Origin of the sequence: Parapedobacter brassicae, from assembly GCF_051400755.1 — a bacterium.
GTDB lineage: Bacteria > Bacteroidota > Bacteroidia > Sphingobacteriales > Sphingobacteriaceae > Parapedobacter.
The window spans coordinates 198,074-255,744 of record NZ_JBLFFL010000003.1; the positions used below are offsets into that span (position 1 = coordinate 198,074).

The window sequence follows — 57,671 nt, forward strand, 5'->3', positions numbered from 1 at the left end:
ACGATTCAGGCAGCTGCCGACGAAGCCTCGGAATTGGGAGCAACGCGAACCGATTCCAGCTGAGGAGCAGCTGCCTGTTCCATCCCCTAACCCTACCAAACGATTCAGGCAGCTGCGGACGAAGCCTTGGAATTGGGAGCAACGCGAACCGATTCCAGCTGAGGAGCAGCTACCTGTTCCATCCCCTAACCCTACCAACGATTCAGGCAGCTGCCGACGAAGCCTCGGAATTGGGAGCAACGCGAACCGATTCCAGCTGAGGAGCAGCTGCCTGAATCAAACAAATCCCTATCTTTACGGCACATGCGGGAATCATTCGATATCATTGTCATCGGCAGCGGCTTGGGCGGGCTCGTCTGCGCCACGATCCTTGCCAAAGAAGGTCTCAAGGTATTGATGCTCGAGAAGAACAACCAATACGGGGGCAACCTCCAAACGTTTGTTCGCGATCGTTGCATCTTTGATACGGGCGTGCATTACATCGGCGGACTGGAAAAGGGGCAAAATCTTTATCAATATTTTAACTACCTCGGAATAGCTGACAAACTCCACCTTAAACGCATGGATAGCGATGGCTTTGATATCATTTCTTTTGATGACGATGCCCGCGAATACCCCTATGCACAGGGTGGGCACAACTTTGTGGCGCAGCTCAGTCGCTATTTTCCGAACGAGCGCGAGGGTATCGAGCGGTTTTATGCCAAGATGAAAGCGGTGTGCCAAAGTTTTCCTTTGTACCGGCTGAACGCTGAAGAGACCTACCGATGGGATGAACAGACCCTGGGCTTAAAGGTCAGTGAGGTCATCAACAATTGCACCGCCGACCCCAAACTGCGGGCAGTGTTGGCTGGCACTAATCTGTTGTATGCCGGAATGGAAGATAAGACACCGTTCTACGTACACGCGTTATCCGTCAATTCATATATCGAAAGTGCTTGGCGGTGTGTCAATGGCGGAAGCCAAATCGCGAAGCTGCTGATCAAAGCGTTTCACAGGCATGGCGGAAAGGCCATGAAATATAAAGAGGTGGTGCAGTTTCATATCGAAGCGGGTTTGCTTCGTGCAGTATCCACCGCGGATGGCCACACGTATGAGGCCACCTCTTTCATCTCGAATGTAGACCCCAAGAAAACGCTGGACCTCATCGGCGACTATCCCATACGCAGGTCGTATTCGGCACACATCCGGCAGGCTGAGAATACCATCTCTTCCTTCAGCTTGTACATTGCACTAAAGCCAAAACGGCTGCCTTACCTGAACAAGAATTTTTACCATTTCAGGGATGCCGCCAGTGTATGGAACAACATTCATTACCGCACGGAGGACTGGCCGACGGGTTACATGGTATCGATGAATGCGACGCGCGACAACGATCAGTGGGCGGAAGCGATGACCGCATTTACCTACATGCGCTACGATGAGGTCAAAGCTTGGGAGGGCACGCACAACACCGTGGCGGATACCGGATACCGGGGTGAAGGCTACGAACAGTTCAAACGGGAGAAAACCGAAACGATGCTCGATGCGCTGGAAAAAAAATTCCCGGATCTCCGCGCCCATATCCGGTCGACATACGTGTCTACCCCACTGACGTACCGGGACTACATCGGCAGTGAGACCGGCGGCATGTATGGCTTCGTAAAGAATGCCGACCAACCGCTGAAAAATCACCTTCCCTCCCGCACGAAAATAAAAAACCTGCTGATCACCGGACAAAGCGTCAATATGCACGGCATCCTGGGGGTCACCATCAGTGCGGTACTCACCGCCGCCGAACTCTTAGGCAAAGGATATCTGCTCGGCAAAATCAATCAGGCCAATCAACATCAATTCGAAACTTCTGACAGGTATGGCAACATTTAATCTGAAACCGCTGGAACGCATACAACCCATTTCGAAAGAAGCATTTACCAGCCAATATTACCGTCCGCAGCGCCCGGTACTCATCGAGCATCTCACCGATGCGTGGAATGGCAAATGGACCCTGGATCACATCAAGTCACTGGCCGGCGACCAAACCGTGCCACTGTATGACAACAAGCCCGCCCAAGGGAAGGAAAGCGTATACGAACCGGTGATGGATATGCGATTTGGCGATTACATCGATTTGCTGAAAAAGGAGCCTACCGATCTCCGCATCTTTTTTTATACGCTAAAAGACCATTGTCCACAGCTCCTAGATGACTTTGAATACCCTGACATCGGCCTGAAGTTTTTCAAACGGTTGCCGGCACTGTTTTTCGGGGGTGGCCGCTCGAAGGTTTTTGCGCATTATGACATCGATTTGCCCGATAATTTACACATCCATTTCGAAGGCCATAAGCGGGTGGTGCTTTTCGGACCCGAACAGAGCAAATACCTGTATAAAGTTCCATTTGCCATTCATAACATCGATAAAATCGATATGGACAATCCGGATTTCGAACGTTATCCGGCGCTGAGGCATGTCCAAGGATACGAAGTGTACATGAAACACGGCGACGCACTGTACATGCCCGGCGGCTGGTGGCATTACATCACCTATTTGGATGGTGGATTTTCCATGACGCTGCGTGCACTACCCCACACGCCTAAGCGGTTTGCCAATATGCTGTATAACGTCTTTGTCATGCGCCTGATTGACAATTCCATGCGCAAAGCAAGGGGCCAAAAATGGCTGGATTTCAAAGACGAATGGGCCTATAAACGGACGCAGCGCCTCCTACTTACCCGTCAGGAACTTATGTAATTTGGGTGCAATGACCGCGGCGCAATATGGATTCTGCGGATGGTTATTAAAATAATCGTGATGATAATTTTCGGCTACATAGAACGGCTTATCGGGGGAAATTTCCGTCACGATCGGATCATCATAGACATCATTCGTCGTCAACTCCCGAATAAATTCCTCCGCTTCGACTCGCTGTTGATCATCGTGGTAAAAAATTACTGAACGGTATTGGGTACCGACATCATTCCCCTGCCTGTTGAGTGTAGTAGGATCATGTGTCTTAAAAAACACCTCCAACAGCTTCCGATAAGGGAGAACCGTCTCATCGTATTCGATTTGTACCACTTCTGCATGCCCGGTGGCCCCTGTGCAGACCTGCTCATAAGTAGGGTTTTCACGCTGTCCGCCCATGTATCCCGGCAATACGGTATCTACCCCTTCCAATTGCTGGAAGATCACTTCGGTGCACCAAAAACACCCGCCTCCAAATGTTGCTTTCATTTCTTGTTTTGTTGATTCGCTAATTCGCCTTCGGCGTTATGCCGATTATTATGTGTCACCTAAATCAATACAGACTTTCTCCGTCGATCAAGAGATCCTGCCGCTCGGCATCGCACACCGCATACGAAAAGCCCTTTTGCAACGAAAAAGCGCCGTACTCACCGCTTTTGTTCATGGCCAGAAATCCGACCTGTATCCTTTTGGCCGTATCGGGTTTCTTTTTGATGATGCGCTCCACCGCTTGGCGGCATGCATCGCGCGGCGATAACCCCTGCCGCATCAGCTCGACAACCAGAAAACTGCCTACCGTGCGGATGACCTCCTCACCTACACCGGTGGCCGTGGCGCCCCCCACTTCATTATCGACATATAATCCGGCTCCGATAATGGGGCTATCGCCCACCCTGCCGTGCATCTTGAATGCCATGCCGCTGGTCGTACAGGCGCCGGACAGGTTGCCTGCGGCATCCAATGCCAGCATCCCGATGGTATCATGATTGTATTGATTGCCGGGCAGTCGCGCTGCCGGAAACGACTTATTCTCGATATTCATGACGGGCTCATATTTTTGTTCCTTAAGCCAATCTTTCCACGCCTTTTCGCCTTCGGGTGTCAGCAACACCTCTTTTTCGAAACCCTGCTCAAGCGCAAATTGCAGGGCACCTGCTCCCACCAGCATCACGTGGGGTGTTTGCTCCATCACCGCGCGGGCCACCGAAATCGGATGCGCGATATGCTCCAACGCAGCGACGGCACCGCAATTTCCGGACTCATCCATAATACAAGCGTCTAACGTGACATGGCCATCCCGATCGGGATAGCCCCCCTTGCCCACGGTCGTGTTAGTCAAATCGGCCTCGGGTATGCGGACGCCGGCCTCAACAGCATCCAACGCCCGGCCGCCAGCCTTCAAAACCGTCCATGCAGCCTGGTTGGCTGCTACCCCGAAATTCCAAGTGGAAATAACGATCGGTTTGTTGGCTGCAGCGATGCCATTCACCCCGTTGGCTTGAGCGGCCGATAAACCGCTCGTGGAGAGCAACGAGATACCCGCCGCCCCTGTTTTGATGAATTCTCTCCTATTAATCATGTATGCCGTTATATTTGATATTAAAAATACCTATTCGATGAGCGGTTACGCAGCAAAAAAAGCAAAAGTTATTGAGTTTAATGCTGCGAATGCGTATTTATGCGGTAATTTTAGGATTTATCATCAATTTTATGTTAAAAAATTGTACCCTAATGAATTTAACGCTATTTTAGACCGAAACTTATTCGATCATGAAAACCTGCCGTACAGCTGTAATAACCACATTTTGCTTTCTTTTTGGGATTACATGCTCCGCAGAAATTGCTTTGCCAGATTCTGCTGAATATAAAAAAATCATGCACATAGCCGAACAGACTGCCGAGCGATATGCGCCGGATAAACGGACGGCCATTGTTGAATTGCACGTTTCGGACGATGCCTCGGGTACTTATCAACTCGTCACAACAGAGCCGGACGCCCCCGCGTATTTCAATCGTTTATTGGCCGAAAACCGCATTCCCAATACAAAAGTAGCGATAAATTTATTGCCCGACAGCAGTGTAGCGGAGAATGTTGCAGGAATCGTGAACCTATCCGTTGCCAATCTGCGCGTTGCACCGCGCAATCAGGCCGAGCTGGCTTCTCAGGCGCTGCTGGGCACACCGGTAGATTTGCTTCAAAAGGCGCATGGCTATTATCGGGTGCGTACACCGGAAGGGTATATCGCTTGGGTAAGTACTTCATCCATCGCCCCGAAGTCCACCCCCCAGCTCGCAGAATGGCAAGCCGCAAAAAAGGTGATTGTAGTCAACGATTTCGGGCACGCTTATTCGGAACCGGACCAGCAATCGCTCCGGGTGTCCGATTTGGTGATGGGTGATTTGTTGATGACGACCGGGAAATCCAGGGGATTTACACACGTACAATACCCCGACGGACGAAGCGCATACATCAAAAACGACTTAGTCCGTCCGTTTGACAAATGGCTTAGCGCCCTGAACCCCGCCGCCGAGAACATCTTAAAGACAGCCAAGACCATGATGGGTCTCCCCTACCTTTGGGGCGGCACCTCGGTAAAGGGTGTCGATTGCAGCGGCTTCACCAAAACGGCTTATTACATGAACGGCCTCATCATTCCGCGAGATGCTTCGCAGCAGGTATTGGCCGGTCAACCCGTTGAAATCCTCACGGCGGATACGTTGGATAGGGAGAAGGCACTTCAGCAACTACAGCCCGCAGATCTGCTCTTTTTTGCATCGGGCAACGGTCGCCGTCCGGATGCGCGCATCACGCATGTGGCACTATATCTGGGAAATGGCGAATTTATTCATTCGTCTGGAACGGTGCGGATCAGTAGCATGCTGAAGGGCACGCCCAATTATGACGATTTTGAAACACGTACGCTGGTGGCCGCCCGCCGATATATTGGACAGCACACCGAGGGACTTCAACCCATTGCACAACACGACGCCTACACACCAAACTGAAAATAACAACCGATTACACCATGATCGTACGTAAAACTGGAAAATTCACCCTTCGCTACCGCCCTTATACCTTGGCGCTTAAGCACGTGTTCACCATTGCGTCAGGCTCACGCAATACCACTCCGGTAGTCCTTACCGAACTGGAATATGATGGCATCACTGGGTACGGGGAGGCTTCCATGCCACCATATTTGGGCGAATCGCATGAAAGTGTGTTGGCTTTTTTGGATCAGGTAGACCTCTCGGGCTTCGCCGATCCGTTTCTAACCGACGATATCCTCGGATACGTAGACGCCATCGCGCCAAAAAATACGGCGGCCAAGGCCTCCTTGGACATCGCCCTGCACGACCTGCTCGGCAAAATCATGAATCAACCCTGGCACCGGATATGGGGCTATGACCCAGCGAAAGCACCCAACACCTCATTCACCATTGGCATCGACACGGCTGAGGTGATACGACAGAAAGTGCGGGAGGCCGATCCGTACAAGATACTGAAAGTAAAGCTGGGGTTGGACACCGATAAAATGATGATAGACACCATTCGGGAGGTGACAGACAAGCCCCTCTGCGCGGATGTAAACCAAGGGTGGAAGAAACGGGAGGAGGCATTGGAAATGGCCCATTGGCTGGCTGACCGGGGTGTCGTTTTCCTGGAGCAACCCATGCCCAAAGAACAACGTGATGACAATGCTTGGCTAACGGAAAATAGCCCCATTCCCACCGTCGCAGACGAAGCCGTCCAACGATTGGAGGATGTACGCAACGCACATGGTGCCTATAGCGGCATCAACATTAAACTCATGAAATGCACCGGCATGCGTGAAGCACATAAAATGGTAGCACTCGCCCGTTCGTTAGACATGAAAGTGATGCTCGGCTGCATGACCGAGACTTCATGTGCCATCTCAGCCGCAGCGCAACTTTCGGCCGTTGTCGATTGGGCGGATTTGGACGGTGCATTGCTGACCAGCAACGACGTGTATTGCGGTATGGAAGTTAGAGATGGGAAAGTGATCCTTCCCGCCAATCCGGGTATCGGCATAACACCTTTATCATAACGAATAATGAATTGAATTTCTACACTAAAACCAAACAACGAATGAAGAAGCGATTACTTTTTACTGCATGGCTGATGTGTTGTGGATTGATTTCCACCGCGTGGGCCAGGCAATCATCCGTCACGGGTAAGGTGACGGATGCCTCGGATGGGTCACCACTATCGGGTGTTACCATCACGGTACAAGGCACCAACACCGCTACGGCCACCGATGCCAACGGTAGCTACAGCATCACTGTACCGGGCGGTGATGCTACGCTGGTCTTTCAACTCATTGGCTACAGCACCCAGCAACTGCCTGTGGGTAGTAAGAAGGTCATCGATGTCAGTCTCGAATTGGCCACCAGTGCACTTGATGAGGTAATGGTCGTAGCCTACGGCACGACGACGAGAGGTTCTTTTACGGGCTCCGCGGCGACTGTCGGCGGCGAGGACCTGAAAGATGCCTCCACCGTCTCTTTTGAAAACGCGCTGTTAGGAAAAATGCCCGGTGTACAGATCACCAACTCGTCCGGACAGGCAGGCGCCGCTCCCAGCATCCGCATACGGGGTATCGGCTCCATGAACGCATCCAATGAGCCGCTGTACGTGATCGACGGTGTACCGGTGGTGTCTGGCAGCGGCGGACAGATGGGTGATTATCTGTATACTTCCAATAATGTCCTGAACTCGCTGAATCCGGCCGATATTGAATCGGTGACGGTATTGAAGGACGCTGCTGCTGCTTCCTTGTACGGTTCGCGTGCGGCAAACGGTGTGGTTGTCATCAACACCAAAAGAGGTAAACTCGGCAAACCCACCATTAATCTGCGGTCTTCCGTTGGTTTTACACCCAGCTGGGCAACGGACAACTATGAAGCTGCAGGCGTGCAGGAGCAGGTCAATATGCTTTATCAGGTGTTCCACGATTATCGCACGTCGGCCGACTGGACGGAAGAGGAAGCCAACGCGGATGCGTTGAATCGCCTGAACGGCAAATTCAATCAACATGGTTATTATTTCGAAACCGACGGAACCGGCCTATACGAAAACGTGCATATCAAAGGCATGACCGATGGATTGGTCAACCGGGAAGGTACTTACTACGACTGGGAAGACAGGCTATTCAGAACCGGCATGTACCAAACCAATGACCTTTCGTTCAGCGGGGGCACCGAAGACACCAAATACTATACGTCGCTTTCGTACACGAAAGACAAAAACCGCGTGGTACTCAGCGATTATGACCGCCTCGCGGGCCGTGTAAACCTGTCCCAGAAGGTGGGCAAGCATGTAGAGTTTATTTCCAATGTCAGTGTGTCAAACAATCAACAGGAGGGCTACAACGATACCCGCAACCTGGGCGGCAACTATTACCTGCAAACACGGAACCTGCTATGGCCACTTTACTGGCCCACCGATTATAAAACAGGGGAACAATTGACCGCCCGATATGGCAGCTATGGCTATAATGCGGAATATCATGAAAAGGAATGGGACAACAGTTCCAACACCCTTCGGGTATCGGCAAACGAAACCCTGAACGTTCATTTGCTGCCCGAACTGAACATAAAGTCAGTCTTTTCTTACGAGAACAACGCTATCAAAGACTATATCTACTATAGTGCCAATCACTATAATGGTGCGGCCAGCAATGGGACGGTCAATGAAATCAGTACCATCGAAAAGAAACTCGTGTCCTCGACAACCGCCAATTACAGCAAACAATTCGGACTACATGGTTTGAATATCCTGGCAGGTTTTGAAGCTGAAAAGAACCAGACCGATTTCCAGCGCGCTACAGGGACGAACCTTCCATCAAGTTCACTCCCTTCAGTTGCGACGGCTGGCGAACTCACGGCCAATGCATACAATTGGGGTTACAACATGATGTCTATCCTCTCCCGGGCAGAATACAATTATGGCCAGAAATATAATGCATCGGCTTCCTACCGCCGGGATGGATCGTCACGATTAGGGCCGGAGAATCGTTGGGGCGACTTTTGGTCTGTCGGTGCCGCCTGGACCATCAGCGAGGAATCGTTCATGGAAGATGCAACCGTCTTCAGCAACCTGCGATTACGGGCATCTTACGGCATCAACGGTACGCAACCCTCCTCCAACTACGGCTGGAGATCGCTGGTAGGATACACCAACCGATATATGGAGAATGCAGGTGGTTCGATCAACTCCTTGGGCAACGAAGACTTGACCTGGGAGACCAGCTATTCCACCAACCTGGCACTGGAATTCGGCCTGTTCGACAACCGGTTGTATGGCACCGTTGAATATTTCAACCGTGACTCAAAAGACCTGCTTCAAAATGTTCCCATCTCAACGGTCACCGGATTCGGTTCGATCCTGCGGAATATCGGGGAGGTAAACAACCGAGGCGTGGAGATTGACCTGGGATATGAGATTCTCCGCGAAGGTGATTGGAAATGGAGTGCTTCCGTCAATGGATCGTTTATCAAGAATAAAGTGGTGGCGCTTTATAAGACCGAAGGCGAAGAAGGGAACGGGGACATCATCTGGAGTGACCCCACCGGGGGCGACGCCAGAGCACAGTTCATTTATCGCGAAGGAGAGTCCATGCTGAGTTTCTATGGATTTGAATGGGCAGGTGTGGATGCCGAAAACGGGCAGAACGTGTGGTACGTCAATGATCCAAAGAATCCCGACGGAGATTTCCTCTATAACGGCCGGGGCGCGACATACAGCTATTCGGCAGCCCAGCGTATCATACTCGGCTCTGCAATGCCAACGGTTGCCGGCGGCGTGAATACGGATGTATCCTACAAGGGTCTTTCCTTGGGATTGAATTTCATTTACAAAATCGGGGGCTATCTCTACGATGGCGCGTTTAAGGATGTGGCGGACGACGGCTACTATTGGGAGCGGATACGTGCACAGTACTATTACGACCATATGTGGACCGAATCCAATCCCAACGGTTCACTGCCCAAGCTAAGTGGCAACGACCTAACGGATCCGATGCAGCACAGCAGCCGCCAGATGTATGACGCCAGCTTCCTGCGGCTGAAAAATATCAATTTGGCATACGCCATCCCGGCACAGGTAGTGAGCAAAATCGGGGTTGCCAATGCAAGGATTTACTTCAACGGCACAAACCTGCTGACCTTCTCTAAATATAAGATCGCGGATCCCGAAGTGAATCAATATGGCACGAGGGGTTGGGAGACACCCTACGCAAAAACGTACACGTTTGGTGTCGAGTTTAGTTTTTAACGATTAAAAAGTATTCCAATGAAAACAATAAATAAGCTATGGATAGCGCTTTTGGTGGTTATCTGTTGGTCCTGTGAAGGCTTCCTTGACGTGGCACCCAGCGATTCCGGAGATTCCAAAACATCCATAAAAACAGCAGCAGACGCCCAAGTGATGATCAACGGCGTCATGCGGGGAATGAGCAACTCAAACTATTACGGACGGAATTTTGTCATGTACGGCGATACGAAGGGCGGAGACATGACCATTTTCTCGCAGGGCCGGGGATTGGACGCGCTCTACACGTTCAATCATACGGCTTCTTCCAACAACTACAGCGGTTTCTGGACCCAACTATATGATGGCATCCTCCAGATCAACAATCTGCTGGAAAATATCGAGGCGATAGAAGCTACAGGAACCAATGAGGATTTCAGCAACCACAAGGGGCAGGCCCTGACCGCTCGGGCGATGATCTATTTTGACTTGGTTCGTCTTTATGGAAAGGCTTACACCGATGACCCGACAGCATACGGCGTGCCCAATGTAACGACCACGCTCGAAGCTTCCGCCCAGCCCTTGCGTGCCACCGTTGAAGAAAACTACGCCCAGATCTTGAGCGATCTAGCATCGGCGGCTCCCCTGTTGCCTAAAGCCAAAAACAATGGCTACCTGAACTATTATGCCAACAAAGCACTGCAAGCGCGGGTAAATCTGTATATGGGCAATTACGCGGCGGCGCTCAGCGCTGCGGAAGAGATCATCAATGACGAAGTATATGAATTGTACACCAATGATGCCTGGGTTGATTCGTGGAAGTCACAGTTCGGCTCCGAGTCCATATTCGAGTTGGGTATCTTCCCCAACGAAGGCGACCTGGGAAGTGCATCTTTGGGCTTTTACCTGAGGCGCAGGGCGCACGGTGCTTCCACTGCCGCCGGATGGTTTATGGCCAGCGACTACTACCTTGAGCGCTTGGGTGACGACGAAGAAGATGTGCGCTGGGGCGTGATGGCTCAAGATGAATCAACCGATCCACACCTAGGCGCATGCTACAAATACAGCGGCAGTGTAGCTTTGGAAGGCGATGGCAAATCCACTGCATCAGCGGTAAACATTAAAGTGATCCGCTTATCTGAAATATACCTCATCGCTGCGGAGGCCGCATTGCCAACCGATCCCTCGAAAGCTGCGGATTACCTGAATGAGATCCGCAAACGATCGCCCAACCTGGCTCCAGCCACCGCGGCGACTGTGAGTGTGGATATGATCCTCGATGAACGGAGTAAAGAATTATTTGCCGAAGGGCATCGCTTTTTCGACATGATCCGCTTGGATCAGGAGATTACCTTCAATGATGAATTTGCGGGGATAACGCCTCCTTCACGACCCAAAACCATCAACAGGGGTTTTTATAAGACCATCCTGCCGATTTCACAAGATGAGATCAACGCCAACCCGGGGATTGAGGACCAACAGAATCCTGAATATTAGACAAAGCAAGATTACATACGGGATAAACCAAACAGGGCTGCCGATTCGCTCGGCAGCCCTGTTTTTTCTTGTAAGTTATGTGTATTTAAGGGACTTCAACCGTCTCTGCCTCGTCTAATGCCTTCGTGGTGAGATAATATTTGGCAATCATATTTGGCACCTCCCATTCGGGCATGGTTCCCGACTGGAGGAATCCAAGGTATTTCTCGGTCACCTGGGCAAAATGATCTTCGTGTGTGGTGACGAGCGATGGGTCTACCGTGATTCGGTAGCGCCCTTCGCCTACCTGCTCAAAAGCCAGACCAGCATAGGTGCTACTCAGCGCTTCAATGGCTTTTTTAAGTGTGCTTTCAAAGGTTTGTACGTCCCGCTCTCCCGTAGATTCTACATACAATACGGGTTTGTATTGCTCCTCCTCACCCTGCCGGATGATCAGATTAGCAAATTTTCCGCGCATGATGGAATAATGGGTATCTCCGGCGCCCTGTGGCGCCTGGAAATTCCAGATAACGGATACCTTGGCATGAACACCCTTCAACGTATAGTTGATTTCACCGTTGGAAAAGACGGCCAAGTTGCCCGTGCCATCCACTGCGCCCGACAAAAATGAGGGCACCGCTTTCAGTCCCGTCGAGCGGGCAAACTGCTCAGGGGTGACGATAGTCGACCACCGTTTAGCTCCTATCAGCGCTATATCCTGCTTATAGTCAATTGTCTGATCAGGAAAACTCTCCCATTGTACCAGGTCTACCAAATGTGTAGTCACATCGACCAATCCCTCCCCTTGCTGCTTGGTATCATAAAACCATGCCGGCCGTATCAAGGGCTTGCCGGAGACCTCCTTGAAAAAATGATGTACACTTTCTTTGGTAATGGCCGGTGTATCGGGACTGCCCGTCACCAATCCGCCAAAGAAATCGGCTTCTTGTGACAGCGCTTTCTGAAGCATGGTATTGATCTCATACCGCTCGGTCATGATGTCATAAAGCAAGACGCCGTTTTTCGACGCGTTGGCAAATGCCTGCTGCAATTTTGAAAAACCGTCCTGATTGATGGCCATTGGCTTATCGGCTAATACGTGCAGTCCAGCATCGATTGACTGCGTGATGTAGTCGATCTTATGCTGATTATTGCCCGCCAACACCACCACATTGCCTTTTCGCTCCGCCAGCATTTTCTCAAGAAAGTCGTCCCCTTGATATACGACCTCTTCCCAGCGAGTAGGACTGTCCGCACGGGCGTTATATTGGTCGATTAGCGCCAAGTGAGCATCGAGCTCCGAGCCCTCCGGGGCATAGACGTGCACCACGCTATCCACTTCCGGATACATGGATTTCTGTACCAGCGCGGCATGGAAGTGCCCCGGCGCCACGGTAATCAACCGGATATCCTTTTGTTGCATATTCCTCTGTTGCGGCTGGCATGCAGCAAAGCACCCAACCGCCAGCAAACCAATCAGTCCTATTTGTCTGTTCATTCAATTTACGCTATAATCTCAACACCACCGATCACCCCATCACGACCAACAATTATCCCTTGACATACCCCGTACCATAGGGAAAACGCTGCGGCCGCGATAATAGTGCATTTGCTTCGCGGTCTCCAATGAATTTTTCGCGTTTTGCATTCCAACGCAGCCGGCGGCCGAGCTTCAAGGCGGCATGAGCGACGAGACAGGCCGATCCTGAGCGGTGCGCTATTTCGACATGGCTGATGGTCTGTTTGCCATCGCGTATGCATTCCAACCAATTGGTGTGCTGCTCGGGGCTTTCATAAAGCTTGATTTCATTGTCGCCGATGACCGATTGCAAGATCTTGGGATCGCTCGCCTTGAACGCCTCATTAGCCTCTCCGCCCGCCGCGCCGGGGTCAGATGCGGTGACGCCCACGTTTCCACGCGACACAAAGATCCAGCCTTCTGTTCCTTCAAAGCGCACACCATTGGGGTTTGCACCGCTGATTTGCATGACCACATCGTTGGGGTACAGCATTTCCACTTCGAAATCACCGTGCACGTTCCATAGGCCGGAGGTGGGGAAGGTGGCCCTGCCCTCGGCTTCCAGTGGCCCGATCAGTTCGGCATCCAACCCCCAATGGGCAATATCAATATGATGCGAACCCCACCCCGTGATCATGCCCGCACCGAACTGTTCGCAGCGCAGCCAACCCGGGCGATCATAAATATCCGTCTGGGAATGTACGCGGTCCAATGTATAAGGAACCAACGGCGTAGATCCCAACCAACGGTCATAATCGAGGTTTTCCGGCACCGGCATCTCTGCCGGATTGCCACCCGCTGGGTCGCCCGGGAGCCCAATGACAACCCGTTTGATAATGCCGATACGGCCGTTGCGCACCAGTTCGCAGGTACGCTTGAATTGAGGCCAGGGATTCATGGATCGTTGCTGGCTTCCCAGCTGAAACACGATGCCTTTGCGGGATACGGCATCGGCCATCATGCGCCCTTCTTTAATTGTGAGCGCCGTGGGCTTTTGCAAATAAACGTGTTTGCCCGCTATCGCCGCTTCCATGGCCGGTTGAGCGTGCCAGTGGTCGGGCGTACTGATCACTACTGCATCCAGGTCTTTGCTGGCGATCAGCTCGCGGTAATCGCCATATGTTTTGACATCAACGGGTGATTTTCCCCCGTTTTTTTTCGCCATTTGCTCTTCCAACCATATTTTACCTGCGGCCGCCCGATTGCGGTCTACATCGGCGACGCCCACTATCTGCACGTAATCATGTTTCAGTACTTCGGGCAGGTCATGCGACTTGGCGATCCGGCCAAAGCCGATTTGGCCGACATTGATGCGGTTGCTCGGTGCATTCTTTCCAAATACCGATGCGGGCACGATGGTAGGGAAGACCGATGCCGCCATTAGCAGTGCCGATCCCCCGGCCGTCTTCTTAATGAAATCCCTTCTGTTCAGTTGGTTACCTTGTTTGTCCATTTCGTTCATAATTGATAAAAATCAGATTAACGCTCCCTTACCTCATCCTGCGGGCTGGTGGCGTATGCCTTGCTGTAGTCACGCTTTCCCCCTTTTTTCACCACTGACGCGATGCCACCGAGGATATGCTTTCTAAACTCTTCGTCCATGTAATCATTCTTATGATGCCCCAGTGACGTATACCAAGACCGTCCCCCGTCAAATTCGTGGCACCATACCGAGGGGAATACATCGCCGAATGTATCCAACCGCCCAGGATTCTTTCCCTGCAGGGTTGTTGCGTCATTGACGGCAATGACGTGTAGGTCGACGCTCAACTGCTTCAAATAGTAAAACTCGTCACCTTTGACGCGTACCCATTTTCTTGGTAAATGGGTTACAGACGGATGTTTAGCATCCAGGATATTAACGGTAAAGGGCTGGAATTTGTCGTGCCAATAAAAGGTAGCGCCTAGCAGTTGTTTGAACCACTTCCACTGCCGCTCGGTGCCTGATGCAGAATGGATACCCACAAAACCGCCTCCCGCCTGGATATAACGCATCAGCGCCACGCGTTGCGCATCCGTATCAAACACAACGTTGTTGGTATTCGAGAACACCAACGCATCATACTGTTGTAGATTGTCATCAGTGAATACTGATGGATCATCTGTAACATCCACCGAAAAACCATGCTCTTTGGCCATTTCTCGCATCGCGATGACCGAATTTTCGATATTGTCATGTACAAATCCCTTTCCATTTTTGGTATAAACCAATACCTTTACCCGCTTCCAATTGACGGATTGAGCAAAGAGTGTGTTGGTCGCCACTGCCATAAACAATAATAGGCTGATCGACCGGAAAACTAATATAAACTTCATATGATCTGGAAAATAATAATGGTTAACAATCTCGGATCTCACTGCTTAGCAAACGCCTGCCAGATTTGTTCTGCTTCATCCGGCGACAAGGTACCATCAAAAACCACTAGTCGGTATCGCAGGATATAGGCATTTCCTGCCTTTAATACCCAATCCTTATTTTTGGTAGGCGAAAAATTAAAGAACTGATCGCCCCTGCCGCCATTGGCATCTTCAGGCCATATCCGTACCGGTTCTGGGAAATTATAGTTTTCAGGATGTGAAAGGAAAAGTATACCCCCTTCGCCACTCCCGAGTTTACCGGACATGATGGCCCAGCGTTCCAGCGAACCATCAGCATCTTTGCGTGTCTTTCCGCTGGAGGTCAGTACACCGCTGTTGGTATTGGTCCATTCCGCTGTAGCCCTGAATCCGAGTCCGGCATAGCGGTATTCTTTCAAGATCACATCCACATCCGTCGCTGGCTTCAAGGTGGATTGTATATCACATTGATACCGGTTTGCATCCAATTGGGACACTGCAACCTTCCAATTTTCCCTGATGACCACCGTTTCTGTTCCGCCATCAAAGATGACATGGTCGTGCACCGCGTCAAATCCGGCTTTTTCGGCATCGTGGAATGTATCCTTAAACTCCACGAAGCGCACCGTGCCTTTTTTATCGCCGATGTTCCAAAGGTCATATAACTTCCCCTTGTACTCCACATGCGTCCACGGATTCCACAGACCGTAATGATGATAGTGGTCCGCCGGTTGGATATTGGTGAGCACCTTACCCGCGGGCGTCTTCAACGGATGGATATAACCGGCACGGCCATAAGCGGCGTCTACCCCCGCGGGAGGAGCCTTGACGGTATACCGGTAAGTAAGCAATGCCTGACCGGCAGGATTTTTCAACACCAGTTCATCCGGCCCTTTGTCTACCGAATAGAGTTTATCGTTGCCTGTCGGTTGCCCCCGGACAGCACACCAAGCGACAATACATAGCGAAAAAGCGGTCACAAACGTCTTCAACATGCGTAATGATAGATTTATAACGGCAGCCAAGCTAACCATAATGGCCTAATCCTGGCATAAAGTTACCGAAAAACCCGGCGATATTAGTATAATAAGAAAATCAATAGGCCTCGATAATTACAATTTAGCGATTTAAGCGCTATTCAACCGTTATACTAAAATGACGTTTCTCTTGCATTCATCCGCGCTATGCCGCGAAGGATGTTACTTTTTCGGTACTGAAACGGCATCATTACCTCAATGTAATAAGTATCTTTGGCTGACATTCGATCATCATGAGCAACATCCATAAATCCTGCGGTTGGCTGCCAGCCTTATTTTTTATGTATAGCGTTACCTATGCACAGCCAACTGATGTACCTGGTCGCGTCAAAAACGCCCTACCCGCTATTGACAGCATCTACCAGGCCTTTGCTTCGAAATACCACTCCCCCGGACTGGCATATGCGATCGTCTACGGCGGCGACCTCATTCACATGGGTACGCTTGGCTACACTGATATCGAACAAGCGCTTCCCGTGACACCTCAATCCGTCTTCCGTATCGCATCGATGACCAAGAGTTTTGTGGCGGCGGCCATCTTGCAGTTGCGTGATAGCGGACTCTTGCGATTGGATGATCCGGTTGTCCAATACATTCCCGAGCTGGAGCATCAACGCCCGCTCACCACCGATGCCCCGCCGATCACCATCAGGCATTTGCTGACGCATTCAGCCGGATTCCCCGAAGACAATCCTTGGGGCGATCGCCAACTGGAAATCAGCGACGAGGAGTTCATGACGCTTATCCAAGACGGATTTACATTTTCGAATGCTCCAGGAATCGCCTATGAATACAGCAACACCGGCTACGCACTGTTGGGCGAGGTGATCAAGCGGGTATCCGGCCAGCGCTATGACACCTATATCAATACCAACCTCCTGCAACCCTTAGGAATGAATAACACCTATTGGGAGTATACCGAAGTAGCGGATAGCGTATTGGCCAAAGGCTATCGGTGGGTAAATGACCAATGGGTGGCGCAACCGATGCTGCATGACGGGGCCTATGGCGCCATGGGCGGACTGATGAGTTCGCTGGAGGATTTCGCCAGATACGCGGAGCTCTTCCTCGATGCCTCGCCGGCCCGTGACGAGGAAGATGGTGGTCCGCTCAAGCGTTCATCGCTACGGGAGATGCAGCAGCCGTGGACGTTCAACACCCTAACAGATGGAAATGGCTGCCCAACAACCTCCGCATATGGATATGCCCTCCGGTGGACACATGACTGTGCCGACATCACCACGGTAGGTCACAGCGGCGGTCTACCCGGATTTGGCAGCAATTGGTTGATTCTGCCCGACTATGGGTTGGGTGTCATTTGCTTCAGCAATGTCACCTATGCGCCGGCAACCTCCGTGAACATGCAGGTGGTCAAACACCTCATCGATCAGTCTGGCCTTGCACCGCGTGAGGTGGCGGTAAGCGCCATTCTTAAACAGCGGCAAGCAGACCTGATGCGCTTACTACCCGATTGGGAGGGCGCTGAAAACAGCGACAGCTTCGCGGTCAATTTCTTTCTGGACAATTATATTGATATGCTCCGTGCGGAGAGCAAAGCGATCTTCGCTAAAGCCGGCAAGGTACTCAAGGTGAACGAGATCGTCGCGCAGAACAACCTGCGCGGGACGTTTGTCATCGAATGCGAACACCACGACATTGCCGTCTATTTTACCCTAAGTCCCGAACGCATACCGCGCATCCAGGAGTTATCCATCCGGATAGTGATCGGTGATCAGTGACCAGTCACTGAATATTATTCTTTAACGCTTCCCGTGGCGGAGCTGAAAGGTCAATGAGATACCCATTGATCACTGCATAGACCGGTTTGCCATCCTTGGCCAGGAAGAAGTTGGCCGCCGTGCCCAGATGGGGCGACCCCGCTTGCGGTTCACTTTCTACGAAAACGACCAATGGGATGCCATGAAGCCCCTGCGTCCCGTCCGCAGGTTCCTGCGCGAGGCGCACGGCAAAATAACCTTGTCGCAACAGGTCCATCGCCTGCTCCATAGATAAGTCTTCCAGGCGCTGAATGGGTTGGGGATAAATCTTGCCCGGCAGGAAGTGCAGCCCTACGGCGTCCAATTCATCATAGCCATTGGCCTCCCGAAGGTCACCCACATCGGCAATACGCCCCTCCACATAATAGCTGGTGTCTACCGTTTGTTCGTTTCGCACGATCGTGAGATCCACTTGATAATCCAGCGAATCTCGGGATACCGCAACGTTTCGCAATACGAGGTCGGACAAATTGGATTCGCTGAAGGGTATCGCCTCATACTCGGCAATGTCGTATTGGGCATAACTGCCCTGAGCAATCTCAATCAGCGAATTCAGGATGATGATAAAATTGAGCTTGCGGATAAATTGCTTTTCCGGATCGCCTTTGTACCCACCTGCTTCGATCAGTACGGTACTTGCTCCCCAGCTTTGGAAATTGTCGCCGAACGCCCTTGGCGAGTAGGTGTCATCGTATTTGGCCACGCCATCGGGCACATACCCCTGCAGGATACGGTTCATCCCCGCGGCAATCTTCATGGCATTGCCACGCACATCGTTGATATCCCGCTCGGCATTATATGCGGGGGCCAGCAGGGCGATAGTCACCGGATTGGATGTGCCCGGCACATTGTAATAGATGTTCATATCGTGCAGGTTGAAGCCATACTGAGGTTGCACCGTCTTCGCCGCATCAATCAGTAGGCGCCCTTCTACCGTGGCACCGACCCGCGCGTCACGGTTCAAATCGACATCCATGGCATTGCGGCGGGTATAAACATCGGCCCCATCGGGGTTAAGCATGGGGATGAAGTAAAGGCTTGTCTGCGTTTTCAATAGGTTGCGTATGCTGTCCATGCCGTCTCCCTGGGCCTCCAAAAAATTGAAAAGGTCCATCAGGGCCATGGTAGCGGTCGGTTCGTTGCCGTGCATCTGCGACCAAAGCATCACTTTCTTGGCTCCCGTACCATATTTCAATTGGTAAATGGGTTTCTTCAGTACCGAAAGGCCCAATTGGGTCACCTCGAACGTACTCCCCCCTTTACGTTTGAGGATAAGCGGTTCGATGTCGGCATGTTTGAAACGCCGGTGCACAATAGTCGGTTCGCGATAGGTTTCAAAGGCCTTGGCCAACATCGCCGTATCCGGCACGTAGGCATCGCCATCCCATCCGGTACCTTGGCAGGCAGCCGAAACCAGGATGGAGGCAATCACGTAAAAAAACTGCTTCATGCTTTTGAGAATATATTTTCCAATAGCGTAATGCTTCCGCTTCCGGCATCCATGCGCACCCGTCCGCCGACGGGCAGGATAAACTGTTCGTCGATATGCCCAATCAACGCACCCTGGTAAGCCGGTATACCCAATGGTGCAATGTAATCGCCCAATATCTGTTCCAATGTCAACGAATTAGCCGGGCTTTCTGCTCCACAGTCGGTACACTTGCCAAAAATGAATCCATTGATCTTGCCCAGTGCGCCGGACAACGCCAGCTGACTGAACATGCGATCAATGCGATACGGTTCTTCTCCGATGTCTTCTACAAACAGGATGCTGTCTTCAAAATCAGGAAAATATTTAGAGCCTGCGATGCCGGTAAGCACCGTCAGATTTCCACCGAGTAGCCGACCTTCGGCCACGCCGGGCGTGATGGTTCGCACCACATCGCTTATATGCGTGGTGGCGCTGCCTCCCCGTTTCAGCAGGGCATAGTCCGGTGATTGTCCGTTGAAAAACAGCTGCTCAAATTGGCTGGTGACCATCGGCGTCCAAGGGCTGTTGGCCACCGCGCCATGGAACGTGATTAGCCCTGTTTGCGTATAGATGGCCTGGTGGAAAGCGGTAATGTCGCTATATCCCAGGAAAATCTTGGGATTCCGGGCGATCAATCCATAATCCAACTTATCCAATAACCGCGCAGCGCCCGAACCACCCCGTAGGCATACAATCGCCTTCACAGTCGGATCGCTAAACATATCATGCAAGTCGGCTAAGCGCTCCTCATTCGTTCCTGCCAGAAAACCATATTTTTTGCCCACATTCGCCCCCCATTTGACACGAAGCCCCAGCCGCATGAAATTTTCGTCAGCGATGGCGTACCCCTTGTCATCTACCAACGCAGATGAGGGCGTGATGATCCCCACGGTGTCTCCCCTGCGGACCAAGGGCGGGAAAATGGTCGGTAAGCGTCGGGATACGGCATTTGGAGCGGTACTCGTCAGGGGCAGCGAGGCCATTCCCACACCCAACGTTTTGATAAATGTTCGTTTATCCATGTAACTCATGCAGATTTTATCGGTTAAATAACAGCCGCTGTCCGCTGCTATGCTCGAGCAGCTTCCCGCCTTCGTATACCAAATTGCCTGACACAAAGGTATGCGTAATGGTCGATTGGAAGGTATGCCCTTCAAAAGGCGACCAGCCGCACTTGGATAGGATGTTATCGCTCTTAACGGTGTAGGGCTTGTTCAGATCGACCAGTACCAGATCTGCCCAGTAGCCTTCGCGGATAAAACCGCGTTTATCGATCTGAAAGCAGGTGGCTGTATTATGCGCGGTCTTTTGCACCAACTGTTCCAGCGTCAGCTTCCCGGCATGGTACATGTCCAGCAGCGCCTGCAAGGCGTGTTGCACCAGCGGACCGCCCGATGGTGCCTGCAAATAAGCCTGTGATTTTTCAGCAAACGTATGCGGGGCATGGTCCGTGGCGATCACGTCTATCCGACCATCCAGCACGGCTTGGAGTATTCCAGCACGGTCTTCCGCAGTTTTCACTGCCGGATTCCATTTGATGAAATTGCCTTTTTCGGCATAATCGGCATCGCTGAACCACAAGTGGTGAATGCAGGCTTCAGCGGTAATCCGTTTTGCGGCAAGGGGTATATCCGGGGCAAACAGATCGGTTTCCTTGGTGGTGGAGATATGCAAGACATGCAAGCGTGAATCGTATTTCTTGGCTAATGCCACCGCTCGCGAAGACGAGATATAACACGCTTCTGCCGAACGGATCAGCGGATGCATATCGGCAGTCAAGTCATCACCATGCATGGCCTTATATCGTGCCAGATTTTGCCTAATGGTTACTTCATCTTCGCAATGCACAGCAATCAGCATGGGCGCATTGGCAAATATACCCTCCAAGGTGTTTTCATCGTCTACCAGCATATTGCCGGTAGAGGACCCCATGAATACTTTGATACCACATACCTCACTCGGATTGGTGCGCAGCACTTCATCGAGGTTGTCATTGGCTGCACCCATGTAGAATGAATAGTTGGCCAACGACTGCTTGGCCGCAATATCAAACTTGTCTTGAAGCAACTGTTGCGTAAGCGTGTTGGGCACGGTATTGGGCATTTCCATGAAGGAGGTTGTCCCGCCGGCCACTGCGGCACGGCTTTCATGCCAAATATCGGCTTTATGCGTCAGGCCGGGTTCACGGAAATGCACTTGATCGTCTATCAATCCGGGCATCAAGTGCAACCCTTCAGCGTCGATTTCACGATCTGCTGGTTTAGCAATCTGAGGAGCGATCTGCTCAATGACCCCATTATTCAGGTATACATCCGCAACCAACTGAACGTCTTCATTGACGATAATGGCTGACTTGATGAGGGTAGTTGGCATAGGATATCTTACGTATCGTTAAATTGTTCTTACAAACAAAGGTACATAAAGCAGGTATATCTCCAACTATGGATGTCTCCAAAAAAACATCGGAGGGCATATGCCCTCCGATGTGAATGGAACCTGCCAACCCATTCTTTCCTAATCCATATTACAAAGGCAGGTTTGCCATGAATTGTACATTTACCGAGCCAAGGTTGAGCCCAACCATCACAGACGGCATTGTCGGGGCGAATACCCATGCATTATTGCGCCGGTATATGTACCCCCTGCGGTACGGATCATAATACGTCCGGTATGCGGGGAAGTAAACATATTCCGAACGGCGGTAGAAGCGCTGGTCGTAGTACCACCTGTCATGGTCGCGGTAGCGTTTATTGTGCCGTTTGATATACCCCCTGTAGGCATTGTCGCGTTCCCGGTAATATTCGCGATGGGAGTTATACGATTCCCGGCGGTACTCCCGATGAGGCTGATTCCTGTCCCGCCCATAATGTGCCGCCTTATGGCCTTGGTGACGGGATTTGGTGTATTCTTTCCGATGTTTGTCTCCATGTCCCCTTCCCCGACCCTGTGCATTTACCTCATTGAGGGTCATTGAACCGACTACTAAGGCGACGATATAAATTAACAACTTTTTCATGGCGCTAGTTTTTAATGTTCAATATCAATTTTGTTGGTATGACTACTGAAATCATGCCAGAGTTTAATGGGTGGCGAAGACCTAAAAGTAACATTCCTGCTGTAAACGGCTTGCATGCTCGAAAATGCCATAGACGTTGGCATCGGGCAATCCACGGGAAATTAAAAATGCAATAAATCGCGCTAAAAATAAAAATTTAATCAAAAAATATTATTTTTTAGTAACAAAATCGTTAGTTTACACTTACAATGTTATAAAAAACAAAACATTCATAAATTTGAAACATAAACTTGGATTACTATTTAATATGTCAATTAAAATGAAACAAAAAAGTTAGAATTTATACCAATAAAAACACAAATTGTATCACATAAACTAAGTAACCAATCATATTATTGATAACATGCATCATATCATGATTTTTGCACATATTAATATGCAGTTTTCTATACTCAATACAACATCCTTTATCAAACAATCAATTAAACTTTAACAAATGAAACAAAAACTACTCTGTTTCCTACTCGGGTTACTGCTGATTGGATCAGCCTATGCTCAAGAAAGGAGTATCCGTGGCCGCGTAACCGCGTCCGCCGACGGATCGCCCCTTAGCGGCACATTGGTGACCGTTCAGGGTACCAGTCGTGTCACGCAGACCGATGACAATGGTGACTTTGTAATCAGCGCATCCAACGCTGATTATTTAGTTTTTCACGCTGTTGGATTCACAGATCGCACCGTTCAGGTGGGCACTTCTCAGACATTAAACCTTGTGCTGGAAGTATTTCAGGAAGAACTGGATGAAGTAGTGGTAGTGGCATACGGAACGGTACGCCGGTCTGACTTCACTGGGTCGGCGTTGACTGTCGATGCCAAGAGCTTGGATAAGCGCCCCTTATCCAACCCCTTGGTTGCACTGCAGGGCGCGGGGCCGGGTGTACAGACTACCGCACCAAGCGGGGTTCCGGGCTCCTCGCCGGGCATCACCATCCGTGGAGTCGGTACCCTCAACGCCGGCAGTTCTGCATTGTATGTGGTAGATGGTGTGGAATATGGCGAAGACGGTTGGTCTAACATCAATCCGGACGACGTAGCGTCGATAACCGTATTGAAAGACGCCGCCACCATCGCTATGTATGGCTCACGGGGAGCCAACGGGGTGGTCATGGTGACTACCAAAAAAGGATCCACTGGCAAAACCAGTCTGGATTTTAAGGCTCAGTTCGGTGCCAATACCAATGGCGTACCTGCATACAATACGGTAAATGCCGGAGAATATTACGAACTGATGTGGGAGGCATACAGAAACAGCTTGCATTTTGGCGAAGCAAACGTCCCCTTGGATATTGCCAGCCAAATTTCATCTGGCACTTTACCCAGAAATGCTGACGGCACTATGACTTATGATGGCGAAGACTATGATGATATCGTGCAGTTTTTGGGTAATTATAACGCATATAATGTTCCTAACGACCAGTTAATCGGCCCGGATGGCAGGCTCAACCCCAATGCTCAACTACTGTATCCCGATGACCTCAGCTGGATTGATCAAGCGGCCAGAACAGGTAAACGCAATGAATATACGATGAGTTATTCCAGTGGTTTTGGCAAAACAGATATATATGGTTCCCTGAATTACTTGGATGAAACGGGATGGGGTCTACGTTCGGAATTCGATCGTTTTGCCGCCCGGTTGAACGTCAATTCTCAATTGACCACCTACCTGAAGACTGGGTTGAACTTAAACGCAAACCAAAATAGGTCGAACAGCCCCGCCACCGGCGGTGGTATCGTCAACCCCTTTTCCTTCTCACGGGGTATTGGCCCCATCTATCCGGTACATGTACATGATCCGGTAACCGGGGAGTATGTACTGGACGAGTTCGGTGATAGACGGTACGACATCGGCAACCTCGCTGGTGAATTTGGTCTCACCCGCCCCTATAACGGCGGGCGCCACGCCATCGCCGAAAACCTATGGAATATCGATCGCTCGACGAGGGACTATATTGGGGCAAGAACCTACATTGACCTCAATATACTACCCTGGCTTACGTTGACCAGCAACCTGACAGCAGATATCTACAACGTTCGGGACGAAGGGTATGAAAATACCATCGTGGGAGATGGGGCTCCCGCAGGACGTTACAATCAGGAGTGGGAAAAGAGCCGCCGGATTACCTTCAACCAATTAGCGAATATCAATAAGACCTTTAATGGCGATCACAACGTCAATGCTACCTTGGGGCATGAAAGCGTGAAATTCATTGAAGACGGTATTTCTGGTATGCGGCAGGGCCAAGGGTTTGAAGGCTTCCTCACGTTTTCCAACTTCATTGATATCAATTCGCTCTCTTCGGACTTGGATGAGTACCGCATTGAAGGATACTTCGGCCGAGTAAACTACGATTATAAAGGCCGATACTACCTGAGCGGGATGATCCGCCGGGACGGGTTGTCCAAGCTCCCACCAGCTAACCGGTGGGCCAATTTCTGGTCAGTAGGCGGCGCATGGCGCATTGAAAATGAACCCTTCTTCGATGTGGAATGGGTGAATCTTTTAAAACTGCGGGCTTCGTACGGTGTCCTGGGCAATACGGATCTGGGTAATAACTATCCGTTCCAGGGAGGCTATGAATTCCGCAACAACGCTGGCGCCGCTGGTACCGCTATTTCCATGCTCGCGAGCCCCGACCTGAAATGGGAGCGCCAAATTCCGCTGGATATCGGTATCGACTTCAGCCTCTTCAAGGGACGCTTGTCTGGTACGGCAGAATTTTACGACCGGAAAAGCGACGAATTGCTGCTGTCCCTGAATCTGCCCTATCACTATGGTGGTGAAACTGATGGGAACTTTGAGATTGACCAAAATGTCGGCTCAATGTACAACCGTGGATTTGAGTTTTCACTGACCGGCAACCTCATCCGCAGGTCTGACTTCAACTGGAACATGACGTTTAACATTAGCACCGTTAGCAACAAGATCTTGGAAATGCCGGAGGAAATGCTGACATATATCACTGGAAACTACCAATGGAAGGCCGGAAAGTCTCGGTATGACTACTATACCCGGAAGTTCTACGGTGTAGACCCGGAAAATGGGCAAGTGATGTATTTAGGCGTCACCGAATATAACCCTGATAATGCCGACATGAAACTAATTGACCATGGAGATGGCCGTGTAGATACGGTGACATATAATCACAGTGCCGCCAGGCTCGACTACATCGGCAAAAGTGCCTTGCCAAAAGCCTATGGAAGTTTGGTCAATAGCTTTACCTATAAGGACTTCGACTTTGGATTCGTGCTCATGTACAGCGTAGGTGGTTGGGTTGTAGATGGTCAATATGGTGGTTTCATGAGTCCCGGCCCATCCAATGGGGCCAACCTGCACCGGGATCTCTTGAACGGCTGGCGGCAGCCCGGAGACCAAACAGACATCCCTCGCATGGACCTGAACCGCACATCTCAATACGGAGCTGCATCGGATCGGTTCTTGACCCGCTCGGATTACCTAAGCCTGAGTTCCATCAACGCAAGCTACCGCCTGCCTGCCAGTATAGCCTCACGTATCCGGATCAAAGGGGCGAGGTTATTTGTGAGTGCTGAAAATCTTTGGTTTGTATCGGCCCGCAAAGGCATGAACCCGATGAGCGATCTGACCAGTGCAGCGGGTTCCGGCACGTATAACTTTATGAAAACGGTGAACGTAGGTATTAATTTGAGCTTATAAAAAGGAATTGTCATGAAAATCTTTAATTTAAAAAAATCAACAATACTGACCGGTGTCTCCCTCTGTTTGGGGTTGACATTCACCTCCTGCAACGAGGATTTCCTGAACGTGACGCCTCTCTCCCGAGTAACGCCGGAGACCATATTTGCCACGACGGACAACGCTTATGCGGCCATTAACGGTATGCACCGTTACATGTATAGCCAATGGTATCGCCAAGCCGAGGGAGGGCAAAGCGGCAACATGATCTACATGGATGCCCTAGGCGAGGATTTTGTGATGACCGGCCAAGCCAACGGCTGGTTCATCACGGAATATAAATGGCTCGCACATCGCGATGTAAACTCCGCCATGCTACGCTTTAACTATGGGTTCTATTATGCGATGATTGGCAATGCCAACGCCATTCTCACCGAGGTCGACGGTGCTGTGGGGCCGGATGCAGATAAGAATTTCCTCAAGGCACAGGCCCTAACCTACCGAGCTTGGTCCTATTTCCAGATGATTCAGCTCTTTGGCGAACGCTATGTGAATGGAGGAAGCAATTCCGGATTGGGACTTTCTATTGTATTGGAGCAGCCTACGGAGCCTGTTTCCCGTAGTTCGGTGGAGGAGGTATATGCCCAGATCCACGCTGATCTGGATCAAGCGATTAGCTTGTACGAAGCGGCCGGAATCGAAAGACCTGACATCTCGCACTTGAATGAGGATGTAGCCATGGGACTAAAGGCAAGGGTGTATCTCACCCAGCAAAACTATGCCTTGGCGGCAGAGTTTGCCCATGAAGCTAGGCAAGACTACCCTCTGATGAGCCGGACCGAGTATACAGCCGGGTTCTCTGATTTCACTAACGAAGAGTGGATGTGGGGTGTCCGTCACCGGGAAGACCAACCTAACTACTTCTATTCATTCTTCGCTTACTTGGGGAATTACAGTTCCACCAATACTCGTGGGAATCCCAAAGCCATCAACTCCAAGCTATATGAGATGATCTCCGAAACCGATATTCGCAAACAGCTGTGGGATCCGACAGGTGCAGACCCTGATTTTCCCCTAGCTGACGGCGGGGCCCGCGAACCCTATATGAACAGGAAGTTCTTACTTGATAACCCGGCAAATAGCAATGGTGACCTTGTATTCATGCGTGCCGCAGAGATGTACCTCATCGAAGCCGAAGCCCTGGCCAACATGGATGGCCGCGATGCCGATGCGGCGGACGTGTTGTATGAGCTCGCCAGCGCCCGTGATACCGAATACGAACGATCCGCCAACGCTGGACAAGCCCTCATCGATGAGATACTGACCCAGCGCCGAATCGAATTATGGGGCGAAGGGTTTCGATTTTACGATCTCAAACGCCTGAATATGCCATTAGATCGGACTGGCGCCAATCACAACGTAACCCTAGCGGTGAAAATGACAGAACCCGCCGGCACTTCGAATTGGGTATTCCTCATTCCTCAGGAGGAAATCAATTACTCACAAGGTATTGTCCAACAGAATCCATTGTAATTGTTAAAGTTCATACATGCGTCCCCCTACCTTATTTGATTTTGGTAGGGGGATTCTTTTAAAACACCGATACGAACCATTAATATTTGCTAGGTAGGTTCAATTCTTCAACAATCGCTGAATTTCATCCAGTTTCATCAATGCTTCCACAGGCGTGAGCGTATTGACATCGAGATTATTGAGCATATCCCGTATTTTTACCAAAACAGGATCATCTATTGAAAACATTTGCAGTTGATAAGCCTGCTTTTGGATTTTTTTAATGCTATCCTTGATACGTTCGCCACCGGTACGCTCTTGTTCCAGACGCTTCAAGATCTCGTTGGCTCGCTGCAGCAGTTTGGGAGGCATACCGGCCAGTTTAGCCACGTGGATGCCGAAACTGTGTTCACTACCTCCCGGCACCAACTTGCGAAGGAAAATTACCCTGTTATTGATTTCCTTCACCGACACGTTATAGTTCTTAATCCTGGGGAAGGATGTCGCCAGTTCATTCAGTTCGTGGTAATGGGTGGCAAAGAGGGTTTTGGCCCGGGCAGTGGGGTGATTATGCAAAAACTCGGCAATTGCCCAAGCGATGGATATCCCATCATAGGTGCTGGTGCCGCGTCCGATTTCATCGAGCAAAATGAGGCTGCGCTCGGAGAGGTTGTTCATGATGCTGGCCGTCTCATTCATTTCTACCATGAACGTCGATTCACCCGAGGACAGGTTGTCGGATGCGCCCACACGGGTAAAAATCTTATCGACCAACCCGATCCGCGCCTCTTTGGCAGGCACGAAACAACCCATCTGTGCCATGAGCACGATCAGGCCCGTTTGGCGCAATAAGGCTGACTTACCCGCCATGTTCGGTCCAGTGATGATGATGACTTGCTGGGTTTCGGTATCCAAAAAGACATCATTCGTAATGTAGTCTTCGCCGGTCGGCAGGCGTTGCTCGATGACGGGGTGGCGCCCGCCTTTGATATCAATGGTGTTGCCCTCGTTGATCTCGGGTTTTACGTAATGATTTTTCTCGGAGATAACGGCAAAATTAACAAGCACGTCGAGCTGTGCGATCAGCTGGGCATTCTGCTGGATCGGTTTGATGTACGCCGCCACCGCTTCTACCAATGCGGCGTATAACTGGGTTTCCAAAGCTTGGATTTTCTCTTCTGCGCCCAATATCTGCTCCTCGTATTCCTTGAGCTCCTCGGTGATGTAGCGCTCGGCATTGACCAAGGTCTGCTTGCGCACCCAGCCGGTCGGTACTTTATCCTTATGGACATTGGTCACTTCCAGGTAATAGCCGAAGACATTGTTGAAGGCGATTTTCAGCGAGGGGATACCGGTGGCCTCGGATTCCCGCTTTTGGATTTCCAGCAGGTAATCCTTGCCGCCGTAAGCAACCTTACGCAGTTTATCCAGTTCCTCACTCACCCCGGTGGCGATGACATTGCCTTTGTTTACCGACACGGGCGGCTCCGGATTGATATGTGTCGCGATGCGTTCGCTGATGCTGGCACACGGATCCAATTGTTCGGCAATGGCCGTTAGCGCGTCGACCCCGGCACTGCCTACGCTTGTTTTCAGTCTTTCGATCGCCTGCAATGCCCGCCGCAGCTGGACGACCTCCCGCGGGTTGGCCTTTTGAAGTCCGATTTTACTGATATGGCGTTCCAAATCACCGATTTGCTTGATCTCCCCAGCCAATTCTTCCCGCAGTGCTTGGTGGCTAAATAGGTAATCCACCACGTCGAGCCGTTCGCGGATGGCTCCCTGGTCTTTCAGGGGCATTACCATCCAGCGCTTGAGCAACCTTGCACCCATTGGTGAGGCTGTTTGATCCAATACGTCGGCGAGTGTCACCGCATGTTCATTGGCCGAACCCACCAGCTCCAGGTTGCGAACGGTGAAACGGTCGAGCCACATGTAACGCTCCTCCTCAATGCGCGAGATCTTGGAGATGTGCTGCAGGTTGCGGTGTTCCGTCTCATTGAGGTAGTGCAATGCGACGCCCGCAGCTACGATCCCCAACGGCAGTCGGTCTATGCCGAAGCCTTTCAGCGACTTTACCTGAAAATGTTTGAGCAATGTTTCCGTTGCGTAATCTCCGGTGTAGGGCCACTCATCCAGCGTATAAGTGTAGAAATTACTACCGAATTCATCCACAAATGCCTTATATTGGCGCTTACCCATGATGACTTCCGTGGGCTTGAAGCCCTGCAATAGCTTATCGATATATGCCGCCCCGCCTTGTGCTACTAAAAATTCGCCTGTAGAAATATCGAGAAACGCAATACCCATTAGGCCTTTGTCGGCAAAAATGGATGCAAGATAATTATTGGATTTCTGCTGGAGGATATTGTCACTGTAGGATACACCCGGCGTAACCAACTCGGTGACGCCACGCTTGACAATGGTCTTGGTGGTCTTCGGATCTTCCAGCTGGTCACATATGGCTACGCGCTGTCCCGCACGGACCAATTTGGGTAGATACGTTTCCAACGAGTGGTGCGGAAAACCCGCTAATGCCGTCTCGGCCTCGCTCCCATTGCCGCGCTTGGTCAGCACAATGCCCAGAATGCCCGCAGCTTTCACCGCATCTTCTCCGAAGGTCTCATAAAAATCCCCCACGCGGAATAGGAGTAACGCACCAGGATATTTCACCTTGATGCTATTGTACTGCTGCATCAATGGGGTTTCTTTTTTTGCCTTTGCCAATGTAGGTTATCTTTGCGTGGGCATAAAAATAGGACTATTGACGGGATTTGACAAGTTTCAATTTGTATATTCGCATGACGAAAACGATGACGGTCAAGCAACTATTTCAAAAAACGATCGAACGAATAAGACAATTCATCCCTACCGTTAGGAACGTGTATCTAAAATGGACCTTGCGGATAGTGGTGTATTTTTTTGCCATCACCATCGGTTGGGTTATCCTGCTAATCTTTATCAATCCCCCCATCACCTGGTTGATGGTGCAACGGGGATTGGAGCGCAAAATCGACGGACAAGAATGGAAGATTACCAAGCAATGGGTGAATTATGAAGATCTTTCGGATAACCTGAAGCGCGCAGCCATTGCGGGTGAAGACGCCCGATTCATGGATCATTGGGGGCTCGACCGCGAGGCCATTGCCGACGCGTACAGACGCAACCAGAACGGCACGAAATTGCGCGGCGGCAGCACCATCAGTCAGCAAACCGCGAAGAATGTATTCCTTTGGCCCCGACGATCCTGGATAAGGAAAGGGTTCGAAACGTATTTTACCTTATTAATCGAATTGTTCTGGAGTAAAAAAAGGATTCTTGAAGTCTACCTCAATGTCATTGAAACCGGCGATGGTCTGTACGGCGCAGAAGCAGCGACGCAATATTACTATGGAAAATCGGCTCAAAGCCTGACCAGGCGTCAAGCGGCACTATTAATTGCGGTGCTTCCCAACCCACGGCGCTGGTCGCCCGCAAAGCCTACTGCTTATATCAGCAGGAAAGCCAATACGATTGCCCGGTATATCAGGTATAGCCGGATTCCTTGATTGTGACACTATAGACAAGAGACAAGAGATTATAGACAAGAGACAGGAGACAAGAGATATCAGACAATGGCCAGATTACACCGCCAATCGCTACATAAATACTTTGGCGTGCCAGCTGTCTCGGAGTGGGATCTCCCAGTGGGTTTCCAGTTCGGCGTATGAGGATACGAGGTTATTGAATACAATGGTATCGTCAGTCACCTCCCCGGTCGCCATCAGCTGTTCAAACGCAGCCCGGGATACTGCCTTAATCTCCTCACCGACGCGATAGGCCACCTGCATCCTGTCAAAGAGGCGCAGCCCGGTTTCGTGCTCGATTTCCTTGAGAAGGTGCACGGATTTATCAATCGAGCAGCCGGTAGGCGGTGCCACGGCGTCATCCACCATCACGATGATAAATCGATCATAGCGGATTTCGGCCTTTGCTGCTAATGCCTTGCCATGTGCCTTCCACTGCGAGGTGAACTGCTTCAGCTTATCCAACACATATTCTTTTTCCTTATCGGCCAACCGCCGGTCGGCCTGATAGATCCAAATGCGTTCCATGGGAACAAAGATACGGATTTTAGTTGTAGTAGGGCGATATCATCAGGTACACGACCACGCCCGTTACAGCCACATACAGCCACAGCGGAAAGGTGATTTTGGCAATCTTGCGGTGCCTGGCGAAATTGCCGGACAATCCCCGCACGTAGGTGACCAATACAAAAGGAATGATGATGATGGACAATAGAATGTGCGTGATCAGGATAAAGAAATACACATAACGGATCGCCCCCTCGCCTCCATATGGTGTGGAGTCAGACGTCATGTGATAGGCCACATACATTGCCAAAAACGCCACCGAACATCCGATACAAAGCTTCACCAGCGTTTCATGCAGCTTGCGATTGCCCTTTCGGATAGCCATGACCGCCCACACTAACAATACAGCTGTAATGCCGTTGATGGTTGCATAGATGGGTGGCAAAAAGGTCAACGGCTTTACATCATAACCCAAATCGCGTAAGTTTACCCCAAATAAAATAGCTACCACCACCGGAATCGCGATGGATAAGACCACGATCCACTTGTTATATCTATTCGCTATTGCCCGTTCCATAAATCGTCCATCTAAAATCCAAAAAATCTAAAATCACTTATACGGGCTCCTCTCCCGAATCTCCTCCACCAGTAATAGCTTGACCTCATCGATCAGCCGGTCCACCTCCTTCGCGCGGTTTACATCATAATACCCTCGGATGCGCCGTTGTGAATCGACCAACATCAGGGATGCACTATGGATGAAGCTGGCCTCCCGGGTGGTGTCCTGCATGGCATCCACGAGAAACCCCCCTCGCGCGACATCGAATACGTCATCCCTGCCCGCGGTTAGAAACTCCCACTTCTTGGTTTCCGGCCGGTAGGCCCCCGCATAGTTCAGCAATACCTCGGGCGTATCATAGACCGTATCTACCGTAATGGTATAGAACCGGACCAGCGCATTGTTTGCGAAACGCTCGGCTACCCGGTTCATCTCGTCGTTCATGTGCGCGCAAAAGGTCGGACAGCGGCTGTAAAAAAAATTGACTACCGCGATGGTGGTGTCATTCGCCAATACATCCACCGCCTTGCCCTGCTGATTCGTCAATGTGAACGGTGCGATCTGGTGAAACAAGGTATCTGGTACTTTCTCCCCCATTCGGCTACTGAACGTACCGGTCAAGACCTTCTCACCGTAAATCGGTAGCGCTTTATACCGATTCTCTCCCTTTTTTTCCAGCAGATAATATAAAAATCCCGGCAAGATTAAAATAGCTGCCAGGATGATAATTTTCTTTACGCCACCGCTCCTTCGCCCGACGGTTTCCATTAACTGTTAGGCCAAAAAGGGAATGGGTTAAAATGCCCTTTCATATAGGTCCCTTCTGTCAGCATCAACGCGATGAAATAGATAATAAACAGAAACACCACTGTGATGGACATGATGAGTCCAAACGTCTCAAACTTGAGGTGCATGAAGTAAGCGACAATGTAATATGCCTTGAGGAGGGTGAGGGCGATATAAACGATATTCACACCAAGCCCCTTAGGCACGATGCCACCATGCACCAAAACCAACGCAATGAAAAACTCCAATGCCGTAATGGCCAGCAGGTAGAAAAATACCCGCCAGATCTTACCCTTGGTCATTCCCTCGTGGTGTCCTTCCTCGTGCGCCACTGTATGATCATGATGTTGAGAAGCCATAGCGATATAATGTTGTGTTTAATTAGTGATTATACGAGATAAAAGAATGTAAATACAAATACCCAAACCAAGTCTACAAAGTGCCAGTAAAGCCCCACCTTTTCGACCATGAGGTAAGATCCCCGGCGCTCAAAGGTATTGGTCAACACCATGCCAAGCACAATGATGTTTAGCAATATCCCAATTGAAACGTGGAATCCGTGAAACCCCGTGATGGTAAAGAAGAGGTTAGCAAATTGCAACGCCGAAACTTCGGAAATTTCCCTGGAGAAAAAAGGCGCGAGCGATACTTCGGGTGATACCCCCTCTTGGGAAGGGATGCTGCCCCACCAAAAACCCTCATGATGGAGGTGTGTCCATTCCATTGCCTGGCAACCCACGAACATCAAGCCGCCGATAATGGTAGCGATCATCCATCCCACGACTTCCTTCTTCGAATTGCGGTGCCCCGCTTCCACGGCAAGCACCATCGTCACCGAACTCATGATGAGAATAAAGGTCATGATACCCACAAATACCAACGGATACCCATGATCGGCAATTCCGGGAATGGACTGGAATACCAGGTCCGGATCAGGCCAGGTAAGGTGGGCAAAACGCTGCGTGCCATAATAAATCAGGAACGCGGAAAACGTAAAAGCATCTGACGTGAGAAAAAACCACATCATGATCTTGCCATACTCCACATTGAAAGGCGACCTGCCACCGTTCCAGCGTCCGGTTTTTACCTTATCCAATTCCGTTACAGTTGTACTCATTGTTCAGTGTTATTGATTCAAAAGTAAAAAAACATAAATATAAATCCACAAAAAGCCCAGAAAATGCCAAAACAGGGCGGCCAAATCCATCCGGAAGACATTATCAACCTGAGGAATACGCCTGATGCGCCCCGATAACGCGCGCAGCAACACGATGATACCGGCCAGGATATGCGCCAGGTGCATCCCGGTAAATACATAGATAAATGACTGGGAGGCATTGCTGTTTACAAATACCACACCCCTATCGCTCAACACGCCCCATGCATGTACTTGCATCGCAAAAAAGCTGATACCCAATAAAATGGTGACCATCAATAACAACTGCTGCCGGGCAAACAGGGTCCTCTTCGCCGCGACATAGGCCAGTTGCATGGTCACACTGCTCAGTACGATGAGCAAGGTACTATAGATGAATGCATCGGGCAATAAGGTTTTGATACCTTTATCCACCCCGCTGGCTGAATACACAATGAAACCGCTTGAAAGGGCCGCAAACATCATGAACATCCCGATCATTCCCAGCCAAAGACTGAATTTCTTCGCCTTCTGCTGGGTCAGCTCTTCCTTATTTTGCGTATATCTCGCCATGGCCATCATAAGGCATTAAAATCAAATAGTAATATCAGCTGGATTAACGGCAAATAAAAAAACGAGGTAAACATCACCTTGCGCGCTGAAGCCAGATCGCGCTTCAGGAAGAGATTCAACCCATACCAGCTAAAGAGCAATGCACCCGCAACGGATGCCAGCGAAACCACGATACCGCCAAAACCGAAATAATAAGGCAGTAAGCTTACCGGCAGCATCAGCATCGTTGTAAAAAGCACCATGAATGCCGAAAGTCTATCCTGCTTGGTCGTCGGCAACAGCCTAAAACCGGCCCTTTTGTAATCTTCGTCGATCACCCAGGCAATACTCCAAAAATGGGGGAATTGCCACACAAACTGGATGGCAAACAGCACCAGTGGGATGATCACAATCGCTTCGGCATTATGCTGGCTGAACGCCGCCAGATCATCCTGACTAAACGCCGCATAATAGCCAATCAGCGGGGGGAGTGCACCCGGGAATGCCCCAACGAATACCGCGATAGGCGACTTCCGTTTCAGCGGCGTATACACAAATGCATAAAGCAATATGGAAAAAACTGACAGCAAGCCGGCAATGAAATTGAGCGTCACCAGCGTGTACGTGCCTGCGATGCCCATCAGCAGGCTCAACACCAATGCCTGACCCGTCGTCATCCGGCCAGCGGGAATAGGCCGGTCTGCTGTGCGTTTCATCAGCTTATCCAGATCGCGTTCAATAATTTCGTTGAACCCATTAGCCGAGCCGGTAACCAAGAAACCGCCCAGCGTCAGGATCACCCAATTCAACCACTGGATATCCCCTTGCTGTTTGCTGCCGATCAGAAAAGCAATGGAAGCGGAGAATACCACCGTCATGGTCAACCGCATTTTCACCAACTGCTTGAGATCTCCCACAAACTGCATAATCGCCGCAACTTCTCCTTTGCCTCGCCGCTGCATGGCTACGTCGCCGCCAATCTGCTTGACCCGTATATCATGTTCTGACCCTTTCATCAATTCATTTTCTATCATATATTCCACTCACTTCCACGTCACTTTTCCCAGCAATAGCATCAAATAATATTGGTTGCCAAATAACAAACTGGCCAACACCAGGTGCGCCGTCTGGGCAAATGGCGGGATGTCAACATACGTCAATATCAACGCCACCCCAATTTGCAACACCATCAACAACAACAGCAGGTTCGTAAACTTGCTTTGGTGGCTGCTCGGCGCAAACCGCGAACGTACCACAAAAAACAAGAACAATATCGCTACCGTAGAAACCACCGCGAGGGTACGATGAACATCAAATACCTCCCCTACTTGGTCTAACCATCCACCCCTATCGGGCACGTCGCCCGAAGCCGCTATCTCATCGATTTCTTCACGCACCACCGTACCCACACCGACCTGTACGACAATCAACAACAGCGAAATGGCCGCCAAGGCTTTAATACTGCCCGATGTATGGTTGATCAGCAAATCCTTGTCTCGCAGTGACCGCGCCTTGAAATACGTATAAATGCTAATCCCCACAATCACCAAGGCCAGTAGCATATGCACGGTAATGATCCAAGGCATCAAATTGGTGGATACGACAATCGAACCCAGCCACGCTTGATAACCCACCGCCACGACATTGATGACGCTCCATATAAAAATGGACTTCTTCGTTTTAAAGAACGTGAAGGAAAAAATGGCACAAAGCAATATCAAGAATCCCGTAATCGCACCCACCAACCGGTTGATATACTCTGTCCACGTCTTCGCTGCATTAAAGGGCTCATGCTGAAGGATGCGCTCGTCGTTGCGAATGCGTTCAGCCAGCTCTCGATTGCCAAACCGGTCCAGCATTGCCGCAAACCGCTCGTTCTTGGCTTTCCTCCCGGCGATGTATTTTTCTTCGTATCCCGCGGGCAACTGAGATGCATCCGTGGGCGGCACCAGCCGATCAAAACATTTCGGCCAATCGGGGCACCCCATCCCGGATCCCGTGCTGCGCACCACTCCACCTGCCAGGATCAACACAAACAATGAAACGATCGTAACCTTGTTGATCCACAAAAATCGCTGCTCGGCAGGTGGAAGCATCTTTCCTACTCCGCCTCCTTCGCTGGCTGGGGACTATTCGCCAATTCCCATTCGCGCTGGATGCGCTCTGCTTCTGTATTGCCCTCAAAATCATGCGGCAAATTCGAACTCATCGTCTCCGAAAAAGGAACCGTTTGCGGAATGAAATCCTCATGATGCCCGGGCTTGCTGTAGTCATATGGCCACCGGTAAACCGTCGGTATCTCTCCAGGCCAGTTGCCGTGGATATGCTCCACAGGGGTCGTCCACTCCAATGTATTGGAACCCCAAGGATTCTGTGTGGCCCGTTTGCCAAACCAGATCGACGAGAAGAAGTTCCATATAAATGCCAACTGTCCAAGCGCCGCGATGATCGCTGCCCAAGTAACAAATACGTTTACGGAAATCCATTTTTCCATGAAAGGAAACTCCGTGAAGGCATAATACCGCCTTGGAACACCATCGATACCCATAAAGTGCATGGGGAAGAACACGAGGTATGCCCCCACAAAGGTGAGCCAAAAGTGCAGGTATCCCAACTTCTCATTCATCATCCGCCCAAACAGCTTGGGGAACCAATGATAGACCCCACACAACATTCCGAAGATGGATGCAGACCCCATCACCAAATGGAAGTGAGCCACGACGAAATAGGTGTCGTGCAAGTTAATATCCAACGCCGAGTTACCCAAATAGATGCCGGTAAGACCGCCGGAGATGAAAAAGGACACCATGCCGATCGCAAATAACATCGCCGGGGTAAACCGGATATTGCCGCGCCAAAGCGTGGCCAAATAGTTAAAGACCTTCACGGCAGAGGGCACGGCGATGATCAACGTGGTGATCATAAACACCCCCCCCAAAAACGGGTTCATTCCCGTTACAAACATATGGTGTCCCCAAACGATGAACGATAGAATGGTGATGCCAATCAGCGAGTAGACCATCGCGTGGTAGCCGAAAATCGGCTTGCGCGAGTTGGTCGAAATCACTTCAGAGGTCAGCCCCAGTGCAGGCATCAGGACGATATATACCTCCGGGTGACCCAAAAACCAAAACAAATGCTGGAATAAAATCGGGCTACCTCCTTCGTTGGGCAAAATCTGTCCTTGGACGACCAGATCCGACAAATAGAAACTCGTGCCAAAGCTCCGGTCAAAAATCAGTAAGACGACCGCCGAAACCAACACCGGGAATGACAGCAACCCTACGATCGCTGTCAGGAACAACGCCCATATAGTCAACGGCATTTTCCACAGGTCCATTCCCTTCGTACGCATGTTCAACACGGTACTGATGTAGTTCGTACCGCCCAATACCTGCGACACGATAAAGAGCGTCATGCTGATCAACCACAGCGTCATTCCGGTCGCCGAACCACTGATTGCCTTAGGTACTGCCGAAAGCGGCGGATAGATCGTCCATCCGGCACTTGCCGGACCGCTCTCTACGAAGAATGATGCGATCATGACGATGCAGGCCACGAAGAAAAACCAGTAGGAAAGCATGTTCATGAATGGCGATGCCATATCCCGGGCACCCAGCTGGTACGGGATCAACAGGTTGGCAAAGGTGCCGCTAAGCCCCGCCGTGAGCACAAAGAACACCATGATGGTACCGTGTATCGTCACCAACGCCAGGAAAAATTCCGGGTGGATGCGTCCGCCCGCAGCCCATTTGCCCAAAAACACCTCCAAAATCGGAAATTCCTTATCCGGCCAGGCCAACTGAATCCGGAACAAGATGGACAAGAGCATGGCAACGACCGCCATGATAATACCGGTAATCAAGAACTGCTTAGCAATCATCTTGTGGTCTTGACTAAACACATATTTAGTCCAAAATGATTCATGGTGGTGCCCATGATCACCGTGATGATCCACGCTATGAGTGCTTGCGTTTGCTATAGTTGACATATCTCTGTATTAAATACGTTATTGTTCATCATTAGTTGGCGTTAGCCAACAATTTCTTATCCGCTACTGCTACTTTTTCCGTTGCTTGTGACGTCTGAAACTCTTTTCTCAAATCTTCCGTGAAGAAATAAGGTTGTTCGTTGAGCCATGCTTGATACTCCTCTTCCGTGACGATCCTGACCTTCTTCTGCATATTATAATGCGCACTACCGCAGATCTTGGCGCACAGCAGAACAAAATCATAATTATAGTCGCCCAACCGATCGCGCATCTCCTCGGTGGTTACCGTCGGCGTAAATTGGAAATAGGTTTTCATACCCGGTACCGCATTCATCTGTACGCGGAAATCGGGCATATAAAAGCTATGCAGGATGTCTTTAGAGCTGATCTGTACCCGTACCGGTTTGTTGACTGGAAGGACAAGCTCCGATCCCATTTGATCATCCCAGCTCGTCTTGTCATTAAAGTCGATACCCAAATTATTTAACGGCGTCGTCAACCGGTAATTGCGCTCGCCGATTTGCCCATCCCGGCCAGGATAACGTACGGTCCACGCAAATTGCTCGCCGGTCACTTCGATGAGCAGTGCGTTCTTTTGATCCGCTTCGGACACATTGGTGATGCTCCTCCACGTGAAGAAGCCGAACAATACCAACACCGTCAACACCACGGCGGGAACGATGGTCCAAATCTTTTCAATCGTATTGTTATGCGGATAGAAATAAGCTTTCCTTTTCGGTGTTGCACGATATTTGAAGGCAAAGCCGAACAGGCCGATGTGGGTCAGCACCAACACAATCGTCGTGATGACCGTCGTGATCATAAACATCGTGTCGATACGCACACCGTGTTCGGTGACCGCATCTCTCATCGACTGTGCACCATGGTGCGCATATGACCAGTAAACGCCATAAAGGCCAGCCACCAACGAGATTAAGAATAACGCAGCATTCGCATTATACAGGTAGTAGGTGGTATCACGCCCGTTCATCCGGCGGGTCAATTCATACACCTGCAAGATCTTGCCGATAACGCCCACCAGCACGCAGATCAAAAAGACCAGCAGCACATAGTAAAAGAAATTCGTGTATACCTGCGGGTCGATGCTTACCTCCTGCGCTGCTTCGGCAGTTGCTGCAGGTGTGCCGCTAACGCTCGCCGCAGCGGCAGAATCCGCAACCACCGAATCCGTAGACGCCGTATCGGAAGCCAACGCCGTATCGGCCGCCACAGCAGTGCTCACTTGGGAAATCGCGCTGGCGGTGTCTTGAATAGAAGTGTCCGCGACCGGTTGTTGCGCGGATACCGCGGTCGACAGTGATACCCATATCACCAATGCCAGCGAAAAAACTGTCTTAAACTTACTATTGATTATGAAGCCCATCTCTATGTATAACGATTGTTCGTGATATCTCTTGTACGTATTTTATATTTCCAAAAAAAATCTAAAATCTTAAATCTGATGATGCAAACTCTCCTCCAAAAAAGGATGCTTAACGGGTGCCAATGCATGCTTGCTCAACTTGCCGAGCACTAAGAAACTAAAAAGTCCGACAAATCCCAATGCCGTGCCCACCTCGATCCAACCAAAACCACGGTGTAACTCCACCGTACCCGGCATGATCATGATGTAATAATCCAGCCAGTGACCCATCAACAAAACGATACAAACCGCCATCATGGTATTCATCTTCCGCTTGGCGTCGCGATCCATTAATGCCAAAATAGGCATCACAAAATTGATAAACAGATTGACCCAAAACCACGGCTTATATTCCGGCTCCCAGCGTTTGTAGAAATACACCGTTTCTTCGGGAATGTTGGCATACCAGATCAGCATGAACTGCGCAAACCACACATAGGTCCAGAAAATGGAAAACCCGAAAATCAACTTCCCCAAATCATGCAAATGGTTTTCGTTTACCCAGCTCATATAACCCGACTTCTTCAGCACGATAATGATCAAGGTGATCACACAAAGGCCGCTCACCCACATCGCCGCGAAATTGTACCAGCCAAACATCGTCGAAAACCAGTGGGCCTCTAAGGACATGATGGTGTCAAACGACCAAATGGGCGTTGTAAATCCAAAAATTACCAAAAATAAGGCAGAAAGCTTAAAACTCTTTTTGTAGGAGTTGAGCCCACCGTGGAGATCTTCGTTATAGGAATATTTAGCCAACAGCCATGAACAGATGCTATAGGTGCCCATAAAGATGACCTGACGCGTCAAGAAGCCAGGTGCATTCAAAAACGCTGACTTCCCAGCAACCAATGCATCGTAATGTGGGCTATCCGGATCGGTGATCCCTTCGGCATACCAGTGGTGATACAGGTTATGCGAAAACAATCCCGTGGCGGTGATCACCAACAGGATGATCGCCGCTATCGGCAGCACACTGGCCATCGCCTGCGGAATCCGGATCATGCCGGAAGACCAACCGGATTGCGTGACATATTGCAGTGCCAAAAAGAACCCCCCAGCTGCACACACACAGGTGAAATAATACCCCATCAGCAGCAAATTGGCATATGTACGTTCCACCATGATGTGGTCACTGGAGAGCAACCCGATGGCGATCGCCACGAGGCCAACAGCAAGGGCGACCAAACTCAATATCCTCGCTTTCGCCGTAAAGGTAAATTGCTCGCTAAAGTTATAATCGTGATGATGACTATGAGTTCCCATTTAATATAGCTGATATAATATTATTTCTTTTGTAATTCTCTAACGTACATAACCACTTTCCAACGTTCTTCCGGAGACAACTGCGAAGCATGCGATCCCATCATGTTCAGTCCGTACGTAATCGTATGGTATATTTTACCGTCGGTTAAGTCAGCCATCGCTCCTCCCCTGGAGGAATTGACTCCATCGGATTTCGCGTATGATGGCGGTGGCGGAAAATTCTCAAGCGGCCGCGATTCAGCATCCAGCGTTCGGTCTATGGTGATCGGTCCATCTCCTCGGCCTTCCGGCCCATGACATACCGAGCAATACACCTGATAAAGGGCTTCTCCCTGGGCCAAGGTTGCCGCATTACGAACCAAGGGATTCACCAACTCCGCACCTGCGCGTTGATAATCCTCGGTGTTATTCGCATATTCAAACCGCTCGAAACCCACGGGTATCGTATTAGCCGGAGGTGTCTGCGCCGTCTTTCCGTCCTTGAAGTTGGCGTTCGGCTGATCCGGGTTATACCCAATCGGATCATACATATTTCGCGAAAATTCCCAGCCCCTGCTGCGTGTGGTTTGATCGCCACACGACGCTACTACAGCCGCAATCGCAACGGCCGCACCCACAGCGCCAAGAAATTTCATCTTATTCATAGCTAACATATTTGCGTTCATTGTACTTCACTTCTACGGCGCCAGCCTCTTTCAACAAATTTTCAATCTTTTCGTGATCCGTATTATCGTTAGCATCCACAGCAACGATAAACCGGTCGTCCGTTGCACGCAAATCCATTACGCGCGGTGCCCGGCCCGGAAACAAGTGATTGCGGAAGAAAAATGTAGCCACCATGCCCAATGCACAGAGCAGGATGGTCACTTCAAACGTGACCGGAACGAAAGCTGGCAATGGTAGTGGTGGTTTGCCACCGATATTCATCGGCCAGTCATAGGTCATCGTGTAATACAAGAGGCTGAAACCCAAGGTAGTTCCCAACAATCCAAAGCAAAACGCCGCGATAGGCAACCGCGATGGCTTCACCCCCAACTTCGCCTCTATGCCGTGGATAGGCATTGGCGTAAAGCAATCGTAGATGCTGATGTTGTTGGCCTGCAACTTATCAATCCCGTCCATCAGCTCGTCCGGGTCTGCAAAACTTCCGATGATATATTTGATAGTACTCATTTGCTACTTGGTTTCTAATGCCTTGATGTCTTCCTCCGTTACCGAATCGTATTTGCCAAGCGTATTCCTGAAGAACTCTACCTGCTCGGGATCCAAATGACCTTCCTGTACCAGTTTGGTTTTCTGCTGCAAACTCGCGCTCTTCAACAACAGCTTTACTTCCGCAATCGCGATACCGGGGAGGAACCGCAAAAACAGCAGGAATAGCGTGAAAAACAATCCGATGGATCCGACAAAGATGCCGACGTCCGTCCACGTCGGGTAGAACATCGCCCAGCTTGACGGGAGATAATCGCGGTGCAGCGAGGTCACGATGATCACGAAACGCTCAAACCACATCCCGATGTTGACCACAATGGAGAGTACCCACGAAATCGGAATGCTCGTCCGGATTTTCTTGAACCAGAATAATTGCGGCGAAATCACGTTGCAGGTCATCATCGCCCAATACGCCCAAGCATACGGACCCGCGATCCGATTGGCAAACGCGTACATTTCATATTCAGAGCCGGAATACCAAGCGATGAACAGCTCCGTCAAATACGCGATACCCACGATAGAGCCCGTCACCATGATGATCTTGTTCATCGACTCAATGTGGAACATCGTAATGTAATTCTCAAAGTTGAGTACCTTCCGCATCACCAACAGCAGCGTCTGCACCATTGCAAAACCAGAGAAGATTGCACCCGCCACGAAATAAGGCGGGAAAATCGTGGTGTGCCATCCCGGAATCACAGAGGTGGCAAAGTCCATGGATACGATGGTGTGTACCGAAAGCACCAACGGGGTAGAGATACCGGCCAAGATCAGCGATACGATCTCAAACCGTTGCCAGGTTTTTACCGAGCCGCTCCATCCGAAAGACAAGACGGAATAAATGCGCCGTTTCAATCCGGCTGCACGGTCACGCACCGACGCAATATCCGGCAATAAGCCACAATACCAAAACACCAAGGAAACGGTGAAATACGTAGAGATCGCGAAAGCATCCCATACCAAGGGCGAGTTGAAGTTTACCCAAAGTGAACCAAACTGGTTGGGCAAAGGAAAAATCCAATAAGCCAGCCAAGGGCGGCCCATGTGGGCTACCACATAGGTGGCAGCACAAATCACCGCAAAGATGGTCATGGCCTCTGCCGAGCGGTTGATCGAGTTACGCCAGTTTTGACGGAAGAGCAATAATACCGCCGAAATCAGTGTGCCGGCGTGACCGATACCCACCCACCACACGAAGTCGGTGATGTCCCATGCCCAACCAACCGTTTTATTCAGCCCCCAGGCACCGATACCGGTCCAAAACGTATAGCCCACACTGACTACCCACAGCAAAGCCCCCAACGCCGCCAAGGTGAAACCGATCCACCACGCTTTATTGGGTTTATTTTCTACCGGCAATAAGATATCATCCGTCACCTTGGCATAGGTGATGTCTTTGCCGGTTACCAGTGGTTCTCTTAATATTGATTCGTTATGCGATGACATAGTCTATGATTTCAAAAAGAATTAAGCCTCGTAAGTATTTCTCACCTTCGTCATGTAGCCGATGCCCGGTTGTACATTGATCTCCTCCAATACATAATATACGCGTTCATCACGCAACGCCTTGGAAACCTCCGAATCGGGATCATTCGCATCTCCGAAGATGATGGCATTAGCCGAACAAGCCGAGCTACAGGCCAACTTAATATCGCCGTCCCGCAATGGTCGCTTCTCTATTTTGGCTTTCAATTTGCCCGCTTGGATACGTTGGATGCACATGGAGCATTTTTCCATGACCCCGCGTGAGCGCGAAACCACGTCGGGATTCAATACCAACTGCGTAAATTCGTTATTCAGGTAATTATCGAAGCGCGAATCATTCCAGTAGTTGAACCAGTTGAAACGACGCACCTTATACGGGCAGTTGTTCGCGCAATAACGTGTGCCAAAGCAACGGTTGTATGCCATGTGGTTCAACCCTTCCGACGAGTGCACGGTGGCCAGCACCGGACACACCGTTTCGCAGGGTGCATGCTCGCAATGTTGGCAGAGCATCGGCTGGTGTACCACCGATACATTCTCCATATCATCCAGGTCGCGGATGTCATCCTCCTTGGTATGCACTTCTCCGTCCTGCTCGATGGCATAATACCGGTCGATACGGATCCAATGCATTTCGCGGCGGCGGCGTACTTCATCGCGTCCAACCACCGGAATATTGTTCTCCACGTTGCAGGCAACAATACAAGAACCGCATCCGGTACACGCGTTGAGGTCAATAGCCATCACCCATTTGTGCCCCGGTTGCTCGTATTTATTCCACAGATCGTACGTTTTGTGCTTATCCGTCCAACGTCCGGCATTGTGCCCGGGATCCTCTTTATACTTCGCAAAGGTCGTTTCACGGATCACGTTGCGCCCCTCGATGGTATGGTGCGTTTGCGTTTGTGCCAATTCATAGGTGCCGCTGGCCTTGGTAAGCTTAGCCGTGGTATTGAACTGCAATGTTCCGTTCACCAGCTTTGCAAAAGGATAAGCATTCTGTCCGACGTTATTGCCCGCTTTGCCCACCTTGGTGCGTCCGTAGCCCACGGCAATAGACACCGTACCCATCGCTTGGCCAGGCTGCATCAACACCGGTAGCGTTACCTTGTAACCGTTTTCACCTTCAACCTCCACTACGCTATTTTCGCCCAATCCCAATGACTCTGCAAATTTGGGATTAATGGCCACATAGTTGTCCCAAGTCACTTTAGATACCGGATCGGGCAATTCCTGCAGGTATGCGTTGTTTCCTTGCTTACCATCCTTGAGCGCCACGCTTTGATATAATTGCACCTCCACGTCCTTTGCCAATGCTTTGCTATTGGCCGCAATGCTGCTGGCCACCGCGCCGAGGGATGCCGCATCAACGCTGTAAGCAGACGCCGGTTGGTCGCCCTTGTACTCGAAACCGGTTTGCAGCACATCTTTCCATGTTTTGCTGCTGCCGACAAGGATATTTTGTTCCCAGTTGTTTTTTACAAACGTATAGTAGTCGGTCTTTTCGCCCGCCCACAGCAAGAGGCTATGCTCTGCTTGCCGCGTATCATATACCGGATTGATCGTCGGCTGTACAATCGTGTAGTACCCACCCCGTGGATTCGCATCGCCCCACGATTCTAAGAAATTGTGGTTCGGCGCAATGGCGTCCAATACCGAAGCCGTTTCGTCCTCACGGTCCGCAAACGATAACTTAAACGTAATTTTTTCCAATGCTGCCTTTATGGCGTCTGCATTGGGATAATGATATACCGGATTGCTGTCTAAAAAGAACACCACATCCACGTCGCCCCGATTGGCTTCCGCTAAGAACGCCGCAAATGCCTCGTCGTCGCCCTTGTGTTGAAACGAAGGATTGTCCAGATCGATCGTGCTGCCATAGCTTTGCAAGGCCACGTTGATGGCGTTGGTCAGGGTCTGTATGGCAATGTCGTTGGAGCCAGCGACCACCAAAGCACGTCCCTGCGCCTGCTGAAGCTCCTTGGCAACCAATTTCAACGCCGTTTGCGCTTTCGGATTTGCACTCAGTCCGCCGGGCAGGCTGCCGCCGGTGACGGCATTGTAAAGCGCGATCAATAGCGGACCTTCCTCCGAAGGTTTGATGGCGATCCGCACATCGGCGTTGGTGCCGGTAAGGCTCATACCACCCTCAAACTGAATATGGCGCGACATTTTGCCGTTTTTCAGGCTCTTGTAGTCACGATTCGCAATATACTGTTGTGTATGCTCCTCTCCGCTCAGCCAAGTGCCGAGAAAATCGGCCGCCACGCTCACGATAATGTCCGCATTGTCGAAACGATAATGGGGCACCACTGCCTTGCCAAAGCTACGCTGATTGGCTTTAATGATACCGCTATACGAAACGGCATCAACTTCAACCAAGCGGGCCGTCGGGTATTTAGTGGCAAAGCGAGCAATCGCGGCAATCGCAGAGGGGCTATTCAATGAGGATGAAATGATGCGGATCTGCTTTCCGGCAGCATGGGCTGCATCCAACGCAGTAACCACGTGTGTATCCAATTCATCCCAAGAAATATCAGCACCGTTGAATTTGGGGCCTTTCAGCTTGGACATATCGTACAGGTCCAATACCGATGCCTGTGCCGACGCATCCGTACCGCAATTAAGTCCGACAGCAGCAGGGTTGGCTTCCAGCAAAATGGGCCGCCCTTCGCGTGTCCGGACCAATACGCTCTGTCCTTTGAAGCTGGATGCATAAAAATTGGGGATACCCGGCGTGATCTCTTCCGGTTTTATCAAATAGGGAACGGCTTTGTGCACCGGTGTACGGTTACATGCTGCCAACGTAACGGCACCAACCCCGAATCCCAGCGCTTTCAAGAAATCGCGGCGGGGTGTCTTCGTGCTCAAGCCAGCTTCATTCAATACGTCTTCTACAGGAATTGGTTCGGCAAATTCGCCCTTGCTGTTCGATACGAAAGCCGGCGTCTGCTGCAATTCTTCCAAACCTTTCCAATATTTCTTGTTGCTATCCATTTAAGCTATATATAAGATTGCGTATGTCAGTATGATGTGATTCTATCATTAATAATGGCATTTGCCACATTCCAGTCCGCCCAACATCGCGGCGGTCACCTTCTCGCCTTTTTTCAGCTTTTCGTGCGCAGCGATCAACTCCTCGTAATAGGCATTGCCTTCGTGGTTTACCTCCGTCTGTTGGTGACAGTTGATACACCATTTCATCGTCAGCGGCGAATATTGATATACTTCCGCCATCGTTTCAACCGGACCGTGGCAGGTCTGGCACTCCACACCGGCCACCACCACGTGTTGCGAGTGGTTGAAATAAGCAAAATCAGGCAGGTTGTGGATACGTACCCACTCAATAGGGCGTTGGTTCGGGCCATATTCCATCGTCTCCGGATTGTAGTCCAGTGCCCGGTATATTTTTGCGATTTCAGGCGACAGCTCTCCATCATATTTGTCGCTCGCGGTGATTGCCTTATGGCAGTTCATGCACACATTTGCCGACGGAATAGAAGCGTTCTTTGATTTAAAGGCACCACCATGGCAATACTGACACTCAATCTGGTTGACCCCCGCATGCAGTTGGTGCGAAAATTTAATGGGCTGTACCGGCTGATAACCTTCGTGAACACCCACGTTCCACAAGGTCTTCCATCCAGCTGCGCCGAGGAAAATCGCCAACATCAGTATGGTAAAAAACACCAATTTCTTGTTTTTGGCCAGCTTCTTCAGCTTCCCGACATAATCCTTCTGTGCGCCTTCAACCAGTTCAGCTTCAGGAATAAGGTCTTTGCTATTGGTGATGACACGCTCCAATGTGCGAATGACTTTGTTAAGCACCAAAATGACCACGAATGCCAATAGGATCACCGCTACTAAGCCAATGATCATAAAGTTACTTGCATTCCCACTATCGCCGGCAGCTGCTCCGCCACCTCCGGTCGCTCCGCCCGTCGCATCTGCTGTCGCTTTCTTCTCTTCCTCAGACTTGATATAGGCCAAAACACTCTTAATCTGATCTTCTGAAAATTGCGGGAACGCGGTCATGGCAGCGTTCGGAAATTGTGCATCCAGTTCCGCCGCAATGGGGTCCGCCGAAGCGATCATCGCGGGTGCGTTATGGATCCATTTCAACAACCAAGCTTCCTCGCGCCGTTCATTCACCCCAGCTAATTCAGGACCCGTCAGCTTCCCAAACACCTTATGGCACGTGGCACAATTGGCCTTGAAAATCGTCGCACCTTCCTTCACGTCCTGCGCCTGCAACGAAGAAACCGCAAACAACAACACCAACGCAACGGATATCGGCTTGGCAATTCTTTCAAAAACTAATGAGATATTTCTCATATTGAGCACTTTATACAGATTATGATGAATGTAAAAATTGGGGTTATCTGAATCAATGGAATTACACCCTCTTAACAATGCCACAAAAGTATAACTTATTGGCGTATCGGTGACAATTGGATGACCTAATTTAATAATTTATAATCGTTCTAAATTGATCAAAAAGCGCGATTTGAGCACATATACTCTATTTTTACGCGACTGCAATCAGGGTACATGTTTTCCAAAATTTTGTTTTTTTATCAGAATTTTATATTATAAAAAGCTCCTTTTCCGGAGGCCTGGCCTTGCCTTATACCGTCACATTGTTTGCCCCTAAAACAAGCGCTTATTTACAGACGAGCAAGTGATCACTACAAAACATTTAGCCAAGGTTTGAAATAATAATGAAACTTTTTTGCCAGTATTTATGTATATTCGCATACAGGGACAGCTAACTTCCTGACATTAGTCAAAAATGACTGTTTAATGCGTTATATTTGGTTTATTTTGGCGTTTTTACCTGCTTATGCAGCCTGCGGTCAAGCCGCACAACGGGATGGCCGAGGCCAGGTCGATCACCAACCAATTGACAATACGATGGATACGGCGAAATACAATAAACTGACTCCCGAAGAAGAATATATCATTATTCACAAGGGTACCGAACGACCGTTTACGGGCGCATTATTGAACAACAAGGTCCAGGGCGTTTACATATGCAAGCGCTGCGACGCGCCGCTGTACCGCTCTGAAGATAAATTCGAATCCCATTGCGGTTGGCCAAGCTTCGATGACGAAATCGAAGGTGCCGTCAAACGCATCCCCGACGGCGATGGACGGCGTACCGAGATCGTATGCGCCCATTGCGGCGGCCACTTGGGGCATGTATTCCTGGGTGAGCGGTTCACCACGAAAAATACCCGTCACTGTGTCAACTCACTGTCAATGAAGTTTGTGCCGGTGAAGACTCCCTAACGATCAGTTCCGAAGGTAACACGACCTGTTTGACCTCCTTGGCCTTGCCGTCGAGCTGGTTGAGCAAACTATTGATGAGTTCGTCGGCGATGGCTTCAATGGGCTGTGATACCGCAGTAATCGTCGGTGTATGCAGTTTAAACAGCGTGTGATCATCGTATGACACGATCGCGGGGAAAGGTTTATCGTATTGCTTAATCGCTTTCAAACCGGCGATCGCCAGGTAATTGGTGGCAAAAAAAATGGCATCAGGCTGCTGGTCTTCCAAGAACAGTCGAAATTCACGGATGCTGGTTTGTTCGTTCTCGTCGAGGTTCACCTTTTTGACATAAGGCTGCAGTTTATACAAATCGATCGCACGCATATAACCATCCATACGGTCGCGCATTTGGGTCTGGGAAGAATACAACGTTACCAGGGCGATGCGCTTATACCCTTGCTGCGCAAGATGTACCGTAGCATCAAACGCCCCCCTAACATTATCCGAAACTACGTAACTCGTGTTCAGCCCCGGGATGTACCGGTCAAACAATACCACCGGCAATTGATTGCTTAATAAAGACTCAACCGTATCGCGAACCCCCTCCGACGGTGTGATAATGTACCCATCCACATGCCGATCGCGGAAAAGTTCAATCAGCTCGACCGTTTTATTGGGTTTGTTTTCGGTACTGCAATAAATGATCCGGTATCCTTTGCTGTAGGCCTTTGCCTCTATCAGCCGCGCAATATTGGCAAAGAATGGGTTGGAGATGTCTTCGATCACCAAACCGATGATCTTGGTCTTGCCTGTCCGCAGACTCTTGGCCAGCTCATTGGGCTTATACCCCACTTTCTGCACATGCTCCAATACGCGTTTGGTCAACCCTTCGCTGATACGTTTTTCTTTCGCCTTGCCATTGAGAATAAAAGACACCGTGGTAACCGATACACCGAGGTCTTTTGCAATGTCACTGATCAATATTTTCTTCTTCATTTAGCAAATACAGCTTAATGTTTAGCATTCGGGCAAACCTATCGAATTTTCATCGAAGTCAGGCAAAATAATCAAAAAATCATTTGCATCTTCATATAATCAAGGTAGCTTTACCGGCAGTTATACAATTAACCTTATTAAACATGCTAATGCGTTTAAGCACTTTCATCTTGTTCTTGGGGCTGGCGCTTCCTTCACGGGCCCAAGATTCATTGATTGCCTATGTCGACCCGTTTATTGGCACGGGCGGCCATGGTCATACGTTTCCGGGAGCAACCGTTCCCTTCGGGATGGTGCAGCTAAGTCCCGACAATGGGCGCAATGGCTGGGACTGGTGCAGCGGGTATCACTACAGCGATAGTTTAATCGCGGGGTTTAGCCACACACACCTCAGCGGTACGGGCATCGGCGATTGGTTGGACATATCGGTGATGCCGCTTACCGCCCCGCTTGATGATACGACTAAGAGCATTAAAATACGCTTCAGCCACGACAACGAACAGGCCTCCCCCGGATACTATCAGGTCACACTGGACAACGGCATCAAGGTTGCGCTGACAGCCACCGAGCGAACCGGCTTCCACCGCTACACCTATCCCCAAGGCGTGAAGCCGGTGATCCGCTTTGACCTGGCCTTCCGCCAAAACTGGGATAACCCCACCGAAACGCACGTGAGCGTCCTCAACGACAGCACACTGATCGGCTACCGCTATTCCACCGGCTGGGCGAAGGTACAACGCGTCTATTTCGCCGCGCGCACCTCTAAGGCGTTTATAAAAACCGTTCTCAGCGACGGGCAGTCGGCATCCGATATGATCGACATGACGGAAACATACGACGAGGGCCAAGGGGTGTCTGCCCAGCTTCTTTTCGAAAACACTGCGGACAATACCGTGGAGTTGAAAGTCGCGTTATCCATGACCAGCTATCAAAAGGCATTGGAGGAGTTGAACCAAGCAGGAGGGCGGACCTTCGATGATGTGCACACATCGGCAGAAGATCAGTGGGAAAAGGAATTGCAAAAAATTAAAATCAATTCAACCGATACCGCGTTGAAACGGATCTTTTACACGGCACTGTACCATACCGCCATATCACCTACCCTATATTCGGATGCTGACGGCGAATATAAAAATGCCAAAGACGACACACACACCATGCCCGCTGGTGCCAACCGTTATACGCTCTTTTCGCTTTGGGACACCTTCCGTGCGCTGAACCCGCTGTTTACGCTCACACAGCCCGAAAAATATACGGACATGCTCAACAGCATGCTAACGTTCCATGACGAAAACGGCCTGCTTCCGGTTTGGGACCTCAGTACGTGGGAGACCAATACCATGACCGGCTATCATGCCATCCCGGTATTGGCCGATGCTCTGCTGAAAGACTGGCCCGGCGTGGATGCCGAACGCGCATACCAAGCCATGCTCAAAAGCGCACACCAGGACATCCGCGGTGTACCGGATTATATCCAGTACGGTTATCTGCCGCAAGATAAAGCCGGGGGCAGTGTCACCGTCACCTTGGAATACGCTTTCGACGACTGGTGCATCGCCCAAGTGGCCAAAAAATTGGGTAAAACCGCCGATTATGCCACGTTCATGAACCGATCCAAATCCTACGCGCAGTTATTTGACAAGGAAACGGGATTCATGCGCGCCAAAAAGAGCGATGGTCAATTCGTTGAGCCTTTTGATCCTTTCTGGTCGGAACACGATTTGGATAAAAGTCAGTACATCGAGGGCAATGCCTGGCAGCATTCATTCTTTGTCCCCCATGATGTACAAGGATTGGCTGGTCTATACGGCGGCAATGCAGGACTGAGCAAGAAGCTCGACGAATTGTTCGCCGCCCCTTCGGAGATGCATGGCGAAAACGTCTCGCCCGATGCGAGCGGCTTCATCGGCCAGTATGCGCATGGCAATGAACCCAGCCATCATATCGCCTATATGTATAGCTACATTGGCGAGGCGTGGAAGACCCAAGAGCGGGTGCGTCAGGTAGTGGATTCCATGTACCATGACGGTCCCGACGGCTATGCGGGCAATGAGGATGCCGGGCAAATGAGCGCTTGGGCGGTTTGGAGCATCGCCGGGCTATACCCTGCCAATCCCGCCAGCGGCGAATATGTATTTGGAAGTCCTCTAGCGGATGAAACCACTTTTGAATTGCCCAACGGCAAACAGTTTGTGATCCGCACGGTCAATGGCAGTTCCAAAAACAGCTATATTCAATCCATTACGCTAAACGGCAAACCTTATGAAAACACCTACCTGCGGCATCAAGAGCTGCTCAGCGGAGGTGAACTGGTCTTTAAAATGGGACCCAAACCCAGTAAACGCTATGGCCGCAAACCGGAAACTTGGCCCACGTCAGGCTAAAATCGGTAGCCCGCGCCCACTTCGAGGTAGTTCAGGTTGGGATAGCCGGATTCAACGATCAACCCCTGGTAGGCCATATTCAGCTCGAACCGTTGGTTGAATGCATAGCCGATCGCGGGATTCAATGCTACGCCGAAAAGACGGTTTAGCCCGTTGTACCCCCCACCGATGTTGAATTCCAGGTAAACGGCGTTGTCGCCCGTCGGGTCGCTGGCTGTGGCCCGCCAGCCCTTGTCGAATAGGTTGATCCGATGCCCGGCCATGACATACACTGAGCTGATGTTGTCATATTTCCCCTGGTCGAAGACGCTGAAAAAAGGCCCGTCCTCCGGTCCCGTATGAGTAGCCTTCGCCGTGAACAGGAAACGATTTCCATTGGCCTGGTCGGTCGGCAAGAGCCACTTGAAGTGCCCGCTTAATCCGAAACGGTAGTTTTCTGTATGATAATGCCCAAGCAGGCCGATAGCAAACCGGTGCCTAGGATCTGGTTTATCCCGGCTGAAAGTCGCACTGTAAAACAACAATAAAACGACTGTAATAATAGCGGTTTTCATAGGCAAATGATTTGATACCCTAAAATGGTCGTCATACCACGCCGTAAAAGTAACAAAAAAAACCGGATACCCTCGTTTCGGATATCCGGTTCTATTATATGCCCGTTATGAGCGTTTAAGCCTCGTTTTTCTCCGGCCTGGGCAGCAATGCCTTACGCGAAAGCTTCAGCTTGCCCTGCTTATCGACATCCATTAGTTTGACCTTCACGATATCGCCCACATTGAAGATGCCATCCATGGTTTCAAACCGTTTCCAGTCGATTTCAGAGATGTGCAACAAACCGTCCTTACCTGGTATGATCTCGATAAATGCACCGAACGGCATAATGGATTTCACCTTCCCTTCATATACTTCGCCTACTTCGGGCTTGGCCGCGATGGCTTTGATACGGCGTACAGCGTCATCGATGGATGCTTTATCATCAGCAAACACCTGCACGACACCTTTATTATCCACTTCTTCAATAGCGATGGTAGCCCCGGTCTCCCGTTGCATTTCCTGAATGATCTTGCCGCCGGGTCCGATCACTGCACCGATAAATTCCTTGTCGATGGTGAAGCTGACAATGCGCGGCGCATGTGGCTTGTAATCGGCTCGCGGTTCTGCAAGCGTCTTCGTCATCTCATTAAGGATATGCAACCGTGCTTCCCGCGCCTGGTCCAATGCTTGGGTAAGCATCTCCCATTTCAATCCATGGATCTTTAGGTCCATCTGACAGCCCACGATGCCTTTTGCCGTACCCGTTACTTTGAAATCCATATCGCCCAGGTGATCTTCATCACCCAGAATATCGCTCAAGATGGCGTATTTGCCCGTCTTTTCATCGGTGATCAACCCCATCGCAATACCCGAAACCGGAGCTTTGATCTTCACGCCGGCATCCATCAGTGCCAATGTACCGGCACATACCGTAGCCATAGACGATGATCCGTTGGATTCGAGGATATCCGAAACGATCCGGATCGTATACGGGTTTTCCTCACCGGTAGGCAGCACCTGTTTCAACGAACGCATGGCCAGGTTGCCATGGCCTACCTCGCGGCGGCCAGGGCCTCTGTTCGGACGCACCTCTCCGGTTGAAAACGCCGGAAAATTATAGTGGAGGATGAACTTGTTATATCCGTGGATAAACGCTCCATCAATCATTTGCTCGTCGTCTTTCGCGCCCAAGGTCACTGATGTGAGCGACTGCGTTTCGCCGCGCGTAAATACCGCCGACCCATGGGCCGCAGGCAGGTAATCCACCTCGCTCCATATCGGGCGTACGGTACGTACATCCCGACCATCGAGGCGAATGCCTTCATCCAGGATCAAGTTGCGCACCGCCTCAGCCTGTACATCGTGATAATACTTTTTGATCAAAAATGCCGTATCGTCATCGATTTCCCCTTCACCAAACGCCGCTTCTACAAACGCAGCGCCGATCTCCTTAAACTGCTCACTGCGTTCATGCTTAGCTGAGGCAGACTTGGCCACGGCATACACCTGATCGTATGTGGCCGCGAAGATCTGCTCGCGCAATTCGGGGTTGCTCGGTTCATGATGATATTCACGCTTGGCCGTCTTTCCAACCAGCTGTGCCAGTTCCACCTGGGCGGCTACCTGCTTCTTGATGGCTTGATGCGCAAATTCGATGGCTTCCACCATCTCGGCTTCTGAAATCTCTTTGCACTCCCCTTCTACCATCACGATGTCATTGGCAGAACCTGCGACGATAAACTCCAACGTTGCACGTTCCAGTTCGCTCATCAACGGGTTGACCACCAGCTGCCCGTCAACCTTGGCTACACGCACCTCCGATATCGGTCCGTTGAACGGAATGTCAGATACTGCAATGGCTGCCGAAGCAGCTAATCCTGCCAATGCATCCGGCATGATGTCTTTATCTGCTGATATCAAAGAAATCATGACCTGCGTGTCGGCGTGGTAATCTTCAGGGAATAAGGGCCGCAATGCCCGGTCTACCAACCGCGAAATGAGGATCTCATAATCGGATAAGCGCGCTTCGCGGCGTAAAAATCCACCCGGAATACGCCCGGTAGCGGCATATTTCTCTTGATAATCTACCGAAAGCGGCAAGAAATCCACTCCGGGTTTAGCTTCCTGCGCGGAAACCACTGTGGCGAGCAGCATGGTTTTCCCCTGCTTCACCACCACCGAACCGTCCGCTTGCTTGGCCAACTTTCCGGTGGAAATCTCGATTTGGCGACCTGCGCCCATATCGATTGTTGTTTTGAATTCGTTGTAACTCATTGTTGTTTTCATTCGATATGCCGTTCATCTTTATGCGGCATACCATTGCTATATTAGACTTTTTAAACTTGGCACAAACTTAGATAAAATGCATAGTATTCACGAACACCATTTGAATAAATTTCGGTGCGCAATACTTTTGCATGCCCACCAAAACAAAAAGCCATCTCCATAGTGGGGATGGCTTCATTGAACATTTTACCTGAACGCTATTTAACAATATCGCGCAAGCCCAACGCCTTGATAATGGCACGGTAGCGTTCGATGTCCTTGTTGTAAAGGTATTTCAACAAGGAGCGACGTTTACCCACCAACTTCTGCAATGAGCGCTGGGTAGCGAAGTCTTTCCTGTTCGATTTCAAGTGCCCCGTTAAATGAGCAATCCGTTTGGTGAACAACGCCACCTGGCCTTCGGCAGAACCCGTGTTGGCTGCCTCTCCGGCAAACTCGGCGAAGATACCCGCCTTGTACTCTTTACTTAAATACATTACTTGAATAATATTAAAGCGTTAACAATAAAATTAATTGGCCACAAAGGTACGTCGATTTTAGTTGGATTCCAAATATTTTTGGCGGTGTAATTCAAGCGACTGCTCCTCAGCTGGGATCCGGTTCGCTTCGCTGCCGTCTCCAAGGCTTCGTCTGCCTGAATCGAACTTACGACCCCCACTGCGTCAACATCACACCTTCACATAGATCCCCTTCCTATCCATCACATAGCAAATTACCCAGCACAGCGCCAAAAACGCCAAGGCATAGCAAAACGATCCGACCTCGGGAGGCCCCGGCACTTGGGCGCATACATGGGTGTAAAACCACCCCAGGGGCGTGGTATACAACGTTTGACCCTTATCATCAACCCCGGTTTCGATACGCAGTAACCCGAGTAGCCGCGGCAGCACACCGCTCAACACAAAGATAAACAGGGGATTCTTGCCAAAGACATCGAAAAACCGTGTCAATGCATTCCGTATACGGAGCACTTCGATAAACCAAATCATGGTGCCAATGGCCATCAGCGCCAGCCCTGTCGTATACAGCACATAAGAACTTGTCCATATCTTTTTATTGATGGGAAAAGCCAATCCCCAAAACAAACCCAGCAGCGAAAGCAATATGGCGACCACGAGAAGCCCGCCCAACATGCCATAGATCGGCTCACCGGAAAACCGGAGCCTCGGCCATAACCACGCCACCTGCCCCTGCAACCGGAGGTACCGACCCGTAAGGTATCCCAATACCACCTGCACGATCGCCGGCAGCGTGCTGACCAGTCCCTCGGGATCAAAAGGCACCCCCTCGCCCCTGTACAGGTGTGCAATACCCAATAGCTGCTGATCCACCGCCGTGCCAAACCACCCTTCCAGGCTATACGGATCGGCGCTCCCAAGCGTCGCACACAGCAGCCAGTACAGGAGCAAGATAAAAGCTGAAACGCCAATAACCCATTTCTCCTTCAGGTAGTACACCATGATAGAAGCGAAGCAATACGCCAATGCGATGCGCTGCAAGACCCCGAAAATACGGATACCTCGACTCGGATCGTCGGGGTTGATCCAATGCTTGAGTACCATAGACTCCCCTTGCCACTGCACGAAGGGCCACCAGTTGAGGAGCAATCCGATACCAAAGATCAGCACCGTCCGTTTCAGCACCTTCCTCCAAAAGAAAGCATCACCCGACTCGCGCAGGCGAGGGATCACGAAGGCCATCGCATTGCCCACCGCAAAAAGAAAAAACGGGAATACCAGGTCCGTAGGCGTGCAGCCATGCCAGTCGGCATGCGCCAAGGGCGGAAACAGGTGCGCCCAGCTTCCTGGATTGTTGACCAAAATCATCAGTGCCACTGTGGCGCCGCGAAATACGTCAAGGGAATAAT

At 50.5% G+C, this 57,671-nt stretch carries 45 protein-coding genes (1 of these 45 cut by a window edge); 13 read left to right on the top strand and 32 right to left on the bottom strand.

Annotated features, from left to right (window positions below; genetic code table 11):
• The 3 genes from ACMGDE_RS10160 to ACMGDE_RS10170 all read left to right on the top strand — a co-directional run.
• Positions 1 to 260: hypothetical protein (locus tag ACMGDE_RS10160; protein ID WP_436832675.1), on the top strand; the 260-nt coding region annotated here is incomplete at its 5' end.
• Positions 261 to 303: 43 nt separating this feature from the next.
• Positions 304 to 1,863: a phytoene desaturase family protein gene (locus tag ACMGDE_RS10165; protein WP_436832676.1), complete on the top strand. Its 1,560-nt coding sequence runs from the start codon at positions 304 to 306 to the stop codon at positions 1,861 to 1,863.
• Complete coding sequence (locus tag ACMGDE_RS10170; protein WP_436832677.1) at positions 1,850 to 2,728, top strand: cupin-like domain-containing protein; 879 nt, start codon at positions 1,850 to 1,852, stop codon at positions 2,726 to 2,728. Before ACMGDE_RS10165 ends, ACMGDE_RS10170 begins: the two co-directional genes overlap by 14 nt.
• Here ACMGDE_RS10170 and msrA read toward each other — a convergent pair.
• Complete coding sequence (gene msrA, locus ACMGDE_RS10175; protein ID WP_436832678.1) at positions 2,702 to 3,211, bottom strand: peptide-methionine (S)-S-oxide reductase MsrA; 510 nt, start codon at positions 3,209 to 3,211, stop codon at positions 2,702 to 2,704. The two genes, ACMGDE_RS10170 and msrA, sit on opposite strands and share 27 nt — an antisense overlap.
• A gap of 64 nt (positions 3,212 to 3,275) precedes the next feature.
• Positions 3,276 to 4,301 (bottom strand): glycosylasparaginase, encoded by a 1,026-nt coding sequence (locus ACMGDE_RS10180; RefSeq protein WP_436832679.1) that lies wholly within the window; start codon positions 4,299 to 4,301, stop codon positions 3,276 to 3,278.
• Between the two features lie 296 nt (positions 4,302 to 4,597).
• Between ACMGDE_RS10180 and ACMGDE_RS10185 the strand changes: the two genes are divergently transcribed.
• From ACMGDE_RS10185 to ACMGDE_RS10200, 4 genes are read left to right on the top strand one after another with little or no spacing between them, the layout of a single operon-like run.
• On the top strand, positions 4,598 to 5,728 hold the full coding sequence (locus ACMGDE_RS10185; RefSeq protein ID WP_436832680.1) for a C40 family peptidase: 1,131 nt from the start codon (positions 4,598 to 4,600) through the stop codon (positions 5,726 to 5,728).
• Between the two features lie 20 nt (positions 5,729 to 5,748).
• Positions 5,749 to 6,789: a dipeptide epimerase gene (locus ACMGDE_RS10190; RefSeq protein ID WP_436832681.1), complete on the top strand. Its 1,041-nt coding sequence runs from the start codon at positions 5,749 to 5,751 to the stop codon at positions 6,787 to 6,789.
• 41 nt (positions 6,790 to 6,830) lie between these two features.
• Complete coding sequence (locus ACMGDE_RS10195; RefSeq protein WP_436832682.1) at positions 6,831 to 10,016, top strand: SusC/RagA family TonB-linked outer membrane protein; 3,186 nt, start codon at positions 6,831 to 6,833, stop codon at positions 10,014 to 10,016.
• A gap of 18 nt (positions 10,017 to 10,034) precedes the next feature.
• Positions 10,035 to 11,489, top strand: coding sequence for a RagB/SusD family nutrient uptake outer membrane protein (locus ACMGDE_RS10200; RefSeq protein ID WP_436832683.1), 1,455 nt, complete (start codon positions 10,035 to 10,037; stop codon positions 11,487 to 11,489).
• A gap of 85 nt (positions 11,490 to 11,574) precedes the next feature.
• Here ACMGDE_RS10200 and ACMGDE_RS10205 read toward each other — a convergent pair whose 3' ends face one another.
• The 4 genes from ACMGDE_RS10205 to ACMGDE_RS10220 are packed head-to-tail and all read right to left on the bottom strand — an operon-like array spanning position 11,575 to position 16,319.
• On the bottom strand, positions 11,575 to 12,966 hold the full coding sequence (locus ACMGDE_RS10205; protein ID WP_436832684.1) for a putative oxidoreductase C-terminal domain-containing protein: 1,392 nt from the start codon (positions 12,964 to 12,966) through the stop codon (positions 11,575 to 11,577).
• A gap of 52 nt (positions 12,967 to 13,018) precedes the next feature.
• Positions 13,019 to 14,440 (bottom strand): Gfo/Idh/MocA family protein, encoded by a 1,422-nt coding sequence (locus tag ACMGDE_RS10210; protein WP_436832685.1) that lies wholly within the window; start codon positions 14,438 to 14,440, stop codon positions 13,019 to 13,021.
• A gap of 26 nt (positions 14,441 to 14,466) precedes the next feature.
• Positions 14,467 to 15,303 carry a ThuA domain-containing protein gene (locus ACMGDE_RS10215; protein ID WP_436832686.1) on the bottom strand — a complete coding sequence of 279 codons (837 nt, stop codon included), beginning with the start codon at positions 15,301 to 15,303 and terminating at the stop codon, positions 14,467 to 14,469.
• A 38-nt stretch (positions 15,304 to 15,341) separates the two neighbouring features.
• Positions 15,342 to 16,319: a DUF6807 domain-containing protein gene (locus ACMGDE_RS10220; RefSeq protein ID WP_436832687.1), complete on the bottom strand. Its 978-nt coding sequence runs from the start codon at positions 16,317 to 16,319 to the stop codon at positions 15,342 to 15,344.
• 275 nt (positions 16,320 to 16,594) lie between these two features.
• Between ACMGDE_RS10220 and ACMGDE_RS10225 the strand changes: the two genes are divergently transcribed.
• Entirely contained in the window at positions 16,595 to 18,100 is a 1,506-nt protein-coding gene (locus tag ACMGDE_RS10225; protein WP_436832688.1) for a serine hydrolase domain-containing protein, read from the top strand.
• Between the two features lie 4 nt (positions 18,101 to 18,104).
• Here the strand turns inward: ACMGDE_RS10225 and ACMGDE_RS10230 are convergent, their stop codons facing one another.
• From ACMGDE_RS10230 to ACMGDE_RS10245, 4 genes are all read right to left on the bottom strand, one after another.
• Positions 18,105 to 19,589, bottom strand: a complete 1,485-nt coding sequence (locus ACMGDE_RS10230) for a M14 family zinc carboxypeptidase (protein WP_436832689.1) — start codon at positions 19,587 to 19,589, stop codon at positions 18,105 to 18,107.
• On the bottom strand, positions 19,586 to 20,632 hold the full coding sequence (locus ACMGDE_RS10235; RefSeq protein WP_436832690.1) for a S66 peptidase family protein: 1,047 nt from the start codon (positions 20,630 to 20,632) through the stop codon (positions 19,586 to 19,588). Before ACMGDE_RS10235 ends, ACMGDE_RS10230 begins: the two co-directional genes overlap by 4 nt.
• A 16-nt stretch (positions 20,633 to 20,648) precedes the next feature.
• Positions 20,649 to 21,983 carry a dihydroorotase gene (locus tag ACMGDE_RS10240; RefSeq protein ID WP_436832691.1) on the bottom strand — a complete coding sequence of 445 codons (1,335 nt, stop codon included), beginning with the start codon at positions 21,981 to 21,983 and terminating at the stop codon, positions 20,649 to 20,651.
• A gap of 151 nt (positions 21,984 to 22,134) precedes the next feature.
• On the bottom strand, positions 22,135 to 22,626 hold the full coding sequence (locus ACMGDE_RS10245) for a hypothetical protein (RefSeq protein WP_436832692.1): 492 nt from the start codon (positions 22,624 to 22,626) through the stop codon (positions 22,135 to 22,137).
• Positions 22,627 to 23,122: 496 nt separating this feature from the next.
• Here ACMGDE_RS10245 and ACMGDE_RS10250 point away from each other — a divergent pair, with 496 nt between their 5' ends.
• A complete protein-coding gene (locus ACMGDE_RS10250; RefSeq protein WP_436832693.1) occupies positions 23,123 to 26,359 on the top strand; it encodes a SusC/RagA family TonB-linked outer membrane protein in 3,237 nt (1,078 codons plus the stop codon).
• A 12-nt stretch (positions 26,360 to 26,371) separates the two neighbouring features.
• On the top strand, positions 26,372 to 27,871 hold the full coding sequence (locus tag ACMGDE_RS10255) for a RagB/SusD family nutrient uptake outer membrane protein (RefSeq protein ID WP_436832694.1): 1,500 nt from the start codon (positions 26,372 to 26,374) through the stop codon (positions 27,869 to 27,871).
• A gap of 99 nt (positions 27,872 to 27,970) precedes the next feature.
• Here the strand turns inward: ACMGDE_RS10255 and mutS are convergent, their stop codons facing one another.
• Entirely contained in the window at positions 27,971 to 30,577 is a 2,607-nt protein-coding gene (mutS, locus tag ACMGDE_RS10260; RefSeq protein WP_436832695.1) for a DNA mismatch repair protein MutS, read from the bottom strand.
• Between the two features lie 74 nt (positions 30,578 to 30,651).
• Here mutS and mtgA point away from each other — a divergent pair, with 74 nt between their 5' ends.
• Positions 30,652 to 31,398 carry a monofunctional biosynthetic peptidoglycan transglycosylase gene (gene mtgA, locus ACMGDE_RS10265; RefSeq protein WP_436832696.1) on the top strand — a complete coding sequence of 249 codons (747 nt, stop codon included), beginning with the start codon at positions 30,652 to 30,654 and terminating at the stop codon, positions 31,396 to 31,398.
• Between the two features lie 90 nt (positions 31,399 to 31,488).
• Here mtgA and ACMGDE_RS10270 read toward each other — a convergent pair whose 3' ends face one another.
• The 16 genes from ACMGDE_RS10270 to ACMGDE_RS10345 form a co-directional block, all read right to left on the bottom strand.
• A complete protein-coding gene (locus ACMGDE_RS10270) occupies positions 31,489 to 31,944 on the bottom strand; it encodes an ABC transporter ATPase (RefSeq protein WP_436832697.1) in 456 nt (151 codons plus the stop codon).
• Between the two features lie 19 nt (positions 31,945 to 31,963).
• On the bottom strand, positions 31,964 to 32,500 hold the full coding sequence (locus ACMGDE_RS10275; protein ID WP_436832698.1) for a DUF420 domain-containing protein: 537 nt from the start codon (positions 32,498 to 32,500) through the stop codon (positions 31,964 to 31,966).
• 33 nt (positions 32,501 to 32,533) lie between these two features.
• Positions 32,534 to 33,250, bottom strand: coding sequence for an SCO family protein (locus ACMGDE_RS10280; protein ID WP_436832699.1), 717 nt, complete (start codon positions 33,248 to 33,250; stop codon positions 32,534 to 32,536).
• The gene (locus ACMGDE_RS10285) at positions 33,250 to 33,627 is read right to left on the bottom strand and encodes a cytochrome C oxidase subunit IV family protein (RefSeq protein WP_436832700.1); all 378 of its coding nucleotides are present in this window, start codon (positions 33,625 to 33,627) and stop codon (positions 33,250 to 33,252) included. Before ACMGDE_RS10285 ends, ACMGDE_RS10280 begins: the two co-directional genes overlap by 1 nt.
• 29 nt (positions 33,628 to 33,656) lie before the next feature.
• Positions 33,657 to 34,385, bottom strand: a complete 729-nt coding sequence (locus ACMGDE_RS10290; protein ID WP_436832701.1) for a cytochrome c oxidase subunit 3 — start codon at positions 34,383 to 34,385, stop codon at positions 33,657 to 33,659.
• Positions 34,386 to 34,394: 9 nt separating this feature from the next.
• Positions 34,395 to 34,976, bottom strand: coding sequence for a cytochrome c oxidase subunit 3 (locus ACMGDE_RS10295; protein ID WP_436832702.1), 582 nt, complete (start codon positions 34,974 to 34,976; stop codon positions 34,395 to 34,397).
• Between the two features lie 5 nt (positions 34,977 to 34,981).
• A complete protein-coding gene (gene cyoE / locus ACMGDE_RS10300; protein ID WP_436833115.1) occupies positions 34,982 to 35,884 on the bottom strand; it encodes a heme o synthase in 903 nt (300 codons plus the stop codon).
• A gap of 114 nt (positions 35,885 to 35,998) precedes the next feature.
• Complete coding sequence (locus tag ACMGDE_RS10305) at positions 35,999 to 37,051, bottom strand: COX15/CtaA family protein (protein ID WP_436832703.1); 1,053 nt, start codon at positions 37,049 to 37,051, stop codon at positions 35,999 to 36,001.
• A 5-nt stretch (positions 37,052 to 37,056) separates the two neighbouring features.
• Positions 37,057 to 38,838, bottom strand: a complete 1,782-nt coding sequence (locus tag ACMGDE_RS10310) for a cytochrome c oxidase subunit I (RefSeq protein ID WP_436832704.1) — start codon at positions 38,836 to 38,838, stop codon at positions 37,057 to 37,059.
• A gap of 139 nt (positions 38,839 to 38,977) precedes the next feature.
• Positions 38,978 to 40,330: a cytochrome c oxidase subunit II gene (locus ACMGDE_RS10315; protein ID WP_436832705.1), complete on the bottom strand. Its 1,353-nt coding sequence runs from the start codon at positions 40,328 to 40,330 to the stop codon at positions 38,978 to 38,980.
• A 69-nt stretch (positions 40,331 to 40,399) separates the two neighbouring features.
• Positions 40,400 to 41,635 (bottom strand): quinol:cytochrome C oxidoreductase, encoded by a 1,236-nt coding sequence (locus tag ACMGDE_RS10320; protein WP_436832706.1) that lies wholly within the window; start codon positions 41,633 to 41,635, stop codon positions 40,400 to 40,402.
• Positions 41,636 to 41,655: 20 nt separating this feature from the next.
• On the bottom strand, positions 41,656 to 42,279 hold the full coding sequence (locus ACMGDE_RS10325) for a c-type cytochrome (RefSeq protein ID WP_436832707.1): 624 nt from the start codon (positions 42,277 to 42,279) through the stop codon (positions 41,656 to 41,658).
• Positions 42,272 to 42,808 (bottom strand): DUF3341 domain-containing protein, encoded by a 537-nt coding sequence (locus ACMGDE_RS10330; RefSeq protein WP_436832708.1) that lies wholly within the window; start codon positions 42,806 to 42,808, stop codon positions 42,272 to 42,274. The genes ACMGDE_RS10325 and ACMGDE_RS10330 overlap by 8 nt, the downstream gene beginning before the upstream one ends.
• Before the next feature lie 3 nt (positions 42,809 to 42,811).
• On the bottom strand, positions 42,812 to 44,293 hold the full coding sequence (nrfD, locus tag ACMGDE_RS10335) for an NrfD/PsrC family molybdoenzyme membrane anchor subunit (protein WP_436832709.1): 1,482 nt from the start codon (positions 44,291 to 44,293) through the stop codon (positions 42,812 to 42,814).
• Between the two features lie 21 nt (positions 44,294 to 44,314).
• Positions 44,315 to 47,329, bottom strand: a complete 3,015-nt coding sequence (locus tag ACMGDE_RS10340; RefSeq protein WP_436832710.1) for a TAT-variant-translocated molybdopterin oxidoreductase — start codon at positions 47,327 to 47,329, stop codon at positions 44,315 to 44,317.
• Between the two features lie 48 nt (positions 47,330 to 47,377).
• A complete protein-coding gene (locus ACMGDE_RS10345; RefSeq protein ID WP_436832711.1) occupies positions 47,378 to 48,667 on the bottom strand; it encodes a c-type cytochrome in 1,290 nt (429 codons plus the stop codon).
• A 468-nt stretch (positions 48,668 to 49,135) separates the two neighbouring features.
• Between ACMGDE_RS10345 and ACMGDE_RS10350 the strand changes: the two genes are divergently transcribed.
• Positions 49,136 to 49,624, top strand: a complete 489-nt coding sequence (locus ACMGDE_RS10350) for a methionine-R-sulfoxide reductase (RefSeq protein WP_436832712.1) — start codon at positions 49,136 to 49,138, stop codon at positions 49,622 to 49,624.
• Here ACMGDE_RS10350 and ACMGDE_RS10355 read toward each other — a convergent pair.
• Positions 49,581 to 50,600, bottom strand: coding sequence for a LacI family DNA-binding transcriptional regulator (locus tag ACMGDE_RS10355; protein WP_436832713.1), 1,020 nt, complete (start codon positions 50,598 to 50,600; stop codon positions 49,581 to 49,583). The genes ACMGDE_RS10350 and ACMGDE_RS10355 overlap by 44 nt on opposite strands.
• A 149-nt stretch (positions 50,601 to 50,749) precedes the next feature.
• On the opposite strand from ACMGDE_RS10355, the gene ACMGDE_RS10360 reads away from it, so the two are divergent.
• Positions 50,750 to 52,984, top strand: a complete 2,235-nt coding sequence (locus ACMGDE_RS10360) for a GH92 family glycosyl hydrolase (RefSeq protein WP_436832714.1) — start codon at positions 50,750 to 50,752, stop codon at positions 52,982 to 52,984.
• Here ACMGDE_RS10360 and ACMGDE_RS10365 read toward each other — a convergent pair.
• From ACMGDE_RS10365 to ACMGDE_RS10380, 4 genes are all read right to left on the bottom strand, one after another.
• Entirely contained in the window at positions 52,981 to 53,538 is a 558-nt protein-coding gene (locus ACMGDE_RS10365; RefSeq protein WP_436832715.1) for a hypothetical protein, read from the bottom strand. The genes ACMGDE_RS10360 and ACMGDE_RS10365 overlap by 4 nt on opposite strands.
• Before the next feature lie 115 nt (positions 53,539 to 53,653).
• Positions 53,654 to 55,792: a polyribonucleotide nucleotidyltransferase gene (pnp, locus tag ACMGDE_RS10370; RefSeq protein WP_436833116.1), complete on the bottom strand. Its 2,139-nt coding sequence runs from the start codon at positions 55,790 to 55,792 to the stop codon at positions 53,654 to 53,656.
• 209 nt (positions 55,793 to 56,001) lie between these two features.
• On the bottom strand, positions 56,002 to 56,280 hold the full coding sequence (rpsO, locus tag ACMGDE_RS10375) for a 30S ribosomal protein S15 (RefSeq protein ID WP_436832716.1): 279 nt from the start codon (positions 56,278 to 56,280) through the stop codon (positions 56,002 to 56,004).
• 192 nt (positions 56,281 to 56,472) lie between these two features.
• Positions 56,473 to 57,671: the 3' portion of an acyltransferase family protein gene (locus ACMGDE_RS10380; RefSeq protein ID WP_436832717.1), read on the bottom strand. It continues 13 nt past the right edge of the window; only the last 1,199 of its 1,212 coding nucleotides appear in the window; its start codon lies beyond the right edge, outside the window — the gene reads right to left on this strand; it ends in the stop codon at positions 56,473 to 56,475.

Coding starts and splice junctions, on each gene's coding strand:
- ACMGDE_RS10165 (WP_436832676.1), top strand. CDS start 304: ATGCGGGAATCATTCGATATCATTGTCATCGGCAGCGGCTTGGGCGGG.
- ACMGDE_RS10170 (WP_436832677.1), top strand. CDS start 1,850: ATGGCAACATTTAATCTGAAACCGCTGGAACGCATACAACCCATTTCG.
- msrA (WP_436832678.1), bottom strand. CDS start 3,211: ATGAAAGCAACATTTGGAGGCGGGTGTTTTTGGTGCACCGAAGTGATC.
- ACMGDE_RS10180 (WP_436832679.1), bottom strand. CDS start 4,301: ATGATTAATAGGAGAGAATTCATCAAAACAGGGGCGGCGGGTATCTCG.
- ACMGDE_RS10185 (WP_436832680.1), top strand. CDS start 4,598: ATGCACATAGCCGAACAGACTGCCGAGCGATATGCGCCGGATAAACGG.
- ACMGDE_RS10190 (WP_436832681.1), top strand. CDS start 5,749: ATGATCGTACGTAAAACTGGAAAATTCACCCTTCGCTACCGCCCTTAT.
- ACMGDE_RS10195 (WP_436832682.1), top strand. CDS start 6,831: ATGAAGAAGCGATTACTTTTTACTGCATGGCTGATGTGTTGTGGATTG.
- ACMGDE_RS10200 (WP_436832683.1), top strand. CDS start 10,035: ATGAAAACAATAAATAAGCTATGGATAGCGCTTTTGGTGGTTATCTGT.
- ACMGDE_RS10205 (WP_436832684.1), bottom strand. CDS start 12,966: ATGAACAGACAAATAGGACTGATTGGTTTGCTGGCGGTTGGGTGCTTT.
- ACMGDE_RS10210 (WP_436832685.1), bottom strand. CDS start 14,440: ATGGACAAACAAGGTAACCAACTGAACAGAAGGGATTTCATTAAGAAG.
- ACMGDE_RS10215 (WP_436832686.1), bottom strand. CDS start 15,303: ATGAAGTTTATATTAGTTTTCCGGTCGATCAGCCTATTATTGTTTATG.
- ACMGDE_RS10220 (WP_436832687.1), bottom strand. CDS start 16,319: ATGTTGAAGACGTTTGTGACCGCTTTTTCGCTATGTATTGTCGCTTGG.
- ACMGDE_RS10225 (WP_436832688.1), top strand. CDS start 16,595: ATGAGCAACATCCATAAATCCTGCGGTTGGCTGCCAGCCTTATTTTTT.
- ACMGDE_RS10230 (WP_436832689.1), bottom strand. CDS start 19,589: ATGAAGCAGTTTTTTTACGTGATTGCCTCCATCCTGGTTTCGGCTGCC.
- ACMGDE_RS10235 (WP_436832690.1), bottom strand. CDS start 20,632: ATGGATAAACGAACATTTATCAAAACGTTGGGTGTGGGAATGGCCTCG.
- ACMGDE_RS10240 (WP_436832691.1), bottom strand. CDS start 21,983: ATGCCAACTACCCTCATCAAGTCAGCCATTATCGTCAATGAAGACGTT.
- ACMGDE_RS10245 (WP_436832692.1), bottom strand. CDS start 22,626: ATGAAAAAGTTGTTAATTTATATCGTCGCCTTAGTAGTCGGTTCAATG.
- ACMGDE_RS10250 (WP_436832693.1), top strand. CDS start 23,123: ATGAAACAAAAACTACTCTGTTTCCTACTCGGGTTACTGCTGATTGGA.
- ACMGDE_RS10255 (WP_436832694.1), top strand. CDS start 26,372: ATGAAAATCTTTAATTTAAAAAAATCAACAATACTGACCGGTGTCTCC.
- mtgA (WP_436832696.1), top strand. CDS start 30,652: ATGACGAAAACGATGACGGTCAAGCAACTATTTCAAAAAACGATCGAA.
- ACMGDE_RS10270 (WP_436832697.1), bottom strand. CDS start 31,944: ATGGAACGCATTTGGATCTATCAGGCCGACCGGCGGTTGGCCGATAAG.
- ACMGDE_RS10275 (WP_436832698.1), bottom strand. CDS start 32,500: ATGGAACGGGCAATAGCGAATAGATATAACAAGTGGATCGTGGTCTTA.
- ACMGDE_RS10280 (WP_436832699.1), bottom strand. CDS start 33,250: ATGGAAACCGTCGGGCGAAGGAGCGGTGGCGTAAAGAAAATTATCATC.
- ACMGDE_RS10285 (WP_436832700.1), bottom strand. CDS start 33,627: ATGGCTTCTCAACATCATGATCATACAGTGGCGCACGAGGAAGGACAC.
- ACMGDE_RS10290 (WP_436832701.1), bottom strand. CDS start 34,385: ATGAGTACAACTGTAACGGAATTGGATAAGGTAAAAACCGGACGCTGG.
- ACMGDE_RS10295 (WP_436832702.1), bottom strand. CDS start 34,976: ATGGCGAGATATACGCAAAATAAGGAAGAGCTGACCCAGCAGAAGGCG.
- ACMGDE_RS10305 (WP_436832703.1), bottom strand. CDS start 37,051: ATGCTTCCACCTGCCGAGCAGCGATTTTTGTGGATCAACAAGGTTACG.
- ACMGDE_RS10310 (WP_436832704.1), bottom strand. CDS start 38,838: ATGATTGCTAAGCAGTTCTTGATTACCGGTATTATCATGGCGGTCGTT.
- ACMGDE_RS10315 (WP_436832705.1), bottom strand. CDS start 40,330: ATGGGCTTCATAATCAATAGTAAGTTTAAGACAGTTTTTTCGCTGGCA.
- ACMGDE_RS10320 (WP_436832706.1), bottom strand. CDS start 41,635: ATGGGAACTCATAGTCATCATCACGATTATAACTTTAGCGAGCAATTT.
- ACMGDE_RS10325 (WP_436832707.1), bottom strand. CDS start 42,279: ATGAATAAGATGAAATTTCTTGGCGCTGTGGGTGCGGCCGTTGCGATT.
- ACMGDE_RS10330 (WP_436832708.1), bottom strand. CDS start 42,808: ATGAGTACTATCAAATATATCATCGGAAGTTTTGCAGACCCGGACGAG.
- nrfD (WP_436832709.1), bottom strand. CDS start 44,293: ATGTCATCGCATAACGAATCAATATTAAGAGAACCACTGGTAACCGGC.
- ACMGDE_RS10340 (WP_436832710.1), bottom strand. CDS start 47,329: ATGGATAGCAACAAGAAATATTGGAAAGGTTTGGAAGAATTGCAGCAG.
- ACMGDE_RS10345 (WP_436832711.1), bottom strand. CDS start 48,667: ATGAGAAATATCTCATTAGTTTTTGAAAGAATTGCCAAGCCGATATCC.
- ACMGDE_RS10350 (WP_436832712.1), top strand. CDS start 49,136: ATGCGTTATATTTGGTTTATTTTGGCGTTTTTACCTGCTTATGCAGCC.
- ACMGDE_RS10355 (WP_436832713.1), bottom strand. CDS start 50,600: ATGAAGAAGAAAATATTGATCAGTGACATTGCAAAAGACCTCGGTGTA.
- ACMGDE_RS10360 (WP_436832714.1), top strand. CDS start 50,750: ATGCGTTTAAGCACTTTCATCTTGTTCTTGGGGCTGGCGCTTCCTTCA.
- ACMGDE_RS10365 (WP_436832715.1), bottom strand. CDS start 53,538: ATGAAAACCGCTATTATTACAGTCGTTTTATTGTTGTTTTACAGTGCG.
- pnp (WP_436833116.1), bottom strand. CDS start 55,792: ATGAGTTACAACGAATTCAAAACAACAATCGATATGGGCGCAGGTCGC.
- rpsO (WP_436832716.1), bottom strand. CDS start 56,280: ATGTATTTAAGTAAAGAGTACAAGGCGGGTATCTTCGCCGAGTTTGCC.